Origin of the sequence: Microcoleus sp. CAWBG640 (assembly GCF_020883015.1) — a bacterium.
Classification (GTDB): Bacteria; Cyanobacteriota; Cyanobacteriia; order Cyanobacteriales; family Microcoleaceae; genus Microcoleus; species Microcoleus anatoxicus.
Window position 1 is genome coordinate 18,735 of sequence record NZ_JAHRFC010000001.1, and the last position, 57,671, is coordinate 76,405.

General features: G+C 43.1%; 54 protein-coding genes, 1 tRNA gene and 1 pseudogene (1 of these 56 only partly in view). 20 read left to right on the forward strand and 36 right to left on the reverse strand.

Going from position 1 to position 57,671, the window contains the following annotated elements; genetic code table 11:
* The 3 genes from AAFP11_RS00065 to AAFP11_RS00075 form a co-directional block, all read left to right on the forward strand.
* Positions 1 to 296: hypothetical protein (locus tag AAFP11_RS00065; protein WP_341735165.1), on the forward strand; the 296-nt coding region annotated here is incomplete at its 5' end.
* A 16-nt stretch (positions 297 to 312) separates the two neighbouring features.
* Complete coding sequence (locus AAFP11_RS00070) at positions 313 to 1,482, forward strand: family 10 glycosylhydrolase (protein ID WP_341735166.1); 1,170 nt, start codon at positions 313 to 315, stop codon at positions 1,480 to 1,482.
* A gap of 675 nt (positions 1,483 to 2,157) precedes the next feature.
* Complete coding sequence (locus AAFP11_RS00075; RefSeq protein ID WP_341735167.1) at positions 2,158 to 4,131, forward strand: ATP-binding protein; 1,974 nt, start codon at positions 2,158 to 2,160, stop codon at positions 4,129 to 4,131.
* Between the two features lie 113 nt (positions 4,132 to 4,244).
* On the opposite strand, the gene AAFP11_RS00080 is transcribed toward AAFP11_RS00075, so the two are convergent.
* The 3 genes from AAFP11_RS00080 to AAFP11_RS00090 are packed head-to-tail and all read right to left on the reverse strand — an operon-like array spanning position 4,245 to position 6,271.
* Complete coding sequence (locus tag AAFP11_RS00080) at positions 4,245 to 4,832, reverse strand: hypothetical protein (RefSeq protein WP_341735168.1); 588 nt, start codon at positions 4,830 to 4,832, stop codon at positions 4,245 to 4,247.
* Positions 4,819 to 5,445, reverse strand: a complete 627-nt coding sequence (locus tag AAFP11_RS00085; RefSeq protein WP_341735169.1) for a hypothetical protein — start codon at positions 5,443 to 5,445, stop codon at positions 4,819 to 4,821. The genes AAFP11_RS00080 and AAFP11_RS00085 overlap by 14 nt, the downstream gene beginning before the upstream one ends.
* Positions 5,446 to 5,449: 4 nt before the next feature.
* Entirely contained in the window at positions 5,450 to 6,271 is an 822-nt protein-coding gene (locus tag AAFP11_RS00090) for a TIGR04255 family protein (protein WP_341735170.1), read from the reverse strand.
* Between the two features lie 82 nt (positions 6,272 to 6,353).
* Here AAFP11_RS00090 and AAFP11_RS00095 point away from each other — a divergent pair, with 82 nt between their 5' ends.
* Both AAFP11_RS00095 and AAFP11_RS00100 read left to right on the forward strand, forming a co-directional pair.
* A complete protein-coding gene (locus AAFP11_RS00095; protein WP_341735171.1) occupies positions 6,354 to 6,509 on the forward strand; it encodes a hypothetical protein in 156 nt (51 codons plus the stop codon).
* A gap of 288 nt (positions 6,510 to 6,797) precedes the next feature.
* A complete protein-coding gene (locus AAFP11_RS00100) occupies positions 6,798 to 6,992 on the forward strand; it encodes a DUF433 domain-containing protein (RefSeq protein ID WP_341735172.1) in 195 nt (64 codons plus the stop codon).
* Between the two features lie 46 nt (positions 6,993 to 7,038).
* On the opposite strand, the gene AAFP11_RS00105 is transcribed toward AAFP11_RS00100, so the two are convergent.
* From AAFP11_RS00105 to mnmG, 6 genes are all read right to left on the reverse strand, one after another.
* Entirely contained in the window at positions 7,039 to 7,479 is a 441-nt protein-coding gene (locus AAFP11_RS00105; protein ID WP_341735173.1) for a hypothetical protein, read from the reverse strand.
* A 7-nt stretch (positions 7,480 to 7,486) separates the two neighbouring features.
* Positions 7,487 to 8,758, reverse strand: a complete 1,272-nt coding sequence (locus tag AAFP11_RS00110) for an ATP-binding protein (RefSeq protein WP_341735174.1) — start codon at positions 8,756 to 8,758, stop codon at positions 7,487 to 7,489.
* A gap of 108 nt (positions 8,759 to 8,866) precedes the next feature.
* Positions 8,867 to 9,613 carry a GDSL-type esterase/lipase family protein gene (locus AAFP11_RS00115; protein WP_341735175.1) on the reverse strand — a complete coding sequence of 249 codons (747 nt, stop codon included), beginning with the start codon at positions 9,611 to 9,613 and terminating at the stop codon, positions 8,867 to 8,869.
* A 27-nt stretch (positions 9,614 to 9,640) separates the two neighbouring features.
* Positions 9,641 to 10,306 carry an MAE_28990/MAE_18760 family HEPN-like nuclease gene (locus AAFP11_RS00120; RefSeq protein ID WP_341735176.1) on the reverse strand — a complete coding sequence of 222 codons (666 nt, stop codon included), beginning with the start codon at positions 10,304 to 10,306 and terminating at the stop codon, positions 9,641 to 9,643.
* The gene (locus tag AAFP11_RS00125) at positions 10,296 to 11,390 is read right to left on the reverse strand and encodes a DUF262 domain-containing protein (protein WP_341735177.1); all 1,095 of its coding nucleotides are present in this window, start codon (positions 11,388 to 11,390) and stop codon (positions 10,296 to 10,298) included. Before AAFP11_RS00125 ends, AAFP11_RS00120 begins: the two co-directional genes overlap by 11 nt.
* A gap of 433 nt (positions 11,391 to 11,823) precedes the next feature.
* Positions 11,824 to 13,740, reverse strand: a complete 1,917-nt coding sequence (gene mnmG / locus AAFP11_RS00130; RefSeq protein WP_341735178.1) for a tRNA uridine-5-carboxymethylaminomethyl(34) synthesis enzyme MnmG — start codon at positions 13,738 to 13,740, stop codon at positions 11,824 to 11,826.
* A gap of 283 nt (positions 13,741 to 14,023) precedes the next feature.
* Between mnmG and AAFP11_RS00135 the strand changes: the two genes are divergently transcribed.
* Positions 14,024 to 14,692, forward strand: coding sequence for a hypothetical protein (locus tag AAFP11_RS00135; protein WP_341735179.1), 669 nt, complete (start codon positions 14,024 to 14,026; stop codon positions 14,690 to 14,692).
* Between the two features lie 41 nt (positions 14,693 to 14,733).
* Here AAFP11_RS00135 and AAFP11_RS00140 read toward each other — a convergent pair whose 3' ends face one another.
* Both AAFP11_RS00140 and AAFP11_RS00145 read right to left on the reverse strand, forming a co-directional pair.
* Positions 14,734 to 15,087, reverse strand: coding sequence for a transcriptional regulator (locus AAFP11_RS00140; RefSeq protein WP_341735180.1), 354 nt, complete (start codon positions 15,085 to 15,087; stop codon positions 14,734 to 14,736).
* Entirely contained in the window at positions 15,077 to 15,283 is a 207-nt protein-coding gene (locus tag AAFP11_RS00145) for a type II toxin-antitoxin system RelE/ParE family toxin (RefSeq protein ID WP_341735181.1), read from the reverse strand. Before AAFP11_RS00145 ends, AAFP11_RS00140 begins: the two co-directional genes overlap by 11 nt.
* Positions 15,284 to 15,367: 84 nt before the next feature.
* Here AAFP11_RS00145 and AAFP11_RS00150 point away from each other — a divergent pair, with 84 nt between their 5' ends.
* From AAFP11_RS00150 to AAFP11_RS00175, 6 genes are all read left to right on the forward strand, one after another.
* Positions 15,368 to 15,697, forward strand: a complete 330-nt coding sequence (locus AAFP11_RS00150; protein ID WP_341735386.1) for a hypothetical protein — start codon at positions 15,368 to 15,370, stop codon at positions 15,695 to 15,697.
* Positions 15,698 to 15,894: 197 nt separating this feature from the next.
* Complete coding sequence (gene psbB, locus AAFP11_RS00155; RefSeq protein ID WP_341735182.1) at positions 15,895 to 17,421, forward strand: photosystem II chlorophyll-binding protein CP47; 1,527 nt, start codon at positions 15,895 to 15,897, stop codon at positions 17,419 to 17,421.
* Between the two features lie 71 nt (positions 17,422 to 17,492).
* Positions 17,493 to 17,603: a zinc ribbon domain-containing protein gene (locus AAFP11_RS00160; RefSeq protein WP_341735387.1), complete on the forward strand. Its 111-nt coding sequence runs from the start codon at positions 17,493 to 17,495 to the stop codon at positions 17,601 to 17,603.
* Positions 17,604 to 17,977: 374 nt separating this feature from the next.
* Positions 17,978 to 18,073, forward strand: a complete 96-nt coding sequence (locus tag AAFP11_RS00165; protein WP_083622085.1) for a photosystem II reaction center protein T — start codon at positions 17,978 to 17,980, stop codon at positions 18,071 to 18,073.
* 93 nt (positions 18,074 to 18,166) lie between these two features.
* A complete protein-coding gene (gene nrdR, locus AAFP11_RS00170) occupies positions 18,167 to 18,724 on the forward strand; it encodes a transcriptional regulator NrdR (protein ID WP_341735183.1) in 558 nt (185 codons plus the stop codon).
* Between the two features lie 761 nt (positions 18,725 to 19,485).
* Positions 19,486 to 20,571 carry a 30S ribosomal protein S1 gene (locus tag AAFP11_RS00175; RefSeq protein WP_341735184.1) on the forward strand — a complete coding sequence of 362 codons (1,086 nt, stop codon included), beginning with the start codon at positions 19,486 to 19,488 and terminating at the stop codon, positions 20,569 to 20,571.
* Between the two features lie 436 nt (positions 20,572 to 21,007).
* Here the strand turns inward: AAFP11_RS00175 and AAFP11_RS00180 are convergent.
* A tRNA-Phe gene (locus AAFP11_RS00180) sits at positions 21,008 to 21,080 on the reverse strand.
* A 132-nt stretch (positions 21,081 to 21,212) separates the two neighbouring features.
* On the opposite strand from AAFP11_RS00180, the gene AAFP11_RS00185 reads away from it, so the two are divergent.
* Positions 21,213 to 23,900: a glycosyltransferase family 39 protein gene (locus AAFP11_RS00185; protein WP_341735185.1), complete on the forward strand. Its 2,688-nt coding sequence runs from the start codon at positions 21,213 to 21,215 to the stop codon at positions 23,898 to 23,900.
* Positions 23,901 to 23,989: 89 nt separating this feature from the next.
* Here the strand turns inward: AAFP11_RS00185 and AAFP11_RS00190 are convergent, their stop codons facing one another.
* The 6 genes from AAFP11_RS00190 to AAFP11_RS00215 form a co-directional block, all read right to left on the reverse strand.
* Positions 23,990 to 24,613 (reverse strand): fasciclin domain-containing protein, encoded by a 624-nt coding sequence (locus AAFP11_RS00190; protein WP_341735186.1) that lies wholly within the window; start codon positions 24,611 to 24,613, stop codon positions 23,990 to 23,992.
* Positions 24,614 to 24,782: 169 nt separating this feature from the next.
* Positions 24,783 to 25,565, reverse strand: coding sequence for an MBL fold metallo-hydrolase (locus tag AAFP11_RS00195; protein WP_341735388.1), 783 nt, complete (start codon positions 25,563 to 25,565; stop codon positions 24,783 to 24,785).
* 463 nt (positions 25,566 to 26,028) lie between these two features.
* Entirely contained in the window at positions 26,029 to 26,616 is a 588-nt protein-coding gene (locus AAFP11_RS00200; RefSeq protein ID WP_340518307.1) for an aminodeoxychorismate/anthranilate synthase component II, read from the reverse strand.
* Positions 26,617 to 26,637: 21 nt separating this feature from the next.
* Positions 26,638 to 27,096: a diacylglycerol kinase family protein gene (locus tag AAFP11_RS00205; RefSeq protein ID WP_341735389.1), complete on the reverse strand. Its 459-nt coding sequence runs from the start codon at positions 27,094 to 27,096 to the stop codon at positions 26,638 to 26,640.
* A gap of 231 nt (positions 27,097 to 27,327) precedes the next feature.
* Positions 27,328 to 27,864, reverse strand: a complete 537-nt coding sequence (gene ybeY / locus AAFP11_RS00210) for an rRNA maturation RNase YbeY (protein WP_341735187.1) — start codon at positions 27,862 to 27,864, stop codon at positions 27,328 to 27,330.
* Between the two features lie 287 nt (positions 27,865 to 28,151).
* Positions 28,152 to 28,373 carry a DUF3285 domain-containing protein gene (locus AAFP11_RS00215; protein ID WP_341735188.1) on the reverse strand — a complete coding sequence of 74 codons (222 nt, stop codon included), beginning with the start codon at positions 28,371 to 28,373 and terminating at the stop codon, positions 28,152 to 28,154.
* A 411-nt stretch (positions 28,374 to 28,784) separates the two neighbouring features.
* Here AAFP11_RS00215 and AAFP11_RS00220 point away from each other — a divergent pair, with 411 nt between their 5' ends.
* Positions 28,785 to 29,633 carry a hypothetical protein gene (locus AAFP11_RS00220; protein WP_341735189.1) on the forward strand — a complete coding sequence of 283 codons (849 nt, stop codon included), beginning with the start codon at positions 28,785 to 28,787 and terminating at the stop codon, positions 29,631 to 29,633.
* Between the two features lie 17 nt (positions 29,634 to 29,650).
* On the opposite strand, the gene AAFP11_RS00225 is transcribed toward AAFP11_RS00220, so the two are convergent.
* The 3 genes from AAFP11_RS00225 to trpE form a co-directional block, all read right to left on the reverse strand.
* A complete protein-coding gene (locus tag AAFP11_RS00225) occupies positions 29,651 to 30,127 on the reverse strand; it encodes a hypothetical protein (protein WP_341735190.1) in 477 nt (158 codons plus the stop codon).
* Positions 30,128 to 30,321: 194 nt separating this feature from the next.
* Positions 30,322 to 31,206, reverse strand: a complete 885-nt coding sequence (locus tag AAFP11_RS00230; protein WP_341735191.1) for a PhzF family phenazine biosynthesis protein — start codon at positions 31,204 to 31,206, stop codon at positions 30,322 to 30,324.
* 106 nt (positions 31,207 to 31,312) lie between these two features.
* Complete coding sequence (gene trpE, locus AAFP11_RS00235; RefSeq protein ID WP_341735192.1) at positions 31,313 to 32,866, reverse strand: anthranilate synthase component I; 1,554 nt, start codon at positions 32,864 to 32,866, stop codon at positions 31,313 to 31,315.
* A gap of 13 nt (positions 32,867 to 32,879) precedes the next feature.
* On the opposite strand from trpE, the gene AAFP11_RS00240 reads away from it, so the two are divergent.
* The gene (locus AAFP11_RS00240) at positions 32,880 to 33,026 is read left to right on the forward strand and encodes a hypothetical protein (RefSeq protein WP_341735193.1); all 147 of its coding nucleotides are present in this window, start codon (positions 32,880 to 32,882) and stop codon (positions 33,024 to 33,026) included.
* An 8-nt stretch (positions 33,027 to 33,034) separates the two neighbouring features.
* Here the strand turns inward: AAFP11_RS00240 and AAFP11_RS00245 are convergent, their stop codons facing one another.
* Together AAFP11_RS00245 and AAFP11_RS00250 are read right to left on the reverse strand one after the other, a co-directional pair.
* Positions 33,035 to 33,895, reverse strand: coding sequence for a GNAT family N-acetyltransferase (locus AAFP11_RS00245; RefSeq protein ID WP_341735194.1), 861 nt, complete (start codon positions 33,893 to 33,895; stop codon positions 33,035 to 33,037).
* Positions 33,896 to 34,060: 165 nt separating this feature from the next.
* Complete coding sequence (locus tag AAFP11_RS00250; protein ID WP_340518282.1) at positions 34,061 to 34,486, reverse strand: photosystem I reaction center subunit II PsaD; 426 nt, start codon at positions 34,484 to 34,486, stop codon at positions 34,061 to 34,063.
* A gap of 740 nt (positions 34,487 to 35,226) precedes the next feature.
* On the opposite strand from AAFP11_RS00250, the gene AAFP11_RS00255 reads away from it, so the two are divergent.
* Positions 35,227 to 40,650, forward strand: coding sequence for an ATP-binding sensor histidine kinase (locus tag AAFP11_RS00255; RefSeq protein WP_341735195.1), 5,424 nt, complete (start codon positions 35,227 to 35,229; stop codon positions 40,648 to 40,650).
* Between the two features lie 56 nt (positions 40,651 to 40,706).
* Here AAFP11_RS00255 and AAFP11_RS00260 read toward each other — a convergent pair whose 3' ends face one another.
* From AAFP11_RS00260 to AAFP11_RS00275, 4 genes and pseudogenes are all read right to left on the reverse strand, one after another.
* Complete coding sequence (locus tag AAFP11_RS00260) at positions 40,707 to 42,695, reverse strand: DICT sensory domain-containing protein (protein ID WP_341735196.1); 1,989 nt, start codon at positions 42,693 to 42,695, stop codon at positions 40,707 to 40,709.
* A 178-nt stretch (positions 42,696 to 42,873) separates the two neighbouring features.
* Complete coding sequence (locus tag AAFP11_RS00265) at positions 42,874 to 43,185, reverse strand: DUF2973 domain-containing protein (RefSeq protein WP_340518289.1); 312 nt, start codon at positions 43,183 to 43,185, stop codon at positions 42,874 to 42,876.
* Between the two features lie 155 nt (positions 43,186 to 43,340).
* A complete protein-coding gene (locus AAFP11_RS00270) occupies positions 43,341 to 43,670 on the reverse strand; it encodes a DUF2605 domain-containing protein (RefSeq protein ID WP_341735197.1) in 330 nt (109 codons plus the stop codon).
* A gap of 304 nt (positions 43,671 to 43,974) precedes the next feature.
* Positions 43,975 to 44,424, reverse strand: a pseudogene (locus tag AAFP11_RS00275) (RNA-guided endonuclease TnpB family protein); the annotation flags it as partial.
* Positions 44,425 to 44,651: 227 nt separating this feature from the next.
* Here AAFP11_RS00275 and thrS point away from each other — a divergent pair.
* Positions 44,652 to 46,481, forward strand: a complete 1,830-nt coding sequence (thrS, locus tag AAFP11_RS00280) for a threonine--tRNA ligase (RefSeq protein ID WP_341735198.1) — start codon at positions 44,652 to 44,654, stop codon at positions 46,479 to 46,481.
* Between the two features lie 275 nt (positions 46,482 to 46,756).
* Here the strand turns inward: thrS and AAFP11_RS00285 are convergent, their stop codons facing one another.
* The 4 genes from AAFP11_RS00285 to AAFP11_RS00300 all read right to left on the reverse strand — a co-directional run bounded on the left by AAFP11_RS00285 (position 46,757) and on the right by AAFP11_RS00300 (position 51,310).
* A complete protein-coding gene (locus AAFP11_RS00285; RefSeq protein ID WP_341735199.1) occupies positions 46,757 to 48,073 on the reverse strand; it encodes a homoserine dehydrogenase in 1,317 nt (438 codons plus the stop codon).
* Positions 48,074 to 48,144: 71 nt separating this feature from the next.
* Complete coding sequence (locus AAFP11_RS00290; RefSeq protein WP_341735200.1) at positions 48,145 to 49,026, reverse strand: hypothetical protein; 882 nt, start codon at positions 49,024 to 49,026, stop codon at positions 48,145 to 48,147.
* Between the two features lie 258 nt (positions 49,027 to 49,284).
* Positions 49,285 to 49,977 (reverse strand): Uma2 family endonuclease, encoded by a 693-nt coding sequence (locus tag AAFP11_RS00295; protein ID WP_341735201.1) that lies wholly within the window; start codon positions 49,975 to 49,977, stop codon positions 49,285 to 49,287.
* A gap of 127 nt (positions 49,978 to 50,104) precedes the next feature.
* Positions 50,105 to 51,310 (reverse strand): ferredoxin-NADP reductase, encoded by a 1,206-nt coding sequence (locus tag AAFP11_RS00300; protein ID WP_341735202.1) that lies wholly within the window; start codon positions 51,308 to 51,310, stop codon positions 50,105 to 50,107.
* Between the two features lie 91 nt (positions 51,311 to 51,401).
* On the opposite strand from AAFP11_RS00300, the gene AAFP11_RS00305 reads away from it, so the two are divergent.
* The gene (locus AAFP11_RS00305) at positions 51,402 to 51,653 is read left to right on the forward strand and encodes a hypothetical protein (RefSeq protein WP_341735203.1); all 252 of its coding nucleotides are present in this window, start codon (positions 51,402 to 51,404) and stop codon (positions 51,651 to 51,653) included.
* 138 nt (positions 51,654 to 51,791) lie between these two features.
* Here AAFP11_RS00305 and AAFP11_RS00310 read toward each other — a convergent pair whose 3' ends face one another.
* On the reverse strand, positions 51,792 to 51,947 hold the full coding sequence (locus AAFP11_RS00310) for a hypothetical protein (protein WP_341735204.1): 156 nt from the start codon (positions 51,945 to 51,947) through the stop codon (positions 51,792 to 51,794).
* Between the two features lie 246 nt (positions 51,948 to 52,193).
* Between AAFP11_RS00310 and AAFP11_RS00315 the strand changes: the two genes are divergently transcribed.
* A complete protein-coding gene (locus AAFP11_RS00315; RefSeq protein ID WP_341735205.1) occupies positions 52,194 to 53,198 on the forward strand; it encodes a phosphoribulokinase in 1,005 nt (334 codons plus the stop codon).
* A gap of 73 nt (positions 53,199 to 53,271) precedes the next feature.
* Here the strand turns inward: AAFP11_RS00315 and AAFP11_RS00320 are convergent, their stop codons facing one another.
* Genes AAFP11_RS00320 through AAFP11_RS00335 form a run of 4 tightly spaced genes read right to left on the reverse strand, consistent with a single transcriptional unit; the run spans position 53,272 to position 57,119 of the window.
* On the reverse strand, positions 53,272 to 54,468 hold the full coding sequence (locus AAFP11_RS00320; protein ID WP_341735206.1) for a restriction endonuclease: 1,197 nt from the start codon (positions 54,466 to 54,468) through the stop codon (positions 53,272 to 53,274).
* Positions 54,469 to 54,475: 7 nt separating this feature from the next.
* The gene (locus AAFP11_RS00325; protein ID WP_341735207.1) at positions 54,476 to 56,116 is read right to left on the reverse strand and encodes an AAA family ATPase; all 1,641 of its coding nucleotides are present in this window, start codon (positions 56,114 to 56,116) and stop codon (positions 54,476 to 54,478) included.
* Positions 56,117 to 56,157: 41 nt separating this feature from the next.
* Positions 56,158 to 56,622: a hypothetical protein gene (locus AAFP11_RS00330; protein ID WP_341735208.1), complete on the reverse strand. Its 465-nt coding sequence runs from the start codon at positions 56,620 to 56,622 to the stop codon at positions 56,158 to 56,160.
* 2 nt (positions 56,623 to 56,624) lie between these two features.
* Positions 56,625 to 57,119: a papain-like cysteine protease family protein gene (locus AAFP11_RS00335; RefSeq protein WP_341735209.1), complete on the reverse strand. Its 495-nt coding sequence runs from the start codon at positions 57,117 to 57,119 to the stop codon at positions 56,625 to 56,627.
* A 213-nt stretch (positions 57,120 to 57,332) separates the two neighbouring features.
* Here AAFP11_RS00335 and AAFP11_RS00340 point away from each other — a divergent pair, with 213 nt between their 5' ends.
* Positions 57,333 to 57,671 carry the 5' end (the start) of an FAD-dependent oxidoreductase gene (locus tag AAFP11_RS00340; RefSeq protein ID WP_341735210.1) on the forward strand. Its footprint extends 1,314 nt past the window's final position, so only the first 339 of its 1,653 coding nucleotides appear in the window; the start codon lies at positions 57,333 to 57,335; its stop codon lies off the right edge, out of view.

Genomic DNA, 57,671 nt, shown 5'->3' on the forward strand with positions numbered 1-57,671 from the left:
TCGGTTCCCAGGCAGAGCCGGGGAACCAGTTAAATACTGCTTGTTACCAGGCTCTGCGTGGTAACACAGATCCGGAGGCTCTGCCTCCAAGTTTCTCAAAAGCTGGCGAGGCAGAGCCTCTGGATCTCGGTTCCCAGGCAGAGCCGGGGAACCAGTTAAATACTGCTTGTTACCAGGCTCTGCGTGGTAACACAGATCCGGAGGCTCTGCCTCCAAGTTTCTCAAAAGCTGGCGAGGCAGAGCCTCTGGATCTTGGTTCCCAGGCAGAGCCGGGGAACCAGTTAAATAACAAATAACAAATTCCTATACTAAATGCCATTTTTGGAGCCATTCCAGTCAGCAATTCGCAATTTCAAATCTTTATTAAAACAGCAGTTTGCAGTTCCAGTTAACACAAAAAATAGAATAGCCATTTCAACCACCCTTGCGCCTCATCACACTGGAATGCGCGGTGTCTGGATACCCAGCACAGACTGCAAAGTTCTCACTTCTCAACCACGAATTGCAGAAGCAATGGATTTCCTTGCCGATACGGGATTTAATACAGTATTTCCTGTAGTCTGGAATCGAGGTTTTACCGCTTATCCTTCTCAAATTATGCGCGAACAATTTGGAGTGGAAATTGACTCGCGCTATCAAGGACGTGACCCCTTAGCAGAGTTAATTATTGAAGCAAATAGAGTCGGTTTAAAAGTTATTCCTTGGTTTGAATACGGCTTTGTGAGTTCTTACAATCTCAACGGTGGTCATTTGCTGGCGAAAAAACCAGAGTGGGCGGCGCGCGATCGCACTGGAAATTTGCTGAAAAAGAATAATTTCGAGTGGATGAACTCTCTAGACCCCGAAGTGCAAGACTTTCTGCTAAGTTTGATACTGGAAGTTGCGAAAAATTATCCTGTCCATGGCGTTCAAGGAGACGATCGCATTGCGCTTCCCTGTGAAGGTGGCTATGATGCTAAAACTGTGGAAAACTATCGCCAACAGTGCGGGAGAGAACCCCCAGCCAATCCTAGGGAGCAACATTGGCTGCACTGGCGCGCTGATATTATTACTGAATTTGTAGCTCGTTTATACCGAGAATTGAAAGGGATTAATCCAGATTTATTGCTGTCGATGTCGCCTAGTCCTTATGAATGGGGACTGGTGGAATATTTGCAGGATTCTAAAAGTTGGGTAGACAGAAAGTTGGTGGATATGATTCACCCGCAATTCTACCGACGTGATTTTAACAGTTATCAGCAATTAGTCGATCGACTGGTTGGACAACAGTTTAACACAGAGCAATTACAGTACGTCTCGCCCGGTATTCTGTTGGCGAATCGAGGTAGTTCTTATTGCATAACTCCCGAACTGTTGTTAGAGGTGATTGCTTACCACCGTTCTTGCGGTATTCACGGAGAAGTTTTGTTTTTTTATGAAGCTTTGCGCGATAATCACGATGCTTTAGCTAAATGCTTGAAAAATAATCAGTATTTTCACTGATACATTATAATTTTAATTTTACCAGCTTTACGGAGGGCGCTATGGTTGCCTGTCAAGTCGATCGCCTGCTATATTTGTGATATCAGGTAATACCAACTCGTCGGCTGCTGAAACCGGAAGTTTCAACCATCGCGATCGGATTGGTAGTCAAATTCCAAAGCTGAGGGATCGGGTGCATTGTCGAAAAGACAAAATCAGCTTTGAGTCAAAAAATTTTCGGCTTGGGATTTGGGATTCTCCCCACGCCTCAAAGCAAAAACTTGCAAATTTTAGACCCTTTCGGGTTCATCAGTGGACTGGGCAACTTTTTCACTTGGGGTTTATGACAAGGATTAAAAGTATGTGCCAGTAACTGCAAATAATCCTTTGGAGGTTATCTAAAATTCCCAATTTGCCTGTCACTCTTTGAACAAAAATAAAAAATGCCGAAGTCTGTGCTTGTAATGTGTTATGGGAATAAAACACACTGTCTGCATCAATCTTTATCTCTTTTTACCTGAAGAAGACTTTTAGGAGTTGAAAAATAATTGGTGAGGAGTCATCAAACATCTAATTATTTCTGAGACATCCACTGAATTCAATTTGCGGTTTTTATCAAACAAAAATATCAGATTGTTTGGAGGCTGTATGTCTTAGGAAATAGAAAGAAATGTCCGTTGTGGAGAGTGAAAAAAAGTGATAGATACTAGCAGAATACAGCGGTTGCATATTTCCAAACTTAACTTACCCAAACAAGCAGGTGATAGCACCAATGAATCGGTTGATTGTTTGACTAATCAGGACGAATCAGCAAGAGGATTACCAACCTTAAACCCGCAGGAAACACCTGTTTATAAGTCTGTTGTAAGCGATGACAAAAATCGCAATTTTTCTGAACTGAAGTCTGGGCATATTCCTCAAAAACCCTGGGCTGGGGAAATAAATAGCCAAAAATCATTCCGGGATAAAATTGTCATAAATTCATTTGGTAAAATCATCGAATCTTGGCAAAATCAAATCGGTAGTTGGGGCATCCATCAAAAAATTGGTAGGGGATATTTGTTGGCAATCGGCATCGGTTTTTTAGGTTCAATGAGTGGATTGGTAATCGCCGACTACCACCAAGGACAAGGAGTCAAACAACTCAATGATGCTCACCAACAAGCCCAATTGCTAGGCAATTTTAAAGATGCAACCCTGGCTGCACATTTGCAGGGGTCGCAGCTAGATTCTTTTGTAGACAATTCCGCTAAATTGAAGTGGCAAAAAGAACAGTTAATTGCGAGTATTACTAAGGCGAAAAACCTGCGATCGCAAATAGAAACATTTGCCGATAGTAAACCAGCTTGGTTGGCAGCAGAACCTCGGATTCTCAAGGCTTTATTGCAAGATTGCACAGCAGATTTAGACTCCTACGCCACTACTCTCCAGTCTACCTTGCAGCAAATTGAGCGGTCGCAATTATCACCACAACAGATAGAATCAGCCCGAAAAATCTTGGCAATTGAAAGTGGATATGGTGCACAGCAACTCGATAGCCATTTTCAGGAATTGAGCAAAATTCTCGACATAGCCCAGCAGCAAGAAAGACAAGGCGGTGTAGTGATGGAGAATGCCCAAGGCATCGAAAAGGGCATAATTATCATTAGTATGTTGCTGTCGGTAGCGGTGGCGGGAATTGTGGCGAAGCGCACCAGTAGGGCGATCGCCAAACCTGTCATCAGCGTCACCCAGGTGGCCGAACAAGTAGCTGCCGAGTCGAATTTTGACTTGCGAGTCCCTGTTACTTCTCAAGGCGAAATCGGCTCTCTGGCTGTGTCTCTCAATCACCTAATCGAGCGGGTTTCGGGACATACAAAAGAATTGGAACAAGCTAAGGAAGTTGCTGTCGCCGCTAACACTGCTAAAAGCCAGTTTTTAGCAAATATGACCCACGAATTGCGGACACCTTTACACGCGATTATCGGCTACAGTCAACTACTTTTAGAAGAGGCGCGGGATGGTGGGTACAAGGAGTTTGTACCAGACTTAGACAAGATTGAGAAAGCGGGGGCGCACCTGCTATCTTTGGTTAACGATATCCTCGATTTGTCCAAAATTGAAACGGGGGGAATGAAACTGGAAATTGAGGAGTTTGACATCGCATCGCTGGTGGAGAAAGTGGCGAGTACCGCGCAACCTTTGGTAGGGAAAAATGGTAATGTTTTGGAGGTTGAGTGCGATCGAACTGCGGGTACAATGCACACAGATTTGGGGAAATTGCGACAGGTTTTGATGCACTTGCTGAGTAATGCTGCTAAGTTTACCAAAAACGGTAGGGTGAAAGTGAGTGTCAGCCGGATTGCAGGAAGTGGCAAATTGAATTTAGGGCGATCGGGTGTTGACAATGCGATCGCGACTGGTAAAACTGATGCTGGGGCGATCGAGTCGGATTGGATTTGTTTATCGGTTAAGGATACGGGAATTGGAATGTCCCAAGCACAACAGCACAAGTTGTTTGAAGCTTTTGTGCAAGCTGACTCTTCGACGACGCGAGAGTATGGCGGCACTGGATTGGGGCTGACAATTAGCCGGTATTACTGTCAGATGATGGGTGGCGAGATTTCGGTGGAAAGTGAGGAGGGGAAAGGGTCTATCTTTACTGTGCGGATACCCGCGGGAAATGGATGATAAAGGACTTTAAATCCCCGACTTCTTTAAGAAGTGGGGGATTTGCGTATTGTGTTAGCACATATTTTTTAGTAGGAACTGCTTAAGATATCCAGTGATTTGAGATTTAGATATTACCAAATCTTTGTTATTCCCGTAGGAAGACCGACTCGCATGAAGAATCTAGCAAAAGCTTGAGATAAATGCTCACGGTAGGGAGGAAGTAAACGAAGCCTAGATTGCTCTCTGCTTTGTAATAGAGATTCAATAAAAGTACGCGGTAAAGTGTATACATCATGAAAATCAACGATGCGGTGAGTTAATCTCAGTTCCCCAATTTCTCCCTCATTAAGCATTGCCAGATTCCAGATGTATCCATTCTTGATATCGTCGCAATATCTCCCCCATGCTTTGGGAGTTGGATTTTGATCCGCATCTCTCATCACCTGCTCCCAGTCCTCCCTATACTGACTTAGTGAGAAATGGGGACAGATGATTACATTTTCTACTTTCCTATTTTCTAAATCACATCCTTGGGTCATTACCACAGCATCAATCTCATCTGCCTCAACTAAAGACTTGAGTATTTCAATTTCTGGGTTAATTCCTGGCTCAATATGTTTAGAAGCCCAACGAACCACAGGACAATTGAGAATAATGTCTCCCTGTGTTAATTCAACACTTGCGTCTACCGCCTCATACCAAAGCTTATTCGCCATCATCTTCGAGTCGGTAGCTATCTATTATAATATTAGGTTTCCCACTTGAAAGCTTATTGGTTTTGACCTCAATTTCTTTGCGAAACAAAACTTTATGCTGATGAGGTACAACAAATACGCCTCTCCAAAATGGTTCTTCTTCATCTGCTTCCAAACCAGCATCTGCTTCAAGCTTTTGAAATTTAGGTTGCGAGCGTGGAACTGATTTTGACGGGGGATTTGTGGAAGGGGTTAAAAATTTTCCACGCCTCGCCCTTGCTAATATCTGAAAAAAACCAACATTTTGTCCAACAATATATCTAGCCAACTCATGTACAGCTATATCATCAGAACTCAATTTTTCTGATTGCTCATCAATGGTTCTAACTTCGTATGGTTGAGGCATCAAAAATACGCTTGCACCACCTGTAAGACGTGGAGAAATATAATAGCTCTTAGCATCAGTATTGATATCTTTAGCTGAGGTTTGTGCTACCGAACGTACCGAACGTACCGGAGCAATAGGACGACTACTGGGAAATTTTTGTCCCTCTCGTTTTTTGAAAGTTGTTGCAACAATTGCAAAATCTTCTTGTTCCTGGTAAAGTGCTTCAGTTTGTGACAGAGTGGTAGTCATAATTTTATCCCCTCCGCTGCCAAATTTTTGTTTGAATCTCCCGATCGGTCAAATCAGCAAATGCACATACGATCCACTCATGTGCTATGTCAAACCAATTTTGTAATCTCTCGCGCGAAGTGTAATTTCCAATACCTCGTACAGTAAGCTCGAACAAAAGAGTGGACTTTTGATTGAGAATGATTGGCTTGACTGACGCGTGCAATCTACCTAGCTCATCAGGTAAATCGAAAACTGTAGACCAGCTAATACTTTGAGGATTAGCGAGAAACCTGGGAGAATTTGCTTTCCAGCTAAGATCGGGAAAAATTTTACCAATATCTTGAAGTGTCAACCAAGCCTGTCCTTGTGGAATTTGATTAACATAAGTTAGCTCATATTGGAGTGGTTGAATCTTTCCTAGTTCAGCCTCCGCTAAGAAGTCATCAAACCTAGCCAGATGAGCTTGAAAATTACTAATCAGATTGTCATACCTCGGATATTCGCTTTCTACGCTAACCTTTCTCCAATTATGAATAAATCTATCTCGCTGAATCTGAATAATTCTCGTCTCATCTTCGCTGATAAACCAAACTCTAGGTAACGGCAGAATGTTGGTGAGTTCCAATTGTGGCTCAACGTTCCGATCGTCAAAAATCTCGACTCTGGGTGCGATCGGAATAACATCATCACAAAATGGATATTCCGGCTGAAATGTTTGCCACAGTAGACCGATATGAGGAGAAAGTAATCCCTCAAGGTATGGAAACATCACACTACAAGCCACTTCCATCACCGGTGGCAGATCGTAAGACGGTAGTTTTCCGGTGTCTGCTCCGACTATCACATTAACTGTCCCATTTACTCAGTACACTGATACACAGATTGTACCCTATTATCCAAACTAACTCAATAGCAAGCAGATTCATGTGGTACAGCTCATCGTTCCTGTTTTGTTAGTGAAGGAGAGACAGACACACTTCCCAGCTTTCTGTTGGCTCGAACAGAAAGATCGGGTTTGGCGATCGCCCGAAAGTTGGGTGCTACTCAAACTGATTCCTTTAATTGAACAGTGCTGGAATTAGATGCCCAATAATTTGCCCTGCATTCGGAGTTCCTGCCGCTCAACGAACCACACCACCATAAAGCTGGTATTTTCCAGCCGCCAACCATATTAGAGTCTCCTCTGGGATAGCTCTAGCAACAGCCCAACCAGGGAATATCATAGTGTCCTCGAATCTTGTTTAAGTGGGTTATTGCCGATCGCAGATAACCTCGCTCCGATCGCCCTTGTCGATTTCACGCGCAGGCGATCGCAACCAGCTTTTGTATAATAACAGAATCTTACCTGTCATCAAACAGTTGGAGGCAAAATGAATAACTTGTTAACTCGTATTACCCAAACACCCGGTCAGTGCGGTGGTCGCCCTTGCATTCGAGGCATGAGAATTCGAGTCAGCGATATTTTAGAAATGTTGGCAGAAAATGTCATTGTCACTGAAATTTTGGAAGACTTCCCCGATTTGGAACCTGAAGACATCCAAGCCTGCTTGCTGTTTGCTGCATGACGCACTGATTTTACTCGGTTGACAGCATGAATATTTGGATTGATGCTCAATTACCTCCTACCTTGGTACTTAAATCATACTCATCTTGAATATTCTTGACTCGGAAACTAGCATTAAACTTTTTTTTAAACTGACTTTGTAGTTGTTGTATACTTGTCGTTTGTCTAGGCACACGGGTAGACACGACAAAACATAGCTTCTTGATTTTTTGGGGATTTTCCGAAAGTAATCGGATAGTTGATTCGAGTTGTGCAACTGCATGGACAATATCACTTCCCTTCAACTCCACATATATTTCTACTTCATCAGAAGGCATAAGGGCGTAGTCACAACGCAAAGTCTCGTTATCACTGATAACGCATCCATCCACCTTAATTGTTAATATTTTGTCTTGATTCGGGTTGAGGAAAGTTATTTTACTTTTGTTCTCCTGCAATACAATTTTTGTGTCACATCTATATTCCTCACACTCTGGAAGACTTTTCATATAGGATTCAAACTAAGTTCAGAAGTTGCTCGAATTCAATAGCTAGGTCATCAGAAACAGAATCAATCACTTTTGCATCTATCAACCCAGTCTCAGGACAAACAATACTACTACATTTTCCATCCATTAAAACATAGGCTGAGAGATCGGAAACATCTAGTGATTTGTATCTAGACACAATTTTTTCTAATTGATGCTGCACATCTCCGCTGGATTCCTGATAAAGGAGACCAGCCTGGAGTAAATTATTAAATGCTGTTAGGACATAGGGACTATGGGTAGTTATGAAGAATTGAAGTTGCTCCTTCCGACAATTAAATACAGTAGCAATCAGCTCGACAATATTACGCTGTGCGCTGGGAAATAAATGTGCTTCTGGCTCCTCAATATACACTGTCTGTCTGCCAGTATATAAAAAAGGTAGTGTAGCTAACATAATTGTCAGAGGTAATATTTCCTGTTGACCAGAAGATGAGTTTGCGATACTAATCCGTCTTCCATCTGCAACTTCTAGAACATCTTTCCCTTTTTCCTGTATGTGCTTTCCACATAGAGAATTCTCTATTAGACTGTCTATTTCATCTTGTATTTCTTGATTTGCAAGTCTATCTTTAGAGAATCCCCCATGTTTGAATCTTTCATAGGTTGAACCAAATTCCCTCATAAATGGATCTAGCACGTTATCGCTTGACAAAAAAGAAAAAATGTTGCTCTGAAGAATAGAGAAAAAAGAACGACCAGCAGGAATAAACAACTGATTGAAAGCTGCCTCTCGACAGATGGATGTATCTAAAAAATCTATTAATCGCTTTCTTAAAAAGAATCTCGTTGAATATAATGTATCCAAATTATCATACTCAGCATTTTGTTGATAATTTTGCTCTCTTGCTTTTTTTAATAAATTGCTCAAGTCTGTAAATTCTTGCTTTAACAAGTCTGAATAGCGGAAGGAAATCTTGGCTCTTGTGTCCTGTTTTCGACTAACCTCTATAAAAATATTTGCCACCTCATACCGTATGAAAAAATCTTGTTTTCCCCAAGAGTCAGGAGGAAAATATTCCTCAAATTTCTTGGAATAGTTTGAATTGAGACTACGTTTTGTCTGCTCATTCTCTACAGCAGCTAAAATTTCCCATACGAAGTTCTTAAAATAGAAAAGTAGTTTAGCGCAAACACTTTTACCACTGGCTTGGGGGCCAATCAGTATATTGATGCGCTTGATCTCAATCTCCAAATCTGTGATACCAGCAAAGTTTTTAACTGTTAATTTTTCAGCCATAAATGAAACTCAAGCACGGTAAGGGTTTATACTATATTTTAACATTCAAATTTCACCTTGAGTCGTTGAACTTCTACTAGATATGTTTTTCAGAGCGACAGCATTATCCTACTGTACCAAAATACCAGCAATTGCCTTGTTGAGTGCCGCATAACCTTCTGAGTTAATATGCAGAAAGTCTCGACTGTATTTTGAGTCAACAATCCCCTGGGAATTCGCCAATACCTGACTACTATCAAACACAATTACCCGATCGCGCGCCAGTGTTTTGATATAATCATTTACGTCATTAATTGCGATCGGCACATCATCCGACCAAAACGGCCTTCGCTCGATCGGCAACGTTCCTAACGGAAAGATAGTTGTTACCACAACCTTAGCTCCCGTGTCAAGAGATTTTTTCACTATTTGCCCGATATTTGTCTTGCAATTTCCGATAATCGCCTCTTTTTGTTCTGGAAACAGAGGAATTGCCTTGAGGTCGTTGACACCAACTTGAATCACAATTATCTTAGGCTTCAGCGAGGCTACGTGCTCCTGAAAACGTCCAAGCACCTGCGCCGTAGTTTGACCACCTATGCCGCGATTGATGATAGTTATGTTCTTGATTTGGTTAGGTGGTGGCCAACTCTCAGCCCGTGAATCACCATAAAAAACAATGACAGGCTGTTCTATCTTTTTTGCTGAACTTGGATAGTAGTTGAGGCCTAGTGGGTCAAGTCCCGTAGCATTTAATAGCAGGTAATACTTTTGCCCTTGTTGGTAAAGAAAGAAATTCAATCCTGCTGATGTTAGTAAAGCGAAAGAAAGCACTACAATTGTTATTTTTGTCGGTGTGTTAAACTGAGTATTCACTATTATAGACTCCTAATAAGATATTCACTATCGAAGATAAGACTTGTTTATAAATCCAGTTTTAATTCTCTCAAATACTAAATCCATAAGTCTATTAACCAGTTTAATTGCTCTGTCTAAATCTTCTCTGTGTACAACAATGGAGTTTTGTCCATGAGCGACATTGTTTCTGATTTTCAGCAGGAACTTATCGAGATCATCTTGCAATGAGTAATTGGGTTCGGGATGTGTGAGTATGGTTTCAAGGTTAAAGTCTGTTAATATTCTATTTAAGACATTAAAACCAACATTACTTTCTGTATTCACTTTCGGGCTAATTGTCAAGGCGTTACATTGATAAAACTGCCCGAATTTGTCAAAAAAAATTACCTTATTATTCGGCTTATCTTTTTTTGGATATTGTTTAAATTGCGGAAATTCCGATTCAATATGATAGATAAGAATGGGATAGCAAATATCACTAATTTTAAGATTTAATTTATTTAACTCTCGAATATATATTTGAAAAGAAGCTTGAATAAACCCCTCCCAAATAGAATAAACTATCGGTATTGAATAGTTAAGGAAAAGTGCTTCATCTTTTTGTGAAAAACCATATCGTGGACTTAGTAATTTAATCCGAGACATTAACTCTCTTCTTTCAACTATGTCTGACATAATTTCTTGTTCTAAAAGAGTCGGATCAGTTGCCATTATTTTTCGATATTCCAAATATTCGCTGGGCTTCTCGTAGCCGATTAATAATTCTAGTTTTTTGATTGTTCCCCCCTTTTCTTGAGAATTTCCTTAAACTGGTATCAGTACGCACTTCATTGTTAATTTTATCCCGAATAAATTGTGCTGGTTGAGATTGGTAATATTCATAGTTTTCTCCCACACCAATAGTAATGACATCATAAAGAGCCGTTGCAAATTGTTTGTCAGATTGGCGAAAGATTTCTTTTCCTAAAGGCTCGAGTAAAGCAAATACTTGCGAAAAAATCTGTTTATAACCAGCATAATCAAAATTTTCGTTCTCTAACGCAGACTTCATAAAAGCAGTCATGTGTTGTGAAATACTGGTTTTGACATTATTCAGGTTTTGGTAAAGAGAAATAAATCTCAACGCCAACTCTTCATTATATAACTGCTCGTATTGCTCATAGCTCAAATCGATCAATGTACAAAAATCTTCATTACGAGCAATCTCTTTTAGAAAATCATTGAACTTGCTGGATATATCTCTGTAAATACAATTCCGAATCTCCTGCGGAGTCAAAGGAGAACCCCCTGTATTCAATCTATTGAATAGTTCAAATCTCATATCATAGTTACTATTCCATCTGAGAATTTCAACTCGACAAGTGGCTCTTTTTATGTTGAGTCGAAACTGATTGGGTATGGTTTCATAAGTGAATCCTTCTAGCTCATGAACTCTTTCGCCTTCCGTTAAAACCCAGTTGTTCTTTTCACTTTTAATCCCGTCATCTTCAATTCTCAAAATCCCAAAGAAAGAAAGTACAGTCGAAACTCTTTGAAGCCCATCAACTAACTCCCATACTCCATCCCCATCCTCAGCTACAAATATAGGAGGAATGGGAATGCCTAAAAGTATAGACTCAATAAATCGAGTTTTCTGTTCTTGCTCCCAACGAAAATATCTTTGAAACGCAGGTTTAATCACAATTTCCTTGCGTTCATACATACTGATTAGCTCACCAAAAGACACATCCAGTCTGTCGGTATTCAATAAATTTCTCTGTTCTTCAACTTCTATTTTAAGTTTTTCAATATCCATAGTTACATACCGTCGTATATTTCTTGCTAGATGAACGCTATTATCAGTTGTATCAGAATTTTTTTGGTTCTATTTTGTGATTTACTACAACATACATTACCAAATATTTTGTGTCTTGTCAAGTTCTACAAGTTAACTTCAACTAAACTTTGACCCTCTTTAACATTCTCAACTGCTCTCAAAAGTCTATTTTTGTTGCTTTCTGAATTTAGAGGACTGAAGAGAAGAATTTTCAACTCATTAGTCCTCTTTTAGAGGACTTTAGCTATTAGACAGGGGTTTCAACCCCTGGCGGATTCCTGAGCCCACAGACGAACTTGGCGGGCTTTCAGGCTTAAGTTGACACCAATGGGTATTACCTGTCCCTACGGATATCCCATACAATTGAGCCAAAAATCAAGGAAAAGCAGATCAATTTTGCGGTTCTATTTATTCATTTTCCCACACCAGCGGGCTGCTGGCGATTTCGCACTTCCAGAAAAATCAACAAAGCATTAACATCAGCCGGATTCACCCCACCAATTCTCGCGGCTTGTCCAATAGTTAATGGCCGGATTCTGGTCAACTTTTCCCGCGACTCCTTCGAGAGAGTTCCAATTGCCATATAATCCAAATCCGCAGGCAATTGTCGGCGTTCGTGTCTCACAATTTCATCAATTTGATTTTGCTGTTTTTGCAGATAGCCAGAATATTTGATGTCAATTTCTGCACCTTCTTTCTCAGCCAACTTCAGACTAGAATCGCCTAAATTGTACCGTTCCAAATCCACATAATGAAAACCAGGACGACGCAACAAATCAGCTAGAGTAATCGAACCTTTAATCGATTGTTGGCTTTCAGCTAAAATTTGCTTGCCCAATTCCTCATGCTCCTTCACCCGCGTCGAATACAAGCGTTTCTTCTCCGCTACAATATTAGCTTGTTTCTGCTCAAATAACTCCCAACGCCGATCGCCAATCAAGCCAATTTCCCGTCCGAGCGGAGTCAAGCGTTGGTCAGCATTGTCCGATCGCAATAATAACCGATATTCCGATCGCGAAGTCAACATCCGGTAAGGTTCCCGCAAATCCTTCGTACACAAATCATCAATCAAAGTCCCCAGATAACTTTGCTCGCGCGGAAACACAATCATCTCCTGATTCTTCGCGAATCTAGCTGCATTAATCCCCGCGACAATCCCCTGTGCAGCCGCCTCCTCATAGCCAGTCGTACCGTTCACCTGACCCGCGCAAAATAGCCCTTCAATCTTCTTAGTCATCAGCGTGGGAAAACACTGAGTAGCCGGCAAATAATCATACTCCACAGCATAAGCTGGACGCATCATCTCGCACTTTTCCAAGCCGGGGAGAGTCCGCAGCATTTGCAACTGCAAACTTTCCGGTAAACCAGTCGAAAAACCTTGGATATAAAGTTCAGGAATATCCCTACCTTCCGGTTCAATAAAAATCTGGTGACTTTCCTTATCCGCAAACCGCACAATCTTATCTTCAATACTCGGACAATAGCGCGGCCCCTTCGCATCAACCCAACCGCCGTAGACTGGAGAAAGGTGCAAATTGTCTCTAATTAACTGGTGAGTTTCCGGCGTAGTTCGAGTTAGATAACAAGGCATTTGTTCCCGTTCCACCCAAACTTCTGGATCGAAACTAAACCAGCGAACATCTGCATCTCCCGGCTGGGGTTCCAGGTTAGTATAATCGAGAGTACGTTTGTCAACTCTTGCCGGAGTTCCAGTCTTCAACCTACCAGTTTCAAAGCCCAAACGGTTGAGAGTTTCCGTCAAACCAACAGCGGCAAATTCTCCGGCGCGTCCGGCTGGCATCGACTTATTGCCCACCCAAATTGTGCCGCCTAAAAAAGTGCCTGTTGTCAGAATCACGGCTTTGCATTCAAAGGCGACACCGAAGTATGTTTCAACTCCGATCACTTCTTCGTTTTTGCCCAAAACTAAGTCTGTCACCATCGCTTCCCGGATGGTCAAATTCTCTTGATTTTCAACAATATTGTTCATCACAGCGGCGTATTCCCGCTTGTCTGTTTGTGCTCTCAGCGCCCACACAGCGGGGCCTCGTGAAGAGTTGAGGATGCGTTTTTGTAAATAAGTGCGATCGGCCATTTTGCCAATTTCACCGCCTAACGCATCCACTTCATTAGTCAGTTGAGTTTTTGCCGGGCCACCGACAGCGGGATTGCAGGGTTGCCAAGCTATTTTATCAAGATTGAGGGTGAGGAGAAGAGTGCGACAACCGAGGCGAGAAGTGGCGAGGGCGGCTTCGCAGCCGGAGTGTCCGGCACCAACTACGATGATGTCGAAACTGTCTTGGAATTGTGGAGGAGTTTTTGTGGTCATGGCTAATTGCTAATGGCTAATTGCTAATTGCTAATTGCTGATTTCTAGGGGCTTACGTCACTTGCTTGAAAAGCGCTATATAATATTGAATAAAATTTTAGACAGGCGCACGGTATCTCAACCGCGCCATACCTCCCCGTGCAGTTCGGGGCACCTTGTCTCTGACAGGCGCACGGCATCTCAACCGCGCTATACCTCCCCGTGCAGTTCGGGGCACCTGTTCATTTAATGTTAGTATATAGTAGAATAACCACTTTTGTCAAATACAGAATAAGGTGAAAATATGAATAGCCTGAAAATTTTACTCATAAACTCATTTAATGGATTCCTGATCGGTTGGTTTGGTGGAACCGTCATTAGTTTAGCTGAAATTATTACATCAGCAAATACAACAGTGACAAATTTTTACTGGTTATCTTTTTGCAGCGATTGCATCGGAATATTCTATCTATATTTTGCTAATTTGGAAGAAATAAGAGCATCAAAAAAAACCACTATTTTTATTAAAATATCAATAATAGTTTACCTTGTAGTATTGAAAACTTTCTGCTTAAGTTTAAGTAGTTTACAGGAGCCTTTAATTTTACATGGACAGGGTTTACTGTATACAGAATTATATACAGGTATTTTGGGGAGTGTAGGAGGTATTATTATCTCTATTGCACCACTGTTTCTATCAATTTTAAAGGGTCTAAACCCATTAATCAATCAACTGATTAAAATGATTCAGGAAGAATTACCAGGCGTAGTTAGAAAACTAATCCGAGTAATACTTTACTCGTTGGGTTTACAAATCACTCAATTGTTATTTAGTTTTTTCGGATTGAATTTGGTTGATACACTACCCCCATATACAAGTCTAATTGGAGGTACTTTGTTAGGTTTTAATACACCATCATCGAATGAATTAAGTCTATCGGAACCAGAGGAAATTGACCAAAAAACAGATTAATAAGTGCGATCAATCTCACTCACACAACAGGTGTTCGTCAATTAAAATTCTTCCTCTCCATTAGTGTAGCTGCTTTCTTCAAACATCGATGTTAATCCACTAATTTTTATCGGTGGTCGATCTTTGAATTCTACGACAAATGACAACTCCCCACCCATTGCCGCGATATAACTTTGCAAAGTAGATACCAACAAATCCGCACGGCGTTCGAGTCTAGAGACATTTTCTTGACGCATATTTAATAATTCTGCCATGCGTATCTGAGTAAATTTCCTGGCTTTCCGTAAGTCTTGTAATGTCATTTCTTCCGCCATTAATTCAATCGATCGCTTTTCGACTATTGCTCGTTGTTCGGGAGGTAAATTCTCCATAACAGTCTTCAGGCTAATTGTCATCTGTTTCTGGCTCCATTAACTTATTTAAATGACCGGCAAATCTACTATCTGCTATCTTAATTAGTTGCTTGTAAAATCGCTTCTCACTACTACCAGATTTGTCCCCAGCTACCAACAGAATCGCAGAGCGGCTGGGGTCAAATGCAAAAGCGACCCGCCAAACTCCGTCAGCCGCCTGAAACCGGAGTTCTTTCATAACAGATAGAAGATTGGGAGGCGGGGTAATGAGACTGTGGCAATTTTGCGCTATGTTAGACAACAAAATCTCAAGCGTACACAAGTGAAATATTTCTTCTTATCCGACGGTTGGACGATCGGGCGCGTCTGGGGAGTAGGTGGTTTGTGGACAGATGCCGGCTGGAGACGCCAACCAGACATTACACAACTTAACGTTTGCCTCTGGGACCAAAAGGAAAAAATGTGGCTCTACCGCGTAGAAGATGCCGTACTCATGGTAGAGGTTAAACCGACAGTCCCCCCAGACAATAGCGATCCCGCCAAAAATATCGGCAGTGTCGTGCTGACCAGACTCATCGATGCCGAGCAAGTAATCGATCGCCTTGGGAGTATTTCTGCCCACTGTCAAATCGGCAACCCCCAACTAATGTGATGCCTACATATTGCAATCGGTTCTAAGACTCGATACACTTCGTTAAATAACTTTCATTTTTACGCCTCCATCCTCGAAGGCAGAAAGCAGAAGGCAAAAACCAGGATTTAAAACCCGCAGGTAACTGCTCAGGAATTAAAATCTGATTTTTGATTCAAAATAGACATCATCACTTACACCTTGGAGCAACGCAGTCAATGGGATTACCCTGGTATCGCGTACACACAGTCGTCTTAAATGACCCAGGCCGATTGATTTCTGTACACTTAATGCACACTGCCCTCGTGGCAGGCTGGGCCGGCTCAATGGCCCTTTACGAATTAGCAGTTTTCGATCCCACAGACCCAGTTCTCAACCCCATGTGGCGTCAAGGGATGTTCGTGCTACCCTTTATGACTCGTTTAGGAGTCACAGGTTCTTGGGGTGGTTGGAGCATTACCGGCGAAGGTAACGTCGATCCGGGCTACTGGTCCTTTGAAGGCGTCGCCGCTGCCCACATCGTCCTCTCTGGCTTGCTGTTTTTAGCAGCAGTCTGGCACTGGGTATTTTGGGACTTGGAACTGTTCAGAGACCCCCGCACTGGCGAACCCGCCCTCGATTTGCCAAAAATGTTTGGCATTCACTTGTTCCTCTCTGGCTTACTTTGTTTCGGCTTTGGTGCTTTTCACCTGTCTGGACTCTTCGGACCTGGAATGTGGGTTTCTGACCCCTACGGTTTGACCGGTCACGTCCAACCAGTGGCTCCTGCCTGGGGCCCTGAAGGCTTCGATCCGTTCAATCCAGGTGGCATCGTGGCTCACCACATTGCAGCGGGTGTAGTCGGCGTAATTGCTGGTTTGTTCCACTTGACCGTGCGCCCACCGGAACGGCTTTACAAAGCTCTGCGGATGGGGAATATCGAAACTGTGCTTTCTAGCAGTATCGCTGCTGTGTTCTTTGCAGCTTTTGTGGTGGCTGGTACTATGTGGTACGGTTCGGCTGCTACTCCGATCGAACTTTTTGGCCCGACTCGCTATCAGTGGGATGGCGGCTACTTCCAACAAGAAATCGATCGCCGAGCCCAAGCTAGTTTAGCCGGTGGCGCTAGTTTCCAAGAAGCTTACGAGAAAATTCCGGAAAAATTGGCTTTCTACGACTACGTGGGCAACTCTCCTGCTAAAGGTGGTTTGTTCCGCGCCGGCGCGATGGTTAATGGCGACGGTATTGCTAAATCTTGGCTGGGCCATCCAGTATTTACTGACAGCGAAGGTCGGGTATTGTCGGTTCGCCGTCTCCCGAATTTCTTTGAAACTTTCCCTGTGATTTTGACCGACAAAGATGGCATCGTTCGCGCTGACATTCCCTTCCGTCGTGCTGAATCTAAATACAGCTTTGAACAAAGTGGAGTTACTGTCACTTTCTACGGTGGCGAATATAACGGTCAAACCTTTAGCAGTCCTTTGGATGTTAAGAAGTTTGCTCGCGCCGCCCAAAAGGGTGAGGTATTTGAATTCGATCGCGAAACTTTGAAGTCTGACGGGGTTTTCCGTACTTCTACTCGTGGTTGGTTCACTTTTGGACACGCTTGCTTTGCTTTGCTGTTCTTCTTCGGCCACATTTGGCACGGTTCTCGGACAATCTTCCGCGACGTGTTTGCTGGAGTTGAAGCTGACATGGAAGAACAAGTCGAATGGGGCTTGTTCCAAAAGTTGGGCGACGTCACCACCAGAAGAGAAAGTCCTTAGCTAGAAATTAAGTAGACAGAATGGTACACTTGTAGACAAGCTACTGGTGTGCCATATTCAAACCCTGCGCGATTTGCAAAAAAGCGCTGAAAGAAAGAGCTTACAACTGTGGAAGTTGCGGTCATTCGATAGACAAAGATTTGAATGCAGCGATTAATTTATCACGTTTGGCTAAAGCGTGAAAGCTCGCCGAGGGATAACCGCTCCCATGCTCCCGATGAAGCGAGAAGCAAATGTCTAGACAAGTCTAGTATTTGTATAGCAGAAGAATCTATCTAGGTTTCTCTAACTATTGGGCATCGGGAATTGTTCCCGGTGCTGCAAAACCTGGTTTCTTGAAGAAACCGGGTTTTTTGATATCTTGCACCTGTTACATATTCCTTGGTTGGGCGGGCAGGATGCCCACCCCACAAGAAAAATTAATTTTTGTGGAACAGGCATCTTGCCTGTCATTGAAAATCGCCCAAGATATTCAGTTTTCAGAAATATCCGTGAACTGAGAAAGCGATAATTAAGATAAAATAAAACTGCAAGGGAAGAGAAGGAAACTTTAAACATGGAAAGCGTTGCTTACATTTTGATTCTGGCTTTGGCATTAGGTGTACTATTTTTTGCGATCGCCTTCCGGGAACCCCCTCGGATTGGCAAATAAGCCGATCGATATTTCTAGTCCAGCAATTCATCTGATCCGTACAGGGTCAGATGAATTGCAATTTTCTGGCAACGCCTGTAAAACTCAGCAATCATGCGCTGTTCCTCCTGTCAACACACCAATAGTCGCGTTCTGGAATCGCGCTCAGCCGAATCGGGTCAAAGTATTCGGCGGCGGCGCGAGTGTCTCAATTGCCAGCATCGGTTCACAACTTACGAACGCATCGAATTTGTGCCGATTACAGTAATTAAACGGGATGGTAAACGCGAATCTTTCGATCGCTCAAAATTAGTCCGGGGACTGGTTCGGGCCTGTGAAAAAACCGGTTTGTCTTCCGGGCAACTAGAAACTCTGGCAGAAGAAATTGAAGCCCAACTCCAAGCTCGATCGCTCCGGGAAGTCACCAGTTCGGACATTGGAGAATTAGTATTGTTACATCTGCGGCCGCTGAGCGAAGTCGCTTATGTCCGTTTCGCCTCTGTATATCGGCAATTTCGAGGCATCCGAGATTTTGTAGATACCCTAAATCACCTTCAGAGTCCCCTCATCGAAGCTTTGTGTCCAGAAACTCCCCCCGAAAATGACCCAGATTTGTCGGAAGTGGATGATATCAATTCCGGTAGCATCGGAATTATTAGTAGCCGAAATTAGGAGACGGCAGTGCCGTGTCCCTACCCTAAAATTATCTGAGGACACGGCAATGCCCATTAGTGTCAACTTAAGCTGCCAGTCCGCCAAGTCCTTTAGTGGGCCCGCGAGTCCGACAGGGAATGAATTCCCTGTCTCAAAGCGCAAGTCCTCTCAAGAGGACTCAAGAGAAGAATTTTCAACTCATTAGTCCTCTTTGAGAGGACTTTAGCTATTAGACAGGGGTTTCAACCCCTGTCTCCAGGGCGGGATGACGGGCGGACTTGGCGGGCTGTCAACTTAAGGTACAACCAATAGTCCGGCAGGGGTTGAAACAAGAGCCTCAAAGCGCAAGTCCTCTCCAAGAGGACTCAAGAGAAGAATTTTCAACTCATTAGTCCTCTTTGAGAGGACTTTAGCTATTAGACAGGGGTTTCAACCCCTGTCTCCAGGGCGGGATGACGGGCGGACTTGGCAGGCTTTCAGGCTTAAGTTGACACTCCTTGGGCACAGCCGTGTCTTGGTCTAAATTAATTTGAAAGCAGTATGTGGGTAAGTTATAATTGTCTACTGGACTCTGAATGTTAAAATTAAGCGTTTTAACACAGAGTTGAAATTAAGAGCAATGGCAAACGCCTGTGTGCGGTTGCACCGGGCAAAAGTTGGCAAAAACTGACTTTCGTAAAAGATTTTGCAAAAAGTTAACTCCTTTTTTACCAAAATCTCTAATATCTGCCTGCACAAACGAAAAACATGAAGGAGAGAAATCCTAGGAAATTATTCGCATGGTCAATCTCAAAACCACTGTCAAAGATATCGGCTTTACTCACGAGGATTTTGCTGCCCTACTTGATAAATATGACTATCACTTTAGCCCCGGCGATGTAGTAGCGGGTACAGTTTTTAGTATAGAACCGAGGGGCGCTCTGATTGATATCGGTGCTAAAACCGCAGCGTACATTCCGATTCAGGAAATGTCGATCAATCGAGTGGAAAGCCCAGAAGAGGTATTGCAATCAAACGAAACCAGAGAATTTTTCATCCTCACCGATGAAAATGAAGACGGGCAATTAACCCTGTCTATCCGACGCATTGAGTATATGCGGGCCTGGGAAAGAGTTCGACAACTGCAAGCAGAAGATGCCACAGTGCGATCGCAAGTTTTTGCCACTAACCGTGGTGGTGCACTGGTGAGAATAGAAGGGTTGCGAGGCTTCATTCCCGGTTCTCACATCAGCACCCGCAAACCAAAAGAAGAATTAGTTGCTGAAGAATTGCCATTAAAATTCTTAGAGGTAGACGAAGACCGCAACCGCTTAGTCTTAAGCCACCGTCGCGCCTTAGTGGAACGCAAGATGAACCGCCTCGAAGTTGGAGAAGTGGTCATCGGTACTGTGCGTGGTATCAAACCCTACGGTGCTTTTATCGACATCGGCGGAGTCAGCGGCTTGTTGCACATCTCCGAAATTTCGCACGATCACATCGATACGCCTCATAGCGTGTTTAATGTCAACGACGAAGTGAAAGTGATGATTATTGACTTGGATGCTGAGAGAGGTCGGATTTCTCTCTCCACCAAACAATTGGAACCGGAACCAGGAGCGATGGTCAAAAATCGTGAATTGGTGTACGAAAAAGCTGAAGAAATGGCAGCCAAGTTCCGTGAAAAAATGCTAGCTCAAAAACAAGCTAAAGCTAGCATGGAAATTCCTGTAGATGCGATCGATTCTGATGAACTCTCCGATGAAATACTCGAAGACATCCCATCAGCAATGGAAGAAGATTTGCCGGAAGAAATACCCGCAGCAGTAACGGAAGTAACACCGGAAGCCACATTAGAGGTAGAAACACCTCCGGCGACTGTAGAATAAATCCCAGTCACTGTTATAAAAAAAGAGGGGAATCCCCTCTTTTTTTTGAGTTATATCGTTTCCGGTTAGATCGTCATATCGTTTCCGGCTGCATCGGAATGATTTAACCTTACTAGAACGCAGAGAACACAGAGGGAGATAAGAGAGATGAATAATTCCGATGTTACCGGATTTGATATCAGGTGATTTAACCGCAGAGAACACAGAGGACACAGAGGGAGAGAGTAGATCTGAATAATTCAGATGCTACCGGATTTGATATTATATTTAACCAAGTTTGAATATATCGATCGCTCTTGTTGTTAGGAAAGCGATGGATTGTTCAGCCAGCCCTGGGTAATTATAAAGGCACGCCCAACCAAGGTCTATCGGAAAATTGGAACTCTGGTAGGATTGTTAACTTCAAACTACCAACTGATATAGCAAATAAGTAAGATGCCAGGAACGAGACTTGAACTCGTGACACGTGGATTTTCAGTCCACTGCTCTACCAACTGAGCTATCCCGGCTTGTTTTTTTACGCTTAACTATCGTAACAGAGAGATCGGGAATTAGCAAGTAGTTTGCTAAAAAAAAATTTCGATCGCGCGGGAACCCCCCGCCTGTAAGCTAAAAGCTGCAACTTAATACCCAAAATCGCAATGGCACGGCAACATCGGGGCAATGAAGACTACAGTCTGCTAGTCCTCGGCATAATTTGGCTGGTGGGGGCGATTAGCGATCGCCTCTGGTTCACCTTCGATCGCTCTGTCCCCGCCTGGGATCAAGCAGAATACCTCACCAGCACCCTGAATTACTTGCAGGTACTCCAACATCCCCAATGGTTATCGGGAGAATGGTGGACCAACTTCTGGCTACTTTCCACCAAAATTCCACCCTTAATTTTTATTGCCACAGTGCCGTTTTTGCGTATATTTGGGACTCGGCCCGATGAAGCAACCTTAGTTTTTTTATTATTTAGTGCCATTCTCCTGGTTTCAGTTTACTGTCTGAGCGTCCAATTATTTAATCGGCAAGTCGGTTTGTGGGCCGCTGCAATTTGTGTAGTTTTACCGGGGCTCTATCGGTTCCGCTTGCAATTTTTACTCGACTATCCTGTCACTGCGGCGATTACTTTGACTTTCTTTTGTCTGACAATGTGGAAGGCTTCAGAAGCCAGAGAGTCCTTCGACTTAGCTCAGAGTACCTTGAGGGAAGAAGTCACCTATGACAGGGATGTTGATGGAAATAGGCGGATGAATTCTCCCAAACAGGGACAAGTTTGGTCTCTTTCTCTATCGTCTTACTTTTGGGCGATCACCTTTGGCATTTCTCTCGGTTTATCCATCCTCGCCAAACACACCACCGTATTATTTCTATTTACCCCCATTGTCTGGTTAGCTGTCGCTACTTTCCGACAAAAAGCTTGGGGAAGATTAGCTCAATTAGTCGGTGCTTTATTACTATCACTGGCAGTATTTGGACCTTGGGCAAAAACCAATTGGCTGTTAATTTTGACCGGGGGAAAACGGGCAACTTTCGATTCGGCGATCGCCGAAGGAGACCCACCGCTCAATACAATCAATGCTTGGATTTACTACGGTCAACACTTACCCGAACAGGTTTCTTGGCCGCTGTTACTCATTCCCTTAGTCGGATTGCTACTTTATTATTGGCGACATCGAGGGCATCTGGGGTCAATTTTTCAGCTTGATTCCTGTCGGTGGCTGGCTATTTTTTGGGTAGGAGCTTATCTCATTAATTCGGTCAATATTAATAAAGACGGTCGCTATGTTGTGCCCTATTTACCAGTTTTATCAATTTTCTTAGCATACTTTTTGACTATGTGGCCCCAAAGATGGGGAAGGCAAATTCGCTGGGGTACAATGGGCTTAGCAATAGTGGCGATGTTGTTTCATATGTGGCCGCTGGGAGGTGCTCTAGGACATAATTTAGTCGAAATGGTGAGTCCGGGAAATTCGAGTTATCCTTACTTTGGCAAAGAGTGGCCGCACCGGGAGGTAATTGCAGAAATTATTCAGACGGAACCTTATTTACAATCGACTTTAGGTGTCTTACCTTCCACACCGGAAATTAATCAGCATAATTTGAATTATTATGGTGCTTTGGCTAATTTTCAGATTTATGGGCGACAGGTGGGGACAAGTTTAAAAGAAGTGCCGCAAGATGTACGATCGCTTTCTTGGTTTGTCACTAAAACGGGAGACCAAGGTTCGATTCGCGAACGGATTAAGACTGCTCAAAATGCAGCGGTGGCTACTATCGAAAAAGGCGATAAATTTCAGTTGCACAAAACTTGGTTTTTGCCTGATTTTACTAATTTGAATCTTTATCGGAAGCGATGGCGGGCTGTGGAAATCCAGCCTTTGAATGAAGCGCGATCGCAAGTACAATTAGAGCAAGTTACTGTTCCAGCCAGAGCAGTTCCCGGTGTTCCGATTCCAGTAACATATATTTGGTCTGGGCCTTGGCGGCAGTTGCAGTCGGGTTTAGTCTTGGTAACATGGAAAAATCGCGGAGGTAGCGAAATCCAACAGCCGGGACAAACTTCTGAGATTTTACACGATCGCGCGATCGCCCAAGGGACTTTGCATCCGGGGATGCTGGAGGCTGATAAATTTGCTGTGGGATTTCGAGTTGTCGATCGCACTGCCATGCTTCCTCCTGCTAATATTGCACCAGGAAGTTACAATCTCGAAGCTACTTATCTGAATCGGAACACCGGAGAAACTTATCCGATGAATGTGGGGACAGTTACTGTTAGGATTGAGCCAGAGCCGGCGAACCAGAAGCAAAACCAGAAGCCGAAGAACCAGAAGCCTGGGAATGAGGATAATCTCGAAAAGGTTGAGTTGGATTTGGTGACTCAATTGAGGACAATGGCTGCTAATTTACCGAAAGGATTGCCCGGTTTAGAACCAGTGTTTGAGCAGATTGGACGCATCAATCAGTACGATCCAACTCAAGATTATACCATACAAGCGGAACAAGCCTTTGAATATCGATTGCAACAACAACCCAATAATCTAGAATTGGCCTATGGGTTGGCATTGTCTAGGGCATTACAACAGAATGTCAATGGTGCGATCGCAGCTTTAGAAAAAGTCACTCAAATCGACTCAAAAAACCCCTACGCCTATGCTTATCTAGCTTTTGTCAACCTTTATGGTTGGCATCCCAAAGCTGCGGAAACTGCCTTAAAACCCGCCATCGTTCTCAACCCAAATCTACCGGAAATTAGAGTATTGAATGGTGTCGCCACACTCTTACAAGGCAATCTGATCCAAGCATGGCAAGATCTACAATACGTGAAAAAACTCAAAATTTAAAAATCCTGTTTGAGTTTTTTCATCAAATAAATTAACTCCTGATTACGCACCCGTTGAGGTGGTTTGTAGTCAGGAATTCACTCCTCCTTCTATTTGGCATCAGCCGGGATCAAAACCTTATCAATTACGTGAATCACGCCGTTGCTAGCTTTGATATCAGCTTTCACAACATTAGCACCCTCTACTGTCACCTTGCCGCCACTAACTACTACCTTCAGGGGGGTTTTTTCAACACTGGTAACATTACCGGATTTCAGGCCAGTAGATAAAACAGCACCAGGAACAACGTGATAAGTCAAAATCTTGGTCAGTTTAGCTTTGTTCGCGGGTTTGAGCAAATCATCCAAAGTGCCTTTTGGTAAAGCAGCGAAGGCCGCATCTGTCGGTGCGAACACAGTGAACGGGCCTTTTCCTTGTAAAGTTGAAACTAATCCTGCGGCTGTTAAAGCCTTGGTTAATGTTTTGAATTGAGCGTCGCCTGATGCAATGGCGACAATATCCTTAGCAGCCATTGTTGATGGTGAAGCCCCTGGCGCTGGGGAAGCAGCGGTTTTGACGTTTCCAGCCACTTGTTGAGTTGAAGTTGCACTAGCAACATTAGTTTTGGCGTTGATGTGCGCCCAAGCTGGGAAACCAATGAGGGCGCTAGCGCCGATTACTCCTGCAAAACCTGTCAGTTTTTTCATCAAGTTAGGTAAATTTTGATTTTTCATTGCGCTTGCATTTCCTTATGACAATAAAACAATGGACTTGAATTCTTTTGTTAGCCTGTTGTGCACAATAGGCAATGGTTGGAAAGGCTGAACTAGAGGTAGAATCTACTTAGATTGTCGATCGCACCAAAACTTCCTTAATATAACGCAACATTCGCAAAAAAGCGGCTCAAGCGCTAAATTTGTAACTCAAAACCTCAATCACCGAACCGCTCGGTGGCAAAGAATTCGATCGAATGGAAATGGTATCATTATTCAATCGACTGACCGGCGTGCCATCCATCAGCGCCAAGAATTCATCTAGTGTGGCCAAATCGCACGCAGCAGCATCAGCAGCTTGGGTTTTGAAGTGTGTGGGAATCACCATCTTTGGTTTGAGAAGTTGCAAAGTTTGCTTTGCTTCGGCAGGAGTATAGGCTTTCGGGCCACCACCGACGGGAATCAGCACTACATCTGGACGCCCGATCAAGATTTGTTCTTCAATGCCGATCGGAGCTGCAACTCCACCGAGATGTAGAATTTTAACACCAGCTTGCTCCCACAGCCAAGCCACATTCACCCCAAATCGCCGTCCTCCCTCGCGGTCTTTTTCCATGCGAATGCCTTGCAGTCGCAGCCCATTTGACTGATAAGACCCCGGTTCGTACAAAAGGCCCGGATTGCCAGAAAATCCGTCTATCGCCCCTTCATCGAGCAACCGACTGCTAATCAGAATCAAATCTGTAGGGACTTTAGGAGATCTATAGCCCGCCGTACAGCCCAGGGGACGAAAAGGATTCACCAGCACCCTTGCACCGCCTCCTGTAAACAAAAAGCAAGTGTGGCCCAACCACTGAACCGACAAAGAATCAGCAGTTTGAGCCAAATAGCTTTCCCATCCAGATGGCAAACCAGTTGCTAAAGCTGCCAGCAAACTTGTCTGTGCGTAACGCATTAATTGTCGCCGTTTCATCTTTTGGTGCTGCGATCGGGTGTTGGTCATTTGTGGTTATACCACAAATTAGGATTTTATCGCTCAATTTGTTTCGGGGGAACCCAACATCACTCAAAATTCAAAATAGACATTTCCCATAATTGTTGTAGCACAGGCATCCCTTCGACTTCGCGGTTCCTGAGCGGAGTCGAAGGGCAGGACACCGCCTGCCTGTTCTTGAAGGGTGCATCTCAATTTGGTAAGGGCGAAGCATTCCGTCAGACAATTTATTAGCAATCGCCAGAGATTTACTGTGGTCATGCTATAGCCCCTAGGAATATAGCAATCCTAAATCATTTGTGAATTTCTTACTCCCGGACCTTCATAAGGTCCGGGTTGGGGTGGGGTAAAAAACTTTACGACTCCTGCAAGGACTGCTATATATTTGCCAAAATGAGATGCACCTGTTCTTGAATATCTTTTTGGGAGATGTCTAATTAAACTAAAGTCGTTCCAAGAAATTGCGTAATAATTGTTTTCCCGAAGTTGTTAAAATGCTTTCCGGGTGAAACTGTACCCCTTCAATATGCGGATATTCCCGATGTCGGACACCCATAATAGTTCCATCTTCTACCCAAGCTGTAATTTCCAAAACCTCTGGACAACTCTGTTTTTCTATAACCAAACTGTGATAACGAGTTGCAGTCAGTGGCGATTCCACCCCGCGAAACACCCCCAATCCCCGATGTTCCACCTGAGAAGTTTTGCCGTGCATTAATATCGGTGCAGAAACTATTTTCCCACCGAATACTTGACCGATACTTTGGTGTCCCAGACACACGCCCAAAATTGGCATAGTCGGCCCCAATTCTTTGATTAATTCTAGAGAAATTCCCGCATCTTCCGGCCGCCCTGGGCCTGGAGAAATCACAACTGCTGCCGGTTGCAATCTGCGAATTTCTGCTAGAGAAATTTGGTCGTTGCGGTAGACTTGTACCTCTTTTGCTACTGGCAATTCAGCACCTAGTTCTCCTAGATACTGTACCAAGTTGTATGTAAAACTGTCGTAGTTATCGATGACTATAATCACGGCTTAACTTTAATTTGAGGTCTAATTGGCGATGGCTAATTGAATCACTGTCCAAAAAGGAGGTAGCAAAAGTGCCACCGCGACGATCGCCGCCGCCATTGCCGATACCAGTACCGCCCCAGCAGCGCAGTCCTTGGCAATTTTCGCCAGTTCGTGGTAAGATTGTCCTACAGTCAAGTCTACCAGGGATTCGATCGCCGTATTCAACAATTCCATTGCCAAGACTATACCAATCGTAATGCCGATCACGGATATTTCCACAGGCTTCAGGTGTAAGAATACCCCAAGTCCGATCGCCAGAGTGCCAATTACCGTGTGGATGCGAAAATTACGCTGAGTTTCAAAAGCGTAACTCAAGCCAGCCCAAGCATATCTAAAACTAATCGCTAAGCTAGATGCTATTTTCCAGGACAGTTCTCGATTGTATTTTAATGCTTTTTTTGACCCATTGACTGTCTGATTGGAAGAGTCTGGAGGCATGGTTAGAAGCTGTGCAATATTTGATACTTTTGACTGTTGCTCTAGTGTCATAAACAACCAACTTTATATGATAAAGACGAGTACGTTTGAAAGATGAAAGATTGACTTGATAACAGTCTCCATAACTTTCCTAGGTCTTTACTCTAAAATTGATGTAATTTCCGAAAGTTATGCTTGAGTTTCTCTGATTGGTCAACTCATCACCAGCCTAGTCTATCCAATTTCAAATTCCTATAATGGTGTCTGGATCACAATATCGATTGCTTGTAGCAAAGTTTCCTGTCGATCGAGCATTTGGATTAAACTTTCTTCATCAGGGTGATCCCATCCCAAAAGATGTAGAAAGCCGTGGGCTGCAAGCCAAGCTAGTTCAGTCTTCAGCGGATGTCCTTGTTGCTGGGCCTGTCGGTTGGCAGTATCGATGGAAATTACGATATCACCCAAGTATAGAGGTTCAGATGACATTTCATCTGACCCAGGACAGTCTACTTCTAAAGCCGCAAAAGCTAGTACATCAGTCGATCGATCCTGGTGGCGGTACTGAGAATTCAGCGATTGCATTTCCTCATCCCCTGTCAGACGCAGACTCACTTCATAGCCAGGGGCAGCAGGCACATCCTCATGCTGATTTTCCAGCCAAACACCAAACCAAGTTTCCCAAGTTTCGGCGGCAATCTCCCCGCTAGCTGCACTCTGAGGTTCCTGGGAATTATCAGCAGACTGTTGGGCTAGCCCATAACAGTCTTCCACATTCACCTCTATAATCATTTTTGGCGTTTCCTGTCAAGCATTTTTATCAGTAATTTTTAGTAAAATCTCAGATTGTGCGATCGAGTTCAGAAACTTTTGGCTTTTAGCAGGAACGATACAATAATTTGTCGAAGATTGCAAGATTCCGAAACTGCAATTAGCTTAACTCCCCAATCGTCAAAAATCAAAATAGAAATTAAAAAACCCGGTTTCTGGCGATCGCCCTCCAGCTACAATCAGGCAATCACCCAAATCAACCGAGTTTTGGCGTCGGGAAATTAGCAACACACTACTGAAAACCGGATTTAAGAATTGAAATATCGATCGACACAAGCCAAAGCCACCAGTACGCCCAAAAGCCCAGCAGCAGTCAACGCAAAATGAAACAGAGAAGTCGCCCGCTTCCGCACCATATTCCGCATCGCCAGCTTGACATAACTCGGCGCAGGTGGAGCACCAGCAGAGGTTGGCGGGATTTCGGAGGCGGTTTCTTCAGAAGTTGTTGGGATAGAAGGAGGTTGAGTCATAGTTTCAATTTATAAGTTTCAGGCTAAGTTTCAGGGAGTGGGACAGCCAGGGGGTACAGCCCCTACACGGAATGAAAGCGCCGTGCTCTGGTAGGGGCGGTGGATGGTGCGTGGGTATCCTCTGTAGAGGCGATCGAATTCAATGCAGCCTCCTAAAAAATTGGTATAACACAACCAAACACCAGAAATCAATGCAAACCCAAACCAATAAATCTAATCATTAACAGGATTTGACCTAGGGTAAAAATTTTTATTGAAATCTGAATAATGCCGATGCTACCGGATTTGATCAGAAAATCTCTCCAACCCGCCCTACCCTGCAAGTTTTGTAAAAATTAATTTGCTGGGGCGGATTTATGTGTATTATTTTTAGTCATCAAATATTGTTGCTAAAATCCGCCATACCACATAATGAAAAAAACAAAATTGGATTTTGTAGATTCTAAGACTGGAAGACACTTGCTAGATGCCATCTATGAAAAGTTTGCCAAACCTCAACTGCATGATACTTTCAAACCCAGTAATCCTTCAATTTATGTGCGACACGACGTGGGAGAAATTATACATGATTATCTAGTAGAAAAAGTGTTTGAACATCCTGAGACAGGTTTTTATGCGGAAGCTAGAGTTCCTGTTTCTATTAATAATCCATCGGTTTTGGTGATTCGGGGTTATGGTTCATGGTATCCTTTCGAGCGCGTTTTGGAAGATACGCCAGATGTGTTTATATCACAAGTGGAACGACAGTTAAAAGGCGCGGAAATCGCGGGTGCTATTGATTGGATTAAGCAGCAGTTTACTAGGGGAAATTCTGCGGATGTTATTGGAGAAAGTTTGGGCGGGAAAGTGGCTCAACAAATAGTAGTAAAATACCCCGATTATATTCGATCTACTGTCACTTTTAATGCTTTGGGGGTTTCGGAAAAGTTAGTTAAAACTTCTACAGCTACGAAAGTTTTTCATTACTTTACTTTAGGCGAAAGGTATGCTTTTTGGGCAAATGGAGGCGATTATATACCGGGAACAATTTTGATAGTTTCCCAGAAGGGCGAAAACTGGTGGTATAAGATAGAAGAGGCGATCGTCCGCAAGGCCACTTTTAATGGCAAGTTTCGGAAACGGCGAGTATTGATGGTATTATTGGCTCAGTTAATTTTGCTAAATAGACATAATGCGATCGTCCTACACCGACGAAAACCAGTGGTAGTTCAGATCGATCGCACTCAATTACAAATTTTCCGAAAAAACCGCTTTACCTAAACTCGCGCCAAATCGCTTCATACCGCCGATGGCTGATTTTCGCGGGCTGCTACGGCGAGTACCAAACAAAGTGCTGCAACCGCTTTTTCCCATTCTTGCTTAAGTTCAAGGGGTGTCACATCCTTAAATATACCAACTAAACGAGGGATCGATCGTTCTAATGCCGGTCTAGGAATCGATTTGTGCAACTCAACTAAACGAGTTAAACTTTCTTGATTTCTCAAAAAACCGACTACCCATTTAGTAGTATGATCTGGACTGTCAGGGACTTTTTTAATGCTTAGTTCAGTTTGTAACCAGTCGTAAAAAGGTGGGAGATGTTGGGCTAAAACTGCCCCAGCAGTAGGTAAGCTTTCTTTGAGTAAATTAGTATCGAGACTTCCCAACAGTTGACTGAGCTCCGGTGAATCTAGCAAAGTGGTTAATGGAAGTGAAAGCAGGGCTTCTGAAGCTTCTGGGGATAAATTTAAACACCGAGAAAATGTTTCTAGCATCGGAAAGTATCTGGTAAAGATGACACTTTCATTATCCCACTAACGCGCATCAATGAATATGAGCTAGCTCATATTAACAGAAGTTATGCACAGAATTTGTGGCCGGGGCGGGTTTACAAGATTGTTGGTTTTTGACCATTCTGGTTGGTAAAACCCGCCCCTACAGGTATTTACGATTATTTAAGTTGCGGATTCTACACAAATTCCCCCTTAGCAACCATCACCACTTTTCCGCCTACCAACACTTCTATTTTTCCTGCATTTTTCGCTGATTGCAACAACAGCAGTGAAGGTCGATCGATCTCATAACCTTGCTCGACTCTCACATTAATCTTTTCTGCCCTATAATAAGCATATTCGACCAAATATCCAGCTAAACAGCCATTGGCACTCCCCGTTGCCGGATCTTCGGGAATTCCTAAATAAGGCGCAAAAACTCGGACGCTCAAGTCATTAATATCATTGTAAGTCTCTGGACAAAATATTAAAATTTCTGTGGCTTCTGTGGTCTCAATCAGCTCAGAATATTGCTCTAAGTTGACTTTGGCTTTCTTGAGCGAGGCTAGGTTTTTGAGCGGTACTATTATAAATGGTACTCCCGTGGAAACTTCTTGAATTGGGAATTTTTCATCTATTTCATCGACTTCTAAATTCAGCACCCTTGCGAGTATGGCGGCTGATAAAACTTGACCAAAGGTAGGCGCTTTTTGTCGCATCCATAAAATATCTGGGACTGCATTGTGATAGCTGAAAGTAACGGGAATTTGAGCGACTGCTAGATTTAAAATAACTTGTTCTACAGGTTGATTGATAATCTGTTGCTGCAAAACGAATGCTGTTCCTAAAGTGGGATGACCGGCAAAGGGCAATTCTTTTTTTGGGGTGAATATCCGCACATCGTAGCCCCCGTTTTGTTGTTGGGGCGATCGCACAAACGTAGTTTCTGAATAATTAATTTCCCTGGCTATCATCAGCATTTCGCTCTCCGATAGCTGTGCAACTCCCGCACCGCAAAAGACTGCTAGCTGGTTGCCAGCATATTTTGACTCGGCAAATACGTCAACTATGTAAAAATTCATAATTATGTCTCTGGGCTTTATGCTTTAATTCTTAAGTATTTTCTCGTTACCAGGCAAAGCCTGGTAACGCAGATCCAGAGGCTCCGCCTCGCCAATATCCAATGCTCTATTTCAAACAACGAATTGCTTGCAACATCCCCCTAGCTTTATTCAGGGTTTCCTCATATTCCATTTCTGGGTTAGAATCCGCCACCAAACCAGCACCTGCTTGCACAGAAACCGAATGTTGATCAGCACCTAAAGAGCGCACAACCATAGTCCGAATCGCGATCGCACTATTCAACTGTCCCTCAAAATCATAATACCCATAAACCCCAGAATAGGGTCCCCGGCGGCAACCTTCCAATTCATGTACAATCTCCATCGCCCGAATCTTGGGAGCACCACTAACCGTACCCGCCGGAAAACCAGCCTTCAACAAATCCCAAGCAGTCTTATCCTCAGCCAATTCTCCGATGACATTACTCACAATGTGCATCACATGAGAATAACGCTCAATTCCCATTAATTCATCAACCTTTACCGTACCGCTGCGGCAAACTCTACCCAAGTCATTTCTGCCCAAATCAACTAACATGACGTGTTCCGCAATTTCTTTCGGATCTTGCAATAATTCAGCAGCCAAAGCATCATCTTCTTGAGCAGTTTTACCCCGGCGACGAGTACCGGCGATCGGGCGCAAAGTTGCGATTCTCTTGCCATCTTGCGTGTTTTCTGCCTTCACCATAATCTCTGGACTGGAACCGATAATCTGCCAATCTTTGAAATTGAAATAAGCCATGTAGGGAGAAGGATTAATCAAACGCAAAGAGCGGTAAAGTGCAAAAGGATCGCCACTGTATTCAGATTCCAGTCGCTGGGAAATCACTACCTGAAAAATATCTCCGGCTTTAATATAATCCTTAGCTTTTAAGACATTGGCACAATACTTTTCGGGAGTAGTATTGCTGGTATAACTCAATTCTGTTTCGGTATTTCCGGTGGGGGAACTGGCATCTTGCCCGTTATTGGGAGGAGTCCATTCTATGAGAGTAGATTGCTGGGAAAGCGGGGATTTGAGTTTATCAACTAACTGAGAAACGCGATCGCACGCTTGGTCATAAGCCTCGACCAAATCCACTCCAACCTCACGCAAATCTGCATAGGCTACGGCCCAAATCTTCCGTTTCACCTGATCGAAAATCAACAAATTATCCACCTGCATCCACAACCCATCGGGCAAATCTTTCTCTCCAGCCGGATAGACAGGAACACGCGGTTCAATCCACTTAATTAATTCATAACCCCAAAACCCAAACAACCCCCCAATTCCCGCTGGTAACTGTGGCAATTTCACCGGTTGATAAGACTGCAAACATTCAGTTAAAGCCACAAACGGATCGCCGCTAAATACTTTTTGGGAACCATCGCGGTAAACTTGAGTTGTTTGCGATCCCTTTGCCTCCAAAATCCACAACGGATCGCACCCTAAAAAACTATAACGCCCAATTTTTTCCCCACCTTCGACGGACTCTAGCAAAAAACTGTAAGGTTGACCGGCACATACCCGATACCACGCAGAAACTGGCGTATCTAAATCAGCCACCCATTCTTGATAAACAGGGACAAAATTGCCTTGTTTTGCCAGTTCGGAGAATTGTGAGAATTCGGGGAATATCATAGGGAGAAGGAAGATGGAAGAAGGAAGATGGAAGATGGAAGAAGGCCCTTCGACTCGGCGATCGGGTACAAAGAAGGATGAAATAAAATGCAATAATAGCAATATTATCAGCGATTTAGAAATTCTTAACCGTCTTGGCGGTTGCTATACTAAACTTTAATTAAATAATCAATAAAGATAGGACGGAAGGACACATCCCACAGGTTGCTGGTACTCACCAACTGCCATCACCGCCAGCGGCTTGAGGGCGCGCAGCCCCTCTTGCAAACACCAGCGAAACAAACCTGCATAGCGCACCGGCAAGTGAAAACAAAGCACTTCTCCGGGACTATAGGCTGCCGCCCCTAACAGCAAAGCCTGCATATCGGCTGCTGTTTCGGCGACGCTGTGACCGAAAGTAGATACCGCACAAGTATAGGCCACAATCCGGCCTTGTTTGGTGGTAACTAAGGGAGAAAGGTGATTCAGGGCGTATTCAATCTCGCAAGTGCGCTCGCACCCAGACACTCTATTACACAAAGCCTGACATTCATCTATATCCTCACTGCTGAGCGGCCGTACCTCAAAGTCATACTGGGGCAGACTGCTAAACATCCCCTCCATCAATACCAAAGGTTCTTTCACCTCAAAACCCAGAGAAATGTAGAGTGACAAGGATGCCAAGTTAAAAGATTCTTGAACCAAACGAATACCAGGAGCCTCTTTTCCCTGTTCCAGCAAGGCTTTCATGATTTGCCTTCCTGTTCCTTTTCCTTGAAAAGTGCGATCGACACTAACAGGTCCAATGCCACGAATCGGGTTGCGTTCGTCCATGAAACCGCAGCCGACAACCTCACCGGAGTTTTCAGCTACAATGTCAAAATACGATGGGCTGTGGATTAAAATATCGGTGATTTCGGTGGCAAAATCCAGTGTGGGAAAATCTGTTGGGAATTTATGGCGATCGGAAATACCTTTAAAAGCTTCATAATTAATCCGAGCGCAAGCATCAATATCCTGATGAGTTGCTCGCCTGATTTCTACCGTCATTTTGGATAATTATTAATTTAATTTGCGATCGCACAAGGAGTTTGTAGTTGCGCTTAGGCGAGATAGAAACAGCCTGTCGCGCCCAAGTGCTACTACAAACCAGAAAATACAAGCTGAGCTTTTCTGGAAATACTACCCGTTCGAGCTCAGCGATTCCCTCAAAACCTAAACTTCGTAGGTCTTTTTACCCGTGAACTTCACCTTAATCGGGTTAGGATTGCTGCCAATATTGCGGTCAACCTTACCGTTGTATGGACGACCTTCGTTCACCTTTTCAGGGAACACGCCATCCTTGGGATGCAGGTACTCATTAGAACCGTCGGGAAATACACGGTAAATCTTGTAGTTGGAGATTTTGAATTTTGCCCGCAGTTGTTGGCCGCCTAAAGCAATGCACTGCTCCTTCCGGGGCAGATACAGCAGGTTGTCGCCTTGACGCATGATTGCAGCGCCGCCTGTCGGCATTTCAAACACCTGTTCCTTGGGGCTAGTCCAAGTGATCGCGTACTTCTCTTCAACTAGCGCCTTAGTCAGCAAGCCGCCGGTGCTGCCGCCGAAGATAGGGGGTTGTCCAGTGAGTTCTTCTGCCATAGATATATCCAAAGGATTTTTAGGGCATCCTATCACCTGGGTGTTACCCTTCTCTCGAAATTGTAAGGAAAGTTAACAGTTTTTTGACGAGGGATATTTTATGATAATTCAAAATATCCAATTAAGATTGGAGATTTGGCAATTGCCACCGCAGCCGAAAAACAGAATTTGACAGTATAGAATCATCATTAAATAAGAATTTAAAAACAGCTATTGCTAGGGTCAGTTGGGGAGATTTTGTAAAACCAGCCCTAGCCAAAAAGCACCTAACTCCTGTGGGTACTAACGCCTCATTTATTCCTGGGGCTACTTTGGGCATTTTTCAAATTTTCCAAGGCTCAAATTTTTCCCCTCGATTGGTTGTTGCTGTGAAGAAAGTTTTGAGTTATAATTTCTAGACCTATTATCTTGGGAACTATGTATATTTCCCACTTAAAATTTATGGCGATCGCGTAAGTAAGGGGCCAGCCAGCGCCGAAAGGCAAAAACAGGTGTTTCCTTGATGACAAGCTACGAGGAAACCAATGTAAAGAATGTTCAGATTCTGCGATTCTTGGTTGCTTGGTCTGGTAGCTAGCCAAAATACCCAGTTTCTACGTAAGTATTTTTTTGGGTTTCGAGGAACTAAGATACCTTTGGCCAACTTATGTTCACACCAGCCGAGTGCCCATAGTTGAACTTGACGGCATATCTGGCATTCTATAATAACAAACCAATCTACCCAATTGAAAGGACAAACCATGTTCCCAGCTTCAGGATTTTCTGGTTATGAGCTCCAAGAAATCATCCACCAAGGAGCTCACACAGTTATCTATCGCGCGGTATCGAAAGCCGATGGACAGTTTGTGATTCTTAAAGTTTTAAACACCGACTGTCCCACCTTAGACCAGCTCGCTAGACTCAAGCACGAGTATCAAATTACTCAACATCTAGACTCTGAACACATCATCAAAGTCTATGGTATTGACAATTTTCAAAATTGCTTATTATTAATTTTAGAAGATATGGGAGGGCGATCGCTGAGAAAATGGATGACAAGCCTAGGTTATCGCTCCAATCCCCAAGCTCAAACAATAGAAAACATACCATGGCAAGATTGCGAATTATCGATCGCCCAGTTTCTAAATATTGCGGTGTCCTTGTCAAAAGCTTTAATTTGCATTCATACAAATAAAATTATTCATAAAGATATTAAACCTGCTAATATTATCATTAATCCTGAAACAGAACAAGTAAAACTTACTGATTTCAGCATTGCTTCTCGGTTAAACAAAGAATATCCCAACTTAAAAAATCCCGATCGACTAGAAGGCACTCTCGCCTATATGTCCCCAGAACAAACTGGGCGGATGAATCGAGAGCTAGACTACCGCAGCGATTTTTATTCCCTAGGTGTCACCTTTTACGAACTGTTGACAAAACAATTACCATTTCAGAGCAACGAACCCTTAGAAATGGTACACTGTCACATTGCCAAACAACCGACACCCATTCAAGAATTAAAGCCAAATATCCCCCCATTTATAGCACAAATTGTCGCCAAACTCATGGCAAAAAATGCTGAAGACCGCTATCAAAGCGCCACAGGATTGTTAGCAGATTTAGAACTGTGCCAAAATCAAATTAAAAGTCATGGTAGAGTTTCAGACTTGATCCCCGGCCAATTTGATGTTAGAAGCCAGTTATCCATACCTCAAAAACTATACGGACGAGAAAAACAAGTCGAACAACTGTTGCAAATATTCGATCGAGTGAGCAAAGGTGGTAGTGAAATTGTGATGGTATCGGGATATTCAGGCATTGGGAAATCAGTATTAGTCCAGGAAATTATGCGGGATTCAACTCGCAATCACGGCTATTTTATCTCTGGTAAATTCGACCAGTTTAAGCGAAATATTCCCTACACCTCTTTCAATCAAGCCATGAGGAGTTTGGTCAATCAAATTTTAATGGAAAGCCAAACTCAGTTAGCCCAATGGCGAAAAACACTACTGAACACTTTGGGTGTCAATGCTCAAGTTGCGATCGATGCTATCCCCGAATTAGAGTTAATTTTAGGCCCGCAACCTCCCGTACCCGAACTTGGTGTGATTGAATCTCAAAATCGATTCAATCGAGTCATGCAGCAGTTTATCCACGCCATAGCAACTGCGGAACATCCTTTAATCTTATTTCTCGATGATTGTCAGTGGATAGATGCTGCAACAGTCAAGATGTATCAAGAAAATTGCATCGCCCGAAACCCTTACTTGCTAGTGATTAATGCCTATCGAGATCGTGAAGTCAGTCCCACCCATCCCTTGATGCTAGCAAATGATGCCCTTCGGGCTACAGGAATTTCGATTACAGAAATTCAATTAAAACCCTTGACAATTTATCAGATAAACCAATTAGTATCTCAAAGCCTGAATTGTACTTTAAAAAAAGCTGAAATTCTGAGCAATTTATTGTTAGAAAAAACCGGAGGAAATCCCTTTTTTGTCAAACAACTGCTGAAGTCATTACATCAAGATGGCTTCCTAAAATTTAATCCAACCCAGGAGGAATGGCAGTGGAATATTCAACAAATTCAGCAGCAGAAAATCTCGGAAAATGTGGTTGATTTGATGGTTGAAAAAATTCAAAAATTGTCAGTTGCTACTCAAAAAATTTTACAATTAGCTGCTTGCATAGACAATGAATTCACTTTAGAGTTCTTGTCGATAGCCAGCGAAAAATCTTTAACTGAAACAGTGCGAGAGTTGTGGGAAGCACTGCAAGTAGGTTTGATTTTACCTGTAGATAATAACTATCGAGTCGCGCAAGTATTGGATGGGCAGGAGTTGGAAAAATTGGACAAAACAGTCGCAAAGGTGCGCTATAAGTTCTTGCACGATCGAGTGCAACAAGCAGCCTATGTGATGATTCCTGATGCGCAGAAACAACCAGTTCATTTGAAGTTAGGACGTTTGTTATTGCAGAACACTAATGAAGCCGAACGCCAAGAAAAAATCTTTGATATTGTCAATCATTTCAACTTGGCTCGCGGGTTGATTTCTAGCGATGAAGAATTTTATCAATTAGCACAACTCAATTTACAAGCAGGAAACATGGCTAAATCTGCTTCAGCTTTTGAAGCGGCAAAGACTTTTTTTGAAACTGGATGCAACACTTTACCAGCCTCAAGCTGGCAAGATAATTATACCTTAACTTTAGAATTAAATATAGCACGGGGTGAAGCAGAATATTTGAATGGGAATAATGATGAAGCTTTAATTATTTTTGATGAAGTTATTCCTAGGACTAAAAGTTTATTATCACATTGCTTGATCGATGAATTAAAAATGACTTGTTTGCGGATGAAAAATGATTTGTCGGCTGCTTACAAGTTAGGTGTGGAAACATTACAATCTTTGGGTGTCGAATTTGAAGCTTACCCAGATGAGGATTTTTTAGCTAGTGAATTAGCCAAAACGAAGGCGATGATTGGCGATCGGGCGATCGCCGATTTGGCAGATTTACCCCTACTCACCGATCCGCTAAAACTCGCAGCCCACCGGATTTTGAAAGAACTGTTCCCCATCGCCTATTTTACCAATCCCAACGCTCAATTTCTCTGCGCGCTCAAGTTAGTGCAAGGGAGTATTGAGCATGGTAATTGCCGAATTTCCGCCTTTGGTTACACTTTGTATGCCTTTACTTTAATCACTAAATATCGTGAAATTGAGGCTGGGTGTGCAGCGGCAAAACTCTCGCTCAATCTCTACGAAGCTTGGAATATTAAAGAGTTAGGAGCTTGTATTTTCCATATGTGGGGGGCTTTAACCTTGCATTACATTGAATATATAGATGAGGGCAAGTTGTTGATGCTGAAAGCGTTTAATAATGGTATAGAAACAGGTGCTTACCAGTGGTCTGGCTATGCTTCCATTAATTATGTATGGAGTTGTTTTTTTGGAAATGAATCTCTACAAAAAACCACAGAAATTACGGATAAATTTATCCCGGTGTTGTCAAAAATCGATCGCAATATGTTAGCCTATCACTTGTTGAACAAAAATGCGATCGCCCAACTTACCTGCACCTTAGAAGCCGCCCAGATACCTCAAACTTTTATTGATGATGAAGCGCTGTTAAAATTTGCTGAATCCTCTGCCGATCTGACTACGATTTTTGTAATCTATCTTTACAAACTGACTATTGCTAACTGGTTTGGTGACGTCCATCTAGCCTTAGAATATGCCCTGGATGGGGCGGAATTTTTGAAAGGTGGTGCCGGTCATTTTGTCAATCCTGTTTTTCGTTTTCATTACGCGATCGCTCTGGCTTCAGGTGCCACAAATGCCAGCGATCGCGATCGTCAACTATACCGAGAACAACTCAACATCAGCCTCGAAGAATTTCGAGATTTGGCGCAACATTCCCCAGCCAACTATCAACACAAATATTTATTAATCTACGCAGAAATAGAGCGACTATCAGGAAATAATTATGCAGCAGCAGAATATTACGACCAATCCATCGCCTCAGCCCTGGAAAATGGATTTATCCAAAATGCAGCCCTAGCCAACGAACTAGCCACCCGCTTTTATTTAGCACAAAATCGGTACAATGTCGCCAAATTTTATCTTAATGATGCCCGTTTTTGCTATCTGCAATGGGGTGCTACTGCCAAAGTTAATCAATTAGAAAACTCCCATCCTGATTGGTTTCAAAAAATATCCGATAATCACATAACAGTTACTACCACTGCCAGTACCTCTACCGATGGTAACATTTTAGATGTAGGAACAGTAATGAAAGCATCCCAGACTATTTCTAGTGAAATAGTCTTAGGAAAATTATTAACAAAACTGCTGCATATTATTTTAGAAAATGCGGGAGCTGAAAAAGGAGCTATTATTCTCGAAAAAGATGGGGAACTTTCCATAGAAGTCTTGGATACTCACAAGCAAAATTCTCGCATCTTCCACGAGCCAACTTTATTAAAAAACAGTTCAGAACTGCCAATTTCTGTCATTCAATATGTGGTGATGACTCAGAAAGCAATACTTTTGACCAATGCAGCCAAAGAAACCATTTATCAAGCGGATTTATATATTCAAAAAACTAGACCAAAATCGCTTTTGTGCGCCCCTATTCTCTATCAGGGTAAGTCCATTGGTGTAGTTTATTTAGAAAACAATCTGGTGGTGGGTGCATTTACAAAGGAGCGATTGAAAATGTTACAAATATTGACATCCCAGGCGGCAATTGCCATTGAAAATGCCCGTCTCTATGCTGGCGAACAAGAAAAATCTCGTGAGTTAAAAGCCGCAGTGATTCAACTGCAACAAACTCAAGCACAATTAGTTCAAACTGAAAAAATATCTCAACTTGGACAACTGGTGGCTGGAGTTGCTCACGAAGTCAATAATCCCGTTGGTTTCATTTCTGGAAATTTGCACCACGTTCAAGAATATATTGATGATTTGATTAATTTGCTCAATCTTTATCAACAAAAATTTCCCGAACCTGGACAAGAAATTGAAGATGAAATTGAGTCTATCGAACTAGAATATCTATTAGAAGATTTGCCCAAAACCACGGCATCCATGAAATTGGGAATCGATCGCATTCGCGATATCATGCAATCCCTCCGCAACTACTCCCGCACCGACACCGCTGAAAAAAGAGCCGTTGATATTCATGAAGGAATTGAAACTACTTTGATGATTTTGTCTCACCGACTGAAAGCCAAGCAAACTCGACCAGCAATTAAAATCCTTAAATATTATGGTGAGTTACCAAAATTACAATGCTATCCAGGACAAATGAATCAAGTATTTATGAACTTGATTGCTAATGCAATTGATGCTTTGGATGAATCTAATGTGGGCAAAACCTATGCACAAATAGATAAAAATCCCAATAAAATTACCATTTCTACTTTCGGAATTTCCCAAAAAGCAGGACAAACAATGGACACCTTGGTAATTCGGATCGCCGATAACGGCTTGGGAATGCCAGAAAGCGTGCTCGAAAAATTGTTTACTCCATTTTTTACCACTAAAGTAGAAGGGGAAGGAACGGGATTGGGCTTGTCTATTTGTTATCAGATAGTAACCGAAAAACATGGAGGGAGTTTGGAATGTTTTTCATCGGTGGGGAAAGGAACGGAATTTGTAATTAGTATTCCGATGTAGTTAGTGGTTATTTGTAGGACAACCAAATTATTCAAAAAGTCCGGTATCTCGGTATTTTATACGGTGGGAATAGTGAAATGAAATTCACTCCCTTTATCTTTTCCTGGGGAATCTACCCAAATTTTACCTCCCCAGCCAGCCACAATCTGTTTGCAAATTGCTAATCCTAAACCTGTACCGCCGGCACTGCGGCGCAAAGCTCCTTCTTCTTGATAAAATCGATCGAACACTACTTTTAAACTATTCGCCTCTATCCCTCTCCCCGTATCCGCTACCAGCACTTCCACCATCCGATAACCGTTACAATGAGCTCGAACCGTCACGCTTCCCTGGGGTGTGGTGAATTTGCAAGCGTTATCTAACAGTTTGGAAAGCACTTCTACCAACCACTCGCCATCAGCTTGCACTAAAGGCAATTCTGCGGATACATCAGTGATAATTTCCGGCAATTTTCTATCAAAGGAACGAGCTCTAACGCTGCTGAGGGCTAAATCTACGCATTCTTGCAAGGTTAGTGATTCCACATTCCATTCCACTCGACCGCTTTCTAAGTGGGAAAGAGTGAGGAAATCCTGGACGAGTTTCCGCATTCTATCGGCATCGCCTAGGGCTGTTTCTAACATAATTTTCCGCAATTCTGCTGGCATATCTGGTTCGGAATTCAAACTTTCTAGACATACTTGAATCGTAGACAGGGGAGTGCGGAGTTCGTGTCCGGTGATGGCAATGAGATTGCTGCGAGTGCGGTCTAAGGCTTCTAATTGTTGATTGAGTTCTTCTAAATTAGCGTAGGTTTCTGCTTGAATTAAGGCCGAACCGAGTTGAGTAGCGATCGCCTCTACTAGAGCCAGTTCATCTTCTTCCCAAGCCAAAGTCGATCGACACTGGTGCATTTCCACCATCCCCAAAATCCGCCCATGATAAAGCACAGGCACCATTAACCACGAGACAATTTCCCACTGTTGGACAGTCTTTTGTAGGGATTTGGTATTGACAATCAGCGGATGTTGTGCTGTATCTTGAATGTAAACTCGCTCTTGGTTTGCCACCGCATCACGAAATATCGGATTTTCCTGCAAGGGCCAAGTCTGATTTAGCAGGGAATTAGTGCTGGGGCGCAAAAATTCGCGCTCGATTTTAGTAGCAATATCTGTCGCTTTGCAGCGATAAATCAAACAGCGGTTGGCTGACAAAGCTGTACCCAGTTCTTGCACTGCTACTTCCACTATTTCTTGAGGATTTAGCGATTGCCGCATGGCTGTTGTGATCGTATTCACCAAGCGTTCTTTGCGTTCTTGGGCCGCGATCGCACCGTAGGCTTTTAGCAGTTTATGTTGACCAGCTTGCAAGTAAGTCACCAAGCGTTCGGTAAAAGCATCGCTGAGTTTAGGATTGGGAATTTTGGCAGTTTTCCCTAAAGTTTTCTCTGGTTTTGCAGCTTTGGTAGTCTCGGCTTTCCGGGATTTTTTCGGTTTTTTGACCAGATTATAAGTGGTTTGTGCTCGTTCGATCTTTTCGGCTAATTCTGGGCGATATTTGACAATGCGATCGAGCAGCAATTGGGCTGCTTTGCAACTTACATCCCGATCGAAAGTCCAAATTCCCTCAAATCTACGAGCTTGATCCATCAATAGTAGTTCCCCCTCATCCTGATTTTCCAGAGGGATAAATTTTTCTTTACAAATCAGACAAGTTGAGTAGTTTTCTCCGATGACCACTAAATGCCACTCTTGACTTAATCCATCCCGTGGATCGAAAGCCACAGTTTCGTAAAATTCCGAGGAGTTTTTAAAGTCCGTTTCCGGTGCTGCTAGCACGTATACCTGAGATGAGCGATCGGAAATACGCCGATAGCGGTGAGCTTCCTGGCGATAAAATCGCTCTCGCTGAAAACTAGCAATGACTAACGGTTCATCAGAACCTGCCAAAACCAAGTCTTCCATCGCGTGAGACAGCGCTGTCATGGAAGATTTGAAATAAATTTGGGCCCGTAGCTGGGGCAAAGCTTGCAGAAGTTCTGCGAGTAATGAAATAGGGACGATCATCTAGCCTTAAGCGAGCATTTTTGCCGATGACAAAACGGGAGCGATCGACACTTTAGATCGATCCCTTTTTAGTATCTCTCAAAAAACACCACTAATTAGCCATTACTTACAAACTAACGGTTAATTATTTTTTTCTGACCCCGATCGCGTAAGTATAAATGCTGTGCCTTTCACCGAATCATACGAGCTCGCCACCTTCGTCGCTGCCGCCGGGAGATGATTTGTAGAGAGCATCCAATTGTTCGCGGGCATCTTGTACACTAAGCGAACGCATCACTAACAGGGGCTCGTTCACAATGTTTCCGTATTCATCTAAAAGTTCGGGATGCGGCACACTTTGAGAGCGAGAAGAGGATGCGTAACGATGAGGATGTCTAAATTGTTGAGGGCGCTGGGACTCCATCCCCACCGTGACTAAACTGCGGATTAAGTTACCGACGGCCAGAAAAGCAAGAACGGTAAAAGCTAGGATATAAAGCAGATGTAACATGATTTTTTCCTCCGGGCTAAACAGCCACACAGCAATTTACAAATGTGTTTCAGCAATTAATAAATTATTAACTGGAAATCTTGTTGAGGTTGTCAAGTCTGCTGCCCATATTTCCTTGGTTGGGGATTTGACAGCGCGTTTAATTGGAAATCACCTTATCTGCCAAGCTTGGCCGACTGGGATGAGCGAAATCGCGACGATACTTGCCAGCATTCTGCCAGAAGCCTGTGCCACGGCATCAGGGCGGCGGTTTCAATCCCAACTTGACCTCCGGTTGCTTGAAATAAAGCGATCGCAGCATTTACTTCGTGCTGAGCTTGTTCAACTCTCCCTAACAAGTCCGATTGTGCTTCACTGCTCAAAAAGGCGATTTCCTCAGTTTCTAAAAGAGTTGCCGAGCGAGCAAACCAGTATTTAAAATCCTCTAACAGCGGTTGCAGTAAGGATTTTAGCAATTCGGCTTCCGGCAAGTCGGGATTAAGCATGGATCAAAATTGGGTTATTTATCTATTGTAATCTTAGATGCTATTTACAAATTGTAACATTTTTTTAACAAAAATTCAACTTATGGGCGATTGTTAAAGCCGACGAGGGATTTGGGATTGGGGATGGGAGACAAGAACCCTAGGCATGAATCCAGACATTGCACCTCGGCTGCTTTCAGTAAATTCGCCAGATACCCCAAAGCATTAAGTGGGCGGTTGTTCTGATGTCTTTAATGTCAGGAAAAGTCTATGAAACTGCCGTTTAGTATCATCTCCCAATCTGATTGCCACATCCCGAACACATTACATTGATACAAAACTGGGCGTAGTAGCCGTCGGCACGACGTACAACTCTGATTCGTTTAATCTCGTCGGGCGCATACAAATGCAAATCCCGATTGCCGATTAACTTAAACTTCCCAGCAGCAAAACCATCTTTAAATGTTAAATGCCTTTTGTCGGCAGAAAGCTCCCACCCCGAAGTTTTATATTCTACGGATCGACTGTGTTTTTTGAACTGCGGATATCCCTTTTTTCCTGGTTTCCTGGCTTTGCAGTTAGCAAAAAAACGTTGAATAGCAAAAATGGCACGTTCGGCAGAGGCTTGACGTGCCATCGAGTTAAGTTTGCCTGCCCATTCAAACTCTTTTGCCATGACGGCACATTGTTTGTATAGATCGACAAGCTTAATCCCTTGATTCTCTGTCCAGTATTTAAGAGTTTTGTTTCGGACAAATTGAGCTGTTCGGATCATTTCGTCAATGATTCGATATTGCTCCGCTTTGCCCTTTAACTTAAACTCTATTGCTATCATGGGAATAGTTTACCATCTTTACAAAAATTTTCGCGTACAAAGTGTGTGTATTTCACAATTTTTTACTGGTTTCGGAAGTTAAAGCGGTCCTACAAGGAGGGGGCTTTCAACCCATTTTTCTGGTAAGATAGAACCCAGTGCAACTAAATTAATTGCTAAATCAACCGATGTCTAGCTCAGAATCCCTTTCCGTTTCAGAACAGCCCGCTAAAATTGATTTGCCCCGCACCAGCGAGTCGGAGCAACTAAAAAAAATTCGCCACACTACATCCCATGTCATGGCGATGGCGGTGCAGAAATTGTTTCCCAAGGCCCAAGTCACCATAGGCCCTTGGATTGAAAACGGTTTCTACTATGACTTTGACACTCCCGAACCATTTACGGAACAGGATTTAAAAGCCATTAAAAAAGAGATGACCAAAATCATCAACCGCAAATTGCCTGTAATTCGCGAAGAAGTCAGCCGCGAAGAAGCACAAAGCAGAATTCAGGCAATTAACGAACCTTACAAATTAGAAATTCTCGAAGGTTTGATCGAACCCATTACCCTTTACCATTTGGGCGACGAATGGTGGGATTTGTGCGCCGGGCCTCACTTAGACAATACCAGTGAATTGAATCCAAAGGCGATCGAACTCGAAAGCCTAGCAGGAGCCTATTGGCGCGGGGACGAAACCAAAGCCCAGTTACAACGCATTTACGGTACTGCCTGGGAAACCCCCGAACAATTAGCAGCCTACAAACACCGCAAAGAAGAAGCCCTAAGACGGGATCACCGCAAATTAGGTAAAGAATTAGGCTTATTTATCTTCGCCGATGCAGTAGGCCCAGGCTTGCCTTTATGGACACCAAAAGGCACTGTTTTGAGAAGTATTTTAGAAGATTACTTGAAACAGGAACAAATCAAACGGGGCTATCTGCAAGTAGTAACTCCCCACATCGCCAGAGTCGATTTATTCAAAATCTCTGGACATTGGCAGAAATACAAAGAAGATATGTTTCCGCTGATGGCAGAAGATGAGGAAGCGGCTGCCAACGAACAGGGTTTTGTCATGAAACCCATGAATTGCCCCTTCCACATTCAAATTTACAAAAGCGAACTCCGCTCCTATCGGGAATTGCCGATGCGCTTAGCAGAATTCGGCACAGTTTACCGCTACGAACAATCGGGAGAATTGGGCGGTTTAACCAGAGTTCGTGGCTTTACAGTGGATGATTCTCACTTATTTGTCACCCCGGAGCAATTGGATGCAGAATTTTTGAATGTGGTAGATTTGATTTTATCAGTATTCAAAAGTCTGCAACTCAAGAATTTCAAAGCCCGTTTGAGTTTCCGCGATCCCAATAATTTGGATAAATATATCGGTTCCGATGAAGCTTGGGAAAAAGCTCAGGGTGCGATTCGCCGCGCCGTAGAAACTTTGGGAATGAACTATTTTGAAGGAATTGGGGAAGCGGCTTTTTACGGCCCGAAACTCGATTTTATTTTCCAAGATGTCTTGGACCGGGAATGGCAATTAGGAACTGTTCAGGTAGATTACAATTTGCCTGAACGTTTTGACCTGGAATACGTTGCTGAAGATGGCACTCGCAAGCGCCCGGTGATGATTCACCGCGCTCCTTTCGGTTCTTTGGAAAGATTAATCGGAATTTTGATCGAGCAGTATGCGGGGGATTTCCCACTATGGTTAGCGCCGATTCAAGTGCGTTTGTTACCTGTTAGCAGTGAATTCTTGCCCTTTGCGAAGGAAGTAGCTGCGAAGATGAAGGCTTTAGGCATTCGCGCTGAAGCTGATGAGAGTAATGAGCGTTTGGGTAAATTGATTCGTAATGCAGAGAAGGATAAAATTCCGGTGATGGGTGTTGTCGGTGCTAAGGAAGTTGAGGCGAATAGTTTGAATATTCGGACTCGTGCTTCTGGGGAGTTGGGGGCGATTTTGGTTGATGAGGTGATGGTAAGATTACAGGCGGCTATTAGTAGTTACGGGGATTTTTAGGGATTTTTTTTACCCCAGATGCACGGAGATTAACGCAGATGATATTTTGAGATTGTCTGCGTTTTTCTAATCGAATGGGTAAAATAGTAGAATTAGCAGTCCTGGACGCAAAAAACCCGTTTTATTTAAAAAATCGTCGCTCTCTGGCCTGTGATATTGACGCAGAAACCGGGTTTTTGACCCCCCGTGCGTTCAGGACTGATCGAGGGCGGGTTTGAGAGTTTGTCAATTATTGGCAAATATTTTTGGTGAAACCCGCCCTTACAAATTAATTTTTACAAAACTCGCAGAATACTAGCAATGCTATGAATGGATTCCATCGCCCTAATTTCCGCGATCGCCTGTTGGAAATTGCCTTCTTTAACATCGTGACTCACGACTACAATTTCTGCTAAATCGCCATGAATTCCAGTCTGCACAACAGATTGTAAACTAACTTTGTGGTTCCCGAAACAAGTCCCTAATTTGCCAATTACCCCCGGAGTATCGCGAGTCAGGAAACGAGCATAAAACCGCGTTACCAGTTCCTCCATTTTTGCTATTTGGCAATAGTGTTGGTGATTGCAACTGAGCAAAGGATGGGGAATCGGAACAGTTTCGGTTTTCAGAATAGCTGCAATGTTCAGAATATCGGATACTACCGCACTAGCGGTGGGTCCGGCACCGGCACCGCGCCCGTACAGCATCAATTGCCCGATCGGCTCTCCTTCTACTAAAATTGCATTATAAACACCGTTGACACTGGCCAGCGGATGAGTTTTTGACACGCAGGTAGGATGCACCCGAATTGAAATAAGTTCGTTTTCTTTATCCCCATTTTCTTCCGTAGTTTGGCAGTTTTTTTGAGCAATTGCTAGCAACTTAATTACAAATCCCAGTTTGTCTGCATAGTCAATATCAGACGCCGTAACTTGTCTGATACCTTCGCAGTAAACATCTGCTAATTTAATCCTGCCTCCAAAAGCTAGGGAAGCTAAAATAGCGATTTTATCAGCAGCATCTAATCCATCTACATCCGCTGCGGGGTCAGCTTCAGCGTAACCTAATTGCTGTGCGTCGGCGAGGACTTCACCAAAGTCTGCACCTTCTGTTTGCATCCGTGTCAGGATGTAATTAGTTGTGCCGTTGACGATGCCAATTACGGTTTGAATGCGGTTTGCACCCAAGGATTGTTTGAGAGTTTGGATGACTGGAATGCCGCCACCGACAGCAGCTTCTAACATTACATAAACGCCTTTGGCGTTGGCTGCTTCAAATATTTCTTGACCGTAGCGGGAAATCACAGCTTTGTTGGCGGTGACAACGTGCTTACCGTTAGCAATAGCCTGGAGAATGAGCGATCGGGCAGGTTCCAATCCCCCAATCAATTCTACTACAATATCAACTTCCGGGTCAGTGACGATCGCTTCCAGGTCAGTTGTCAGCACATTTTCTGGCAATTGTAAAGACCGAGTTCGATAAATATCGCGCACACCCACCCGATAGATTTCCAATTCCTGCAACAGCGGATGGCGGCCATCTGTAGAGAGCAAAATCTCTGCCGTTCCCGCGCCAACTGTACCCAAACCTAGCAAACCAATTTTGAAAGCCACGACTTTGACCCGTAGAAACTCAATTAATACACAACTATTGTAAAATATTTTGGACTAAAGTATCTTAATTACTAGATATCTGTTGGAAAAATGCCGACAGTAGCTTGATATAGTAAAACATCTCGCGAACTAATTTTTCCTAAATTGGGTGCTAAACCCTCGAATCTCACTAATACTTGCAGAGCCGTTAATTCTTCTTCTGAAGTTGCTAGGCGAGCGCCCAATTCTGGATCTACTTCACGCACCCAATCAGGAAAAGTACCCAGCCAAAAACCTTCTGAATTTTGCTCTTTTATCTTCTTGATCTCTGAGTAATTTTCCAAATCTTCACGCACTGCTGGAGGAACAATAAGCATTGTGTTCCACCCTTGCTCGCGATGAAGTTCACAACCTAGAAGAGCCGCACATACAGTTTTACCCGTTCCTGGCCCACTCTGAACTAACCAATTGTTTGTAGACCATATCCCCTGCTGCATCAACTCAGCAAATGGCTGTTTTTGGTAACGGGTTAGCACTGGTGAGTAGCGATAATAGTTGGCATAAATAAATTTGTACCAACGATCTTCTTCTTTGTTCCAATTACTATCTTCTAGTGAAAATTCATAAGCTGGATGATCTACTAGCGCGGTTCCTTGAGGTTTATTCAATTCTTCTATTGCCTTTATTGCCTCTATTTCCAGCGGATCTGTGCGATCGCGACTGTCAAACACCCGATCGTAAACATCTCCTCGCAAACCAGCTTTAATCACTACAATATTGCCAGAATCTAGTTCCCAGATCACACGCAGTTGACCTTGACGAGTTCGCCACAGTTTTTCATGTCCCTGTAAACTTCTAACATTTTGATGGCTGCCTTGGCTCAAACCACTGATAATCTGGTAAACTATCTGAAAATTGTCATAAGATAGTTTTTGTATCTCGCGAAAGGCTGCCCGAATAATTTTTACTGGCATAGGCTACTTTCTGACCCTCGTAATCCAGAATCTTGCATATCATTATTATTTAATAATCACATAAATTTTGAGATTTATACTTGTGTAAGTAAATTTAATAAAACCTAGCAAACCAATTTTGAAAGCCACGACTTTGACCCGTAGAAACTCTAATCTACAATCATTGTATGCTAATCAAGCAATTTGTAATTTAACTAAACTCAATATACAGATCCCCGACTTCTTTAAGAAGTCGGGGATTTAATTTGGTATGAAAATTCAAACTTCTGTGTCGATATCTACCCCCATTTGTCGAAGCCGCTGTGATAATCTTTCAACTTGCTGTTCTAGCTGCTGTCGCTGTGCTTGTTCTTCTCGAATTAAATCTTCCACTAGCGGCGGAGAGAGCACTTGATTCACCGATAGAATAAATTCAGCGAACTGTACAGACTGAACTTGCTGTCCCGGCAAAAATTCTTGCTGAGAGTAACTACCTTCATTTTCAGGACGGCTACACACTCGTATTTTCGGTTGATTTGGGTCTACAATCCAATATTCCGGGATGTCAATCAAGTCATATTCTGCCCGTTTACGGATGTAGTCATCCCGCCAATTTTGACTGGTAACTTCAATCACTAAAAGTGGTTTTTCTTCAAAATCCAGAATTGCGGAACCAGGTTTAGCACAGACTTGTTCCCAAAGACTTTGAGTGCAAATCATTACATCAGGAACGCGCGAAGAATTTTCCTCGGTTCGGACTGCGGTAGTCACAACTGCAACTAGCGGTAGATTGTGTGCTGCAAAGAAGCATCGGAACTGGTAAACCAAAAATTCAATGATTTTGATATGTATAGCTGTGGGTGTTGGCATTTCAATTATCTGTCCCCGATATAATTCATAACAAACACCTGATTCTCCCTCATAGTTCAGATACTCTTGAAATGTCAGTTTTTGGGTGGAAATTAAGACCATATTCAGTCATCTCCCTTTTTCTGTGAGCTTACTGTATATTATATACTAATTTAGTTTTACACCTGTCTAAAACAATTATAGGGCGAGCAAAGCCCGCCCTACAACTGAGATTAAATCAGGCTACACATTAATAGGTTTCAACGTGCCAGCGATGTTCTTTTTTCAACTGTTTTTGATAGGCAGTCCAGTCAACATCATACTTGCTAGATGCCGCCGACATTCCTTCATCAATGCCGCCTTCCATGCCCTTCAAACCACAGATGTAAGTGTGAGTTTTCGGCTTTTGAACTAATTCCCACAGTTCATCAGCGTTCTCTTGAATCCGGTTTTGAATGTACATTTTGCCGCCGTCAGCATTCTTTTGCTCGCGGCTGATGGCATAAGTCAATCGGAAATTATCAGGGAACTCTCGTTGCAATTGCTCCAACTCTTCTTTGTACAGAATGTTGGGAGTGTAAGCAACTCCAAAGAATAGCCAAGCTAAACCTTTGAATTTGTACTCTGGATTATTTTCCTTGAACATCCGCCACAAATAAGCGCGGAAAGGAGCAATTCCTGTACCAGTCGCCATCATAATAATGGTGGCATCCTCATCGTCAGGCAATAACATTTCCTTGCCTACAGGGCCAGTGATTTTGACCTCAGCTCCCGGTTCCAAACCAGTGATAAAAGTGGAACAGACACCAAAGACTTGTTCGCCAGTTTCTGGGCTTTTGTACTCTAGCCTGCGGACGCATACAGAGACAGTTTTGTCATCCACATCATCTCCGTGACGGGTAGAGGCGATCGAATAAAGCCGAATTTTGTGAGGTTTGCCGTTTTTATCGGTCCCATCGGGAATAATGCCAATACTTTGACCTTCCAGATAGTGCAAATTGCCTCCAGAGATGTCAATTTTAACGTGACGGACAGTGCCGTCGCCGCCTTCTTTGACCAATTCTTCTGTAGAAATGCACTTGCCAATATAGGGATTAGCCGGCTTGTAGAGGTTAACTGGAACCTGAACCTTTTCCTGTGCTTGAGTCATGGGCTTAGTTGTTTCTCCAGATTTCTGACTCTGTTGTCCAAGTTCTGGTGCTACAGTGCCATGAGTTTTGGGAGCGTCGTTGGAGGGTCGAATGCTGACTATTTTGCCACCCATGCGAGTAATCCTCCGCATTTCCTGATTCATGCGATCGTAGGGGACGGCGATAAACACGTTACCACTACGACGAATCGGGCTAGTTGTTTGGTCAGTTTCGGAGCTTTGACGCATACCCTCGACTTCATAGACAAAGATGCGACTGCCTGATATGGAGCTGGTCGCAACACCAGATATGCTTGGGCTGTACATTTGTTGCTTTTCCTTCACGATACAGAGTTATAAAGATAGAGAATGTGACCGTAGACTCAATTTACTTTTTTCTTAAGGTCATCGGGACTAATTGGTCGCGTTAATCTTTGAGCCTCGCCGCCCAGGGCGGGTGTGTCAAGTTTTGCTCGATCGCGTCCCCAATTCCCAATTAGCCGAACACGCCCCGCGAACCTCGTCCGGCTGCGTTCAGGTGTTGACCTATAGCTATTGTTGTCTGCGTACTGCGACTATTTTACCCGATCGCGGGATCAGCCCCCATAAGTCCTTTCGATCGGCGGCCGGCGATGGAATACCGCATCGGGCAACAAATGACTCCTATTGACCGACAGCAGCCAGCTACAAGGTTCTGGATTTATTCCTGCACGTCTGATGACTGAGGGCGTTAATTCTCGAATCGAAAATCGAAAATCGAAAATCGATCGACGTTGAGCTTGTAGTGGGCGATCGCATTCTGGTAAGATTAATCACTAAAGTTAGCTAGACAGGCGGGAATCCCCAGCCCATAATCTTTGATTTGGGGTGGGATGAGAGCCACGCGAGGTGAGGAGCGATCCTGCCAGCGATGTTGGGCGCAGCCAACCAGCATTCTTTGGGTGGCGAGGAGACGAGCACTCATTGTAATAATTCTCGTAAAATACTCATATCTTGGATCGCAGAATAACAATCTAGGTCTAGATAAAACAGCTTTTATGTGACAAGTGGGGCGAGACGTTTTCCTCACTATAAAACGCCGTAGAGGGAAACGATTGGAGTACCTTGAAGGAAGATCTTGATATCCTTGACCGGACTCAGATGCCTACAACATAACGCTTGCGGTTGGTGTAGGAGCGTCACTAAACAGTGATTTTTTTAGAGGAAAACTATGACAACTAAGCCGGATCGCGTGGTTTTAATTGGCGTTGGCGGAGACTCCGGTTGCGGAAAATCTACTTTTTTGCGCCGATTGACAGATTTGTTCGGGGAAGATTTCGTTACTGTAATCTGTCTGGACGATTATCATTGTCTCGATCGCAAACAGCGCAAAGAAACAGGGATTACAGCCCTTGACCCCAGAGCCAACAATTTCGACCTGATGGCCGAGCAGATGAAAGCCCTCAAAGAAGGCCGAGGAATCGACAAGCCGATTTACAACCACGAAACCGGCCTGCTCGATCCTCCTGAGTGGGTAGAGCCGAATCATGTGATTGTGATTGAGGGATTGCACCCGCTGTACGACGAACGAGTTCGAGATCTCCTCGACTTCAGCGTCTACCTAGACATCAGCGACGAAGTAAAAATCGCTTGGAAAATCCAGCGCGACATGGCGGAACGAGGCCACCGTTACGAAGACGTGCTGTTTGCGATCAACGCTCGCAAACCTGACTTTACGGCTTACATCGACCCACAAAAGCAATATGCCGATGTGGTAATTCAAGTATTGCCGACCAATCTAATTAAGGATGACAAAGAGCGGAAAGTTCTGCGGGTGCAGATGATCCAACGCGAAGGCGTCGCCAACTTTGAGCCAGCATATTTGTTTGACGAAGGTTCAACAATTAACTGGGTTCCTTGCGGCCGGAAACTAACTTGTTCCTATCCAGGAATTAAGATGTATTACGGACCAGACTCTTTCTACGGCCACGAAGTATCGATTTTGGAAGTAGATGGTCAGTTTGAAAATCTCGAAGAAGTGATTTACATCGAAAGCCATTTGAGCAAGACTTCTGCGAAGTATGAAGGCGAGTTAACTCACCTATTGCTTCAACACCGCGAATATCCTGGTTCCAATAATGGAACTGGTTTGTTCCAAGTGTTGGTGGGATTGAAGATGCGGGCGACTTATGAGAAGTTGACTGCGAAGGAATCGAAAGTAGCTGTTAGTGTTTAGAACCAGAACATGAAAGATTTGGGAGGCGCGATCGCGCCTCTTTTTTTGTGGAGAAATGAACCGCAGAGAAGAGTTAGGGCAGGGTGTTTGGAAGTAGAGAGGTTAAGAAGGTTTTTCCGGCTTCATTGAGGTCGCTATCTAGCGAAAAAGTTAGACTGCGAACTTGGATATCACCATGTTTTATATCTAGTGGCTGTTTGAGATTTTGCGGGTAGATGAGAATTGCATTGTGGCAGTTTAACGCATTGGCGTAAGCAACTATTTGATTACGATCACTACTGGCTACTTGATCGGGAGCTTTGTATTTGGTATCGAGGACATACAGGACTTTATTTGTTGCAATATCGCACAGTAGTAAGTCAATCTTATCGAAATAATTTTTGTCATGTGTGACTAGGTGTTGTGGTTTGACAAAAAAGCCTTTTGGTGTATTTGCTTCGAGCCATTCAGCGACGAAAAGTTCATATAATTTAGGCATGTCTATGAGAAAAGGCAGCATTTCGCGATCGCCTTTTTCGTGACTGGGCCCTGTGTTATCTAAAAAGAATCGACATAAGGCGTGTAAAAGTTGATAATCTTGATTCAGACGGTGATAAGTGCGATCGATACAAGCTTCTGATTTAAAAGGTTTTAATGTAACAAATCCTTGGAGTGCGTGAAAGGCTTTTCGCACAGTGGATGAAACAGATTCACCGCACAAACCGCTGCGGCCAATGATGAAAAGTGTCCAAGCGAGTATTTGATTATCTTCGATATCGCCTGTTTGTTCGTGATAGTGGCATTTTAGTTTAACATCCCAAGGTTTTTGCAGGGCCGATCGCAAATCGACGCGGCCGCGAATGTAAGCGAGTCTTTCGGTTTTGGATAAGTAATCGCGATATAATCCTTTGCGACAGCGTTCGAGAATTTTCTGGGCAAGAATGTTAGCTAATGTCTCGTAAATTTGTTCTAAAAATTGGCACTGAATCGATCCTTGGGGAAATTTTATCTTAAGCTTGTAGGCATAGTCAAGCATTCCGAATAAGTTGTTTATGGGAACCTTTGGGCGGATGGCGATGTGAAATTCGGGAGTAATTGGAATGTTGCCAACTTTGCCGTTAGATTTTAAGTGCCATTTATCTCTTGTTTTAAAGTTGGGAAATTCTATCTCTATTTCCTTGCGATAATTTTGGTGTATTTTTTGTCCTACTGATTCGGGGATTGAGTCTCGATCTAAAATTCGTAATTCATATTCTGTCAGTTTGATGATTTGGGGTAATTCTCGTTTCATAAGATTATCACTTGCTCAATTCATCTTTGATTTTATCCCAGAGAAATTCATCTATTTTTGCCTGGTTATCAAAGAAGTATTCTTCGAGGTATGGCTCGATTTCCATTTGCCAAATATCTTGGATATCTTCAGCTAAGGTTTTTGTCAAAAAGAAGGAGATGCCTAGTTCATAGTGTTTGTTGTTAATTGCCCGATTGACATTTCCTAGGATGCTAGTTAATTTATCAACTGGGAAACCTGTTTTCTCTCTCTGGTGATACTGTCGCAGCACTTCATAGTTTGGATAGATGGGAATGAATGCGAAACGGCGGCGGAGTGCGTTATCGACTAAGGCAATAGAACGGTCTGCGGTGTTCATTGTGCCGATGATACGGACATTTGTAGGGATTCTGAATAGTTGGCCGCTGGCTAGTTTAACAGTGCGATCGCGATCGTCAAGCAAATACATTAACTCTCCAAATACCTGAGATAAATTTGCACGATTAATTTCATCAATAATGAGAACGCAAGTGTCTTCACAGACTTCGGCTTTTTCGCAGAATTCTAGGAACCTACCGGGAACTATTGGATAAGTTAATTGCCCATCTTGACTTTGGGGACGGATGCCTTGAATAAAGTCTTCATAAGTATAAGCTGGATGAAATTGGATAATGTCTGAGAAACCGTCACCGCCACCGACTAAGTGTTGGGCGAGTTTTTTAGCGAGGAAGGTTTTTCCGGTTCCGGGCGGGCCTTGGATGATGGCTTGTTGCTTGCGGTTAATGGTGTGTATCCATTGGGTTAGTTGGGTTGTTTGAAAACCAGTAGTTTCGGAAATTTTTTCTAGTTGATATACTGGATTAAATTCCTTTTCATATACTGAAAAATATTGACTTATAAGAAGAGGTAAATCATTGTCGTACAGATTTGAAATCACAAATAATGGAAATACTTTTTTAAACGTTTGTGCTATTATCTGAATTAACTGTTGTGCAGAATATCCTAATACTTCTTCTGCTTCAAGCGATCTAGCAACCTGAATGTTAGTAATTTTATGCTGACCGTCAAATTTTAGTGTTTGTTTGGCAACTAAAGAAATAATACTTTCTAATAATTCATAAATACATTTTTGAGGTTTCATTATTGTCAGACGATATTCATGCACAGGGTAATTACAACGAATTATTTGGTTGGTTAAATAGCAATGATATTGATTAGGAAGATTATAACGTTTAAGGATATCGATTGCCAATGGGTCATTTATATAATTGCTTTCATAATTATCTCTAAAAATATCAATATCGTTAAATTCGGCACACAAACCAAAAGTTAAGTCTTGGTTGTCAAATCTTAGCACTAGGCGAGCATTATCTATATAATTGATATCTCCATAACCCAAAGACACACTGTAAGCTACTGATTGTAAACCTTTTGTTTCAACGATCTCTCCAAATTGCTCCCACTTGATATTTATATATTTTTTTATAATATCAGGTAACAGCTCTTCGACCTGGCTTAAAATATATTTCAAGGGATTTTCAAGATACTTCAAAAAATCTTTTTTGTGTGCTATGTAAAAATCTGAACTTGGGTTTTCATAAAATTGTGCCAATAAGTTAAATGTCTCTGCTGAAAAAGGACATTCAGGATGTACAAAAACTTTTTCCATTTTTTCTGTATTTTTCAGATGACTTAATTGTTATTCTTAAATTATTGTAGCCGATCGCACTGAACATACAAAGACTCCAGAAACCTCACAGCTTCATCAAGCACAGCTTCCGGTAACTGTTCGAGAATCGCGATCGCCCTTTGACGAATTTCTCCATCCACTGCTGTTGTTTGCTGCGATTCAGTATCTGCTAAACTGTTATTTTCAAATGGCTTTTGCTTCGATAAAGCCGTTTCTGGAGTGACCAAGACGCCGACATCTGCCGGAAGATTGACAGTTTCACGATTGTAGTATTTAACAACCAGATTTGTCACATTCATCGCTACCCGCTGATTAAATCTGAAAACCTCTGAAAAAGTGCGATCGCCACGAGTCGTCTGAAGTAAATGTTCTCCAACTCGATTCACTTCTGTTGTAAAAATAAATTTTTGTGTATCCGTACCAACAGACAGCACAACCTCGTGAGTATTAGGGGCGATCGCAGATTGAATAGATAAAACTTGCACTTTCATCGTTTTAATGAGTAAACTGCTTGAAGGTTCCAGTAATTCAAAAACTCTGCTAATTCCATTTTATATTTTGTAGCATTCCAAGGGTCGCGAATCATAATTTTTCCTGTATCATCAAGTCCATCAACAATGACTATATGACCCAAGTCAGCTAAAGTTTCCCACAAAATAGCAGCCCAAGAACCAGTAGTAATTAATACCTCAACTATTTCAGAATTTGTGGCCCCAGGAATAGACACAGTACCACCCAACCAAAATCTAGAACTGCTTGTATCCAGAGTATTGAGTGCGATTGCTAAATCTTCAATATTTACAGGAACTCCTGTTTCAGCCGCAATTAAAGATTGGTTTGCACCATAAACCCCGCGATCACCGAGGAGCATTGTACCACAAGCAGGGCCACATGATAACTTATCTTGTTGTTGGACGACAGCCCGATCGGCTATTTCATCAATAACTTGCCAATTGCCACCAGCCCCAGACAATCCTACCATAACATCAGTCTATCGTTTTTTACTGATGCTTTGACAATAGCAGCAGAGTGTTACGGCTACTACAAGTTGTGAATTAACTTAATATTAATACTACTCCCAACCGTTGCCGGAAAAATTAAACTTGTGCCGCAATTACCTAAATGTGGTATATTCAACCCCGTAAACCCTGAATTGTACTTTCAGGTATCCCAAATTCATCAACGAGCCAACTAAATGCTTCCTACTTTCAAGAAATTAGCCGCCATTGCCATCTTTTTTGTAGCCATAAAACTTTTAGTTGACTCTCCCTATTTCAAAGAAACCAAAGATTCGATCGCCCACCGAAACGAAGCAAGTGCCACATTAGACCCCCCAAGCCTGCGCCAAACAGCCACAAACAAGCCCCCAGCAGCAGCTCAAACACCAGTCGATCGCAACTTTGATATCGTAGTCTATGGCGACGAAGTACCGGGGATATGTGCAGCTATCTGGGCCAAGAAAACCCTAGGTGCAAAGGGAAAAGTAGCGGTAGTGCGATCGAACCATGAAACCGCAATGTTAGGTGGCGTACTC

What these genes read in the sequence shown, in the direction of transcription:
- AAFP11_RS00230 (WP_341735191.1), bottom strand. Translation starts at nt 31,206, where the DNA reads ATGAATTTTTACATAGTTGACGTATTTGCCGAGTCAAAATATGCTGGC.
- AAFP11_RS00250 (WP_340518282.1), bottom strand. Translation starts at nt 34,486, where the DNA reads ATGGCAGAAGAACTCACTGGACAACCCCCTATCTTCGGCGGCAGCACC.
- AAFP11_RS00300 (WP_341735202.1), bottom strand. Translation starts at nt 51,310, where the DNA reads ATGTACAGCCCAAGCATATCTGGTGTTGCGACCAGCTCCATATCAGGC.
- mnmG (WP_341735178.1), bottom strand. Translation starts at nt 13,740, where the DNA reads ATGACCACAAAAACTCCTCCACAATTCCAAGACAGTTTCGACATCATC.
- AAFP11_RS00100 (WP_341735172.1), top strand. Translation starts at nt 6,798, where the DNA reads ATGAATAACTTGTTAACTCGTATTACCCAAACACCCGGTCAGTGCGGT.
- AAFP11_RS00335 (WP_341735209.1), bottom strand. Translation starts at nt 57,119, where the DNA reads ATGGTAGGATTGTCTGGGGCTGGTGGCAATTGGCAAGTTATTGATGAA.
- AAFP11_RS00265 (WP_340518289.1), bottom strand. Translation starts at nt 43,185, where the DNA reads ATGTTACATCTGCTTTATATCCTAGCTTTTACCGTTCTTGCTTTTCTG.
- AAFP11_RS00255 (WP_341735195.1), top strand. Translation starts at nt 35,227, where the DNA reads ATGTTCCCAGCTTCAGGATTTTCTGGTTATGAGCTCCAAGAAATCATC.
- AAFP11_RS00165 (WP_083622085.1), top strand. Translation starts at nt 17,978, where the DNA reads ATGGAAAGCGTTGCTTACATTTTGATTCTGGCTTTGGCATTAGGTGTA.
- nrdR (WP_341735183.1), top strand. Translation starts at nt 18,167, where the DNA reads ATGCGCTGTTCCTCCTGTCAACACACCAATAGTCGCGTTCTGGAATCG.
- AAFP11_RS00295 (WP_341735201.1), bottom strand. Translation starts at nt 49,977, where the DNA reads ATGGTCTTAATTTCCACCCAAAAACTGACATTTCAAGAGTATCTGAAC.
- AAFP11_RS00240 (WP_341735193.1), top strand. Translation starts at nt 32,880, where the DNA reads ATGGAAGAAGGAAGATGGAAGATGGAAGAAGGCCCTTCGACTCGGCGA.
- psbB (WP_341735182.1), top strand. Translation starts at nt 15,895, where the DNA reads ATGGGATTACCCTGGTATCGCGTACACACAGTCGTCTTAAATGACCCA.
- AAFP11_RS00220 (WP_341735189.1), top strand. Translation starts at nt 28,785, where the DNA reads ATGAAAAAAACAAAATTGGATTTTGTAGATTCTAAGACTGGAAGACAC.
- AAFP11_RS00290 (WP_341735200.1), bottom strand. Translation starts at nt 49,026, where the DNA reads ATGCCAGTAAAAATTATTCGGGCAGCCTTTCGCGAGATACAAAAACTA.
- AAFP11_RS00325 (WP_341735207.1), bottom strand. Translation starts at nt 56,116, where the DNA reads ATGGAAAAAGTTTTTGTACATCCTGAATGTCCTTTTTCAGCAGAGACA.
- AAFP11_RS00120 (WP_341735176.1), bottom strand. Translation starts at nt 10,306, where the DNA reads ATGGCAACTGATCCGACTCTTTTAGAACAAGAAATTATGTCAGACATA.
- ybeY (WP_341735187.1), bottom strand. Translation starts at nt 27,864, where the DNA reads ATGATTATAGAGGTGAATGTGGAAGACTGTTATGGGCTAGCCCAACAG.
- AAFP11_RS00205 (WP_341735389.1), bottom strand. Translation starts at nt 27,096, where the DNA reads ATGCCTCCAGACTCTTCCAATCAGACAGTCAATGGGTCAAAAAAAGCA.
- AAFP11_RS00195 (WP_341735388.1), bottom strand. Translation starts at nt 25,565, where the DNA reads ATGAAACGGCGACAATTAATGCGTTACGCACAGACAAGTTTGCTGGCA.
- AAFP11_RS00310 (WP_341735204.1), bottom strand. Translation starts at nt 51,947, where the DNA reads ATGAGTGCTCGTCTCCTCGCCACCCAAAGAATGCTGGTTGGCTGCGCC.
- AAFP11_RS00175 (WP_341735184.1), top strand. Translation starts at nt 19,486, where the DNA reads ATGGTCAATCTCAAAACCACTGTCAAAGATATCGGCTTTACTCACGAG.
- AAFP11_RS00125 (WP_341735177.1), bottom strand. Translation starts at nt 11,390, where the DNA reads ATGGATATTGAAAAACTTAAAATAGAAGTTGAAGAACAGAGAAATTTA.
- AAFP11_RS00135 (WP_341735179.1), top strand. Translation starts at nt 14,024, where the DNA reads ATGAATAGCCTGAAAATTTTACTCATAAACTCATTTAATGGATTCCTG.
- AAFP11_RS00225 (WP_341735190.1), bottom strand. Translation starts at nt 30,127, where the DNA reads ATGCTAGAAACATTTTCTCGGTGTTTAAATTTATCCCCAGAAGCTTCA.
- AAFP11_RS00185 (WP_341735185.1), top strand. Translation starts at nt 21,213, where the DNA reads ATGGCACGGCAACATCGGGGCAATGAAGACTACAGTCTGCTAGTCCTC.
- AAFP11_RS00105 (WP_341735173.1), bottom strand. Translation starts at nt 7,479, where the DNA reads ATGAAAAGTCTTCCAGAGTGTGAGGAATATAGATGTGACACAAAAATT.
- AAFP11_RS00320 (WP_341735206.1), bottom strand. Translation starts at nt 54,468, where the DNA reads ATGAAACGAGAATTACCCCAAATCATCAAACTGACAGAATATGAATTA.
- trpE (WP_341735192.1), bottom strand. Translation starts at nt 32,866, where the DNA reads ATGATATTCCCCGAATTCTCACAATTCTCCGAACTGGCAAAACAAGGC.
- AAFP11_RS00260 (WP_341735196.1), bottom strand. Translation starts at nt 42,695, where the DNA reads ATGATCGTCCCTATTTCATTACTCGCAGAACTTCTGCAAGCTTTGCCC.
- AAFP11_RS00190 (WP_341735186.1), bottom strand. Translation starts at nt 24,613, where the DNA reads ATGAAAAATCAAAATTTACCTAACTTGATGAAAAAACTGACAGGTTTT.
- AAFP11_RS00140 (WP_341735180.1), bottom strand. Translation starts at nt 15,087, where the DNA reads ATGACAATTAGCCTGAAGACTGTTATGGAGAATTTACCTCCCGAACAA.
- AAFP11_RS00315 (WP_341735205.1), top strand. Translation starts at nt 52,194, where the DNA reads ATGACAACTAAGCCGGATCGCGTGGTTTTAATTGGCGTTGGCGGAGAC.
- AAFP11_RS00080 (WP_341735168.1), bottom strand. Translation starts at nt 4,832, where the DNA reads ATGATGGCGAATAAGCTTTGGTATGAGGCGGTAGACGCAAGTGTTGAA.
- AAFP11_RS00245 (WP_341735194.1), bottom strand. Translation starts at nt 33,895, where the DNA reads ATGACGGTAGAAATCAGGCGAGCAACTCATCAGGATATTGATGCTTGC.
- AAFP11_RS00145 (WP_341735181.1), bottom strand. Translation starts at nt 15,283, where the DNA reads ATGAAAGAACTCCGGTTTCAGGCGGCTGACGGAGTTTGGCGGGTCGCT.
- AAFP11_RS00110 (WP_341735174.1), bottom strand. Translation starts at nt 8,758, where the DNA reads ATGGCTGAAAAATTAACAGTTAAAAACTTTGCTGGTATCACAGATTTG.
- AAFP11_RS00270 (WP_341735197.1), bottom strand. Translation starts at nt 43,670, where the DNA reads ATGCTTAATCCCGACTTGCCGGAAGCCGAATTGCTAAAATCCTTACTG.
- AAFP11_RS00215 (WP_341735188.1), bottom strand. Translation starts at nt 28,373, where the DNA reads ATGACTCAACCTCCTTCTATCCCAACAACTTCTGAAGAAACCGCCTCC.
- AAFP11_RS00085 (WP_341735169.1), bottom strand. Translation starts at nt 5,445, where the DNA reads ATGACTACCACTCTGTCACAAACTGAAGCACTTTACCAGGAACAAGAA.
- AAFP11_RS00070 (WP_341735166.1), top strand. Translation starts at nt 313, where the DNA reads ATGCCATTTTTGGAGCCATTCCAGTCAGCAATTCGCAATTTCAAATCT.
- thrS (WP_341735198.1), top strand. Translation starts at nt 44,652, where the DNA reads ATGTCTAGCTCAGAATCCCTTTCCGTTTCAGAACAGCCCGCTAAAATT.